The following is a 57,671-nucleotide window of genomic DNA, read 5'->3' on the forward strand; positions in this document are numbered from 1 at the left end:
GTGATCGGGCTGATGAATACGCTGGTGCAGGAAGGCGCCAAGTACAACATCCGGGTCAACGCACTGGCACCCACCGCGGGTACGCGCATGACAGAGGGGTTGCTGCCGGAGAAAGCCTTTGAACTGCTGACGCCGGAAACCGTCACCCCGGCGGTGCTTTACCTGGTCAGTGAAGACGCACCGAACCGCACCATCCTCGCGGCGGGTGCCGGCGCCTTTGCCGTGTCGCGTATCGTGGAAACCGAAGGTGCCTGGTTGCCGGTTGAAGAGCAGACGCCGGAGGGCATTGCCGCACACTGGGACGAAATCAGCAGCCGGGAAGGCGAGCGTGAGCTCACCGCGGGCTTTGAGCAAAGCATCAAGATGGTGGGCAAAGCCGCGGAAAACCTCGGCATCAAACTCGATTGATACGCCCCCTTCACACAACAGGGGTGCGCGTCTGTTATGCCCCGGGAGAACATTATGAAAGAAGCCGTAATTGTCGCCACTGCCCGTACGCCGATCGCCAAGGCGTTTCGGGGCGGTTTTAACAACCTTGGTGGCGCCAGCCTGGGCGCTGCCTCCGTGGCCGAGGCCGTGCGTCGCGCCGGCATTGATCCCGCCCGGGTGGACGACGTGATCATGGGCAGCGCCCTGCAGCAGGGCGCCACGGGCTCCAACGTGGCACGGCAGATTGCGCTGCGTGCCGGCCTGCCGGTCACCGTCTCCGGCATGACCCTTGACCGGCAGTGCTCCTCCGGCCTGATGGCCGTGGCGACGGCGGCCAAGCAGATCATGTACGACGGTATGAGCTGTGTTGTGGGTGGCGGGCTGGAATCCATCTCGCTGGTGCAGAACGAGCACATGAACCTGCACCGGATGGTCGACGAAGAACTCATGGCTATGCATCCCAATATCCACATGCCCATGCTGCAAACCGCGGAAGTGGTGGCCAAGCGCTATGATATTTCCCGTGAAGCCATGGATGAGTATGGACTGCAGTCACAGCAGCGCACTGCCGAGGCTTATGCCGACGGCCGCTACGAGGCGGAGCTGGTGCCGGTCACGTGCAAGCGCATCGTGTGGAACAAGGAAACCGGGGAGCAGTCCGAGGCGGAGGCCACGGTGAGTGCGGACGAGGGTGTGCGCGCGACAACCGCGGAAGGTCTCGCCGGCCTGAAAACGGTGATTGAAGGCGGCACCATCACTGCGGGTAACGCGTCGCAGCTCTCCGACGGCTCATCTGCACAGGTGCTGATGGACGCCAAACTGGCAGAGCAGGAGGGCCTGCAGCCACTGGGCCTGTACCGTGGTATCGCGGTGGCCGGCTGTGAACCGGACGAAATGGGCATCGGCCCGGTCTTCGCCGTGCCCAAGCTGCTCAAGCAGCACGGCCTGTCGGTGGATGATATCGGCCTGTGGGAGCTCAATGAAGCCTTTGCCGTGCAGGTGCTGTACTGCCGCGACCGGCTGGGAATCGATAACGAGAAGCTCAACGTCAGCGGTGGCGCGATTTCCATCGGTCACCCCTACGGTATGAGCGGTTCGCGGATGATTGGCCACGCCCTGCTGGAAGGCAAACGGCGCGGGGTGAAATATGTGGTGATCACTATGTGCGTCGGCGGCGGCATGGGTGCTGCCGGCCTGTTCGAGGTGCTGTGATATGAAAGCGATTGTCTGCAAGGAGCACGGACTGCCCGATAAACTGTCTCTGGAGACCGCGTGGCCCGACCCCGAAATGGGCGACGACGATGTGCTGATTGATGTCAAGGCGGCGGGGCTCAACTTCCCCGACGTGCTGATCATCCAGAACAAGTACCAGACCAAACCCGATCTGCCCTTCATCCCCGGGGGCGAGTGCTCGGGCGTGGTCGCGGCCGTGGGCAGCAAGGTCAAACGCCTGAAGCCCGGTGACAAGGTGATCTCCATGGGGGCACACGGTGCGTTCTGTTCGCGCATTGCAGCGAACCAGCACAGCGTGTTTCCCATGCCTGAGGGCCTGAGCTTTGAGCAGGCTGCCGGTATTGCGATCACCTATTTCACCTCCTACCACGCGCTCAAGCAGCGCGCCAACCTGCAGCCGGGCGAAACCCTCCTGGTGCTGGGTGCGGCGGGTGGAGTCGGCACGACGGCGGTCGAGCTGGGCAAGTTGATGGGTGCGCGGGTGATTGCGGCTGCGAGCACCGACGAGAAGCTGGCGCTGTGCAAGCAACTCGGTGCCGACGAACTGATCAACTACAGCGACGTATCGCTCAAGGACGCGCTGAAAGAGCTGACCGGCGGCAAGGGTGTGGATGTGGTGTACGATCCGGTCGGCGGTGACTACGCGGAACCCGCCCTGCGCAGTATGGCCTGGAAGGGTCGTTACCTGGTGATTGGTTTCGCCAGCGGCCCCATTCCAAGCATCCCGCTCAACCTGACGCTGCTCAAGGGCTGTTCGATTGTGGGTGTATTCTGGGGCCGCTTCATGGGCGAGGAGCCCGAGGTGAATCTGCAGAACATCCATGAGCTCTGGGCACTGTTTGCCGAGGGTAAACTGAAGCCGGTGGTGACCGATCTGTTTGCGCTGGAGGACTATGAGGCCGCCTACGCCTGCATGATGGAACGACGGGCGCGCGGCAAGGTGATTCTCACGCTGTAGGAGTACAGGATGCAGCCCTTCGTCTTCAACACCGTGCCGCAGCTGGTGTGCCAGCCGGGTAGCGCGCTGGCGCTGGCTGAGCGTTGCCGGAGCCTGGGCATCCGCCGGCCCTTGCTGGTGACTGATCCCGGCTTGCTGGCAATCGGTCTGGTGCAGCCCGTGCAGGCAGCGCTGGAAGCGGCCGGCGTGCAGGTTACGCTCTACGACCAGGTGCGTGAGGACCCGCCGGAGGCCACCGTTGAGGCGGCGGCTGCTCGGGGTCGCAGCGCTGACGTCGATGGTGTGATCGCGGTAGGCGGGGGCAGCTCCATGGACGTCGCCAAGGTGGTGGCGGTGCTGCTCGCAGGATCGCAGCCTTTGCGCGCCTTGTACGGTGTTGATCAGGTCAGTGGTGGGCGTCTGCCCCTGATCCTGGTGCCGACGACCGCAGGCACCGGCTCCGAGGTGACGCCTGTCGCGGTCATCACCACCGGTGAGACAACCAAGGCCGGTGTGTCCTCGCCCGTTCTCTTGCCGGATATTGCGCTGCTCGACGCCGACCTGACGCTGGGCCTGCCGCCGCGGGTGACGGCCATGACTGGCGTTGATGCCATGGTGCATGCCATCGAAGCCTACACGTCCAAACTCAAGAAGAACCCGTTGTCAGATATCCTGGCGCGCGAGGCGCTGCGGCTGCTGGCAGCCAACATCCGCACGGCCGTCAGCGACGGGGCCAACCGGGAGGCCCGTGCGGCCATGCTGCTGGGCGCCTGCCTTGCGGGGCAGGCATTTGCCAACGCCCCGGTCGCTGCAGTGCATGCGCTGGCCTATCCGCTGGGGGGGCACTACCACATTCCCCACGGTCTCAGTAACTCGCTGGTATTGCCCTCTGTGCTGGCCTACAACATGCCGACAGCCGAGACGCTGTATGCAGAACTTGCCGAGATCATCGTGCCGGCCGCCACGGGCAGCGCCGCCGCACTGGTGCAGGCCCTGCAGCAGCTGATTGCCGACGTGGGCCTGCCCGCCACGCTGGCGGATGCCGGAGTGCCGGCGGCAGACCTGCCGATGCTGGCGGCGGAGGCCATGCAGCAGCAGCGCTTGCTGGTGAACAATCCCCGTGAGGTGAGTGAAGAGGATGCGCTGGCGATCTATCGCGCGGCCTATGGAGAGGGCGCATGAGCAAACGTCCCGGGCGTGATGCCTACGCTGTGTTCTACCCCATCAGCACCCGCTGGTCCGACAACGACACCTACGGCCACATCAACAATGTGGTCTATTACTCCTACTTCGACTCGGTGGCCAACCGGTACCTGATCGAGGAGGGCGGGCTGGATATCAACGATGGCAGGGTGGTCGGCTACGTGGTGCAGTCCGGTTGTGACTACCATGCCCCGGCCAGCTACCCGGAGGCGATTGAAGGCGGGTTGCGGGTGGACCGGTTGGGCAACAGTTCAGTGCAATACGGTATTGCCATATTTCGCGAGGGTGAGCAGGAGGCGCTGGCCCACGGGCATTTCGTGCATGTCTTCGTGGACCGGGCCAGCAACCGGTCGGTGCCCATACCCGAAGACTTGCGGGTGGCGTTGGACAAGTTGCGTAGGGGTTGATCCTGGAGCGAGCGCGCCGGGCACGTCGGGTTAGGCTACTGCAACAGGTAACGCAGCAGAAGGCTGAGCAATTCCCTGCGGAACGCCGGGTCCTCCAGCGCCTGCGGGCGCTCTGCCAGTGCGGATTGCAGACAGGCATCGAGGCTGCGGCGGGCGATGAACGCCATCTGATCGATGTTCCCTGCCCGCAGTTGTGCGCGGTGCCGGCGCAGGAAGCCCGGGAACCATTGCTCCCACGACGGATTGGACAGTGACTGGGTCAACTCGTTGACCCGCGAACGGATGTCCAGGCTCTGCTGGTACTGCAGGTAGAAATCCGGGTACATGCGGTAGAGCTGCAGCAGCAGTGTGGCCTCGAGCTCGATGATCGCCGCAAGCGTTGCCTCCAGCCCCTGGTCGGTCAGTGCATGGATGCGCGCGAACTCGCCTTCGGTTTGCGCCAGCAGTTCCACCATTCGCTCTTCGTAGACCTCCGCCAGCACCGCTTCCTTGTTCGGAAAATACTGGTACAGGGAGGCAATGTTCACCCCCGCCACGTCGGCGATGCGCGCGGTGGTCAGCCGGTCGGGGCCCTCTTCCTCAAGAATTTTCAGGCAGGCTTCGCGGATGGCCTCGACCAGCGCGCGGGAGCGCTGCTGGCGCGGGCGTTTGCGCGGGGCGGGCAGCTCGTTACCGGGCACAGCACTGCGCCTGTGGTGAAAAATGTAAGGGTCTGTGCATGCGTATCCTGTATGGCTTTAAAAACGCTCTAAAAACAATAGGTTGTATTCTGTCTTCGGCGCTGGAAACCGCAGTTGCCAGCGGCCCCCAAGCGGCTAGAGTACTGTATTCCTGACGTTGGGCAAGGCACACCATGTATTTCGATTTTGATTACTACCGGCGCCTGCTGCGCCATGTCTGGGGGTTGAAACAGTGGCCCGGACGCCGTCGCCTGCTGCTGCGCCTGCTGCTGGTCACGCCGCTCGCCACTCTGTTCAATACCCTGTGTTTTCTACTCGATTACATCTTCTTCCCCCGGCTGTGGACTCAGCGCGTCGTCACGCCGGTGTTCATTGTGGGGCATGCGCGCAGTGGCACAACGCTCATGCATCGCCTGCTGTCGGCGGATGGCGAGCGCTTCAGCTATTTCCTCTACTGGGAAACACTGTTCCCGTCGCTGTTGCAGAAGCGGGTCATTCGCTGGTTGGGTGCTGTGGACAGTGGTCTGCTGGGCGGCGCCCTGTATCGACGGATCAAGGCCTGGGATGACAAGACCTTCGGTCCGTTTCGCCATATTCACAATATGAGTCTGTGGACTTCAGAGGAAGACCAGTTCGCCATGCGTGCGGCCTTCGTGACCCAGCAGTGGGCGACGGACCTGCCAGTGATGGATGTGCTGGACCTGTTCCATCTGGATCAGATGCCCGCCAAACGCCGGCGCTGGATGCACCATTACCGGGAGCTGATCAAGCGTCAGCTCCTGCTCAATGGCGGAGACCGTGTGCACCTGAGCAAGAATCCGGTGATGAGCGGCTGGGTGGCTTCGCTGATCGAATACTTCCCGGATGCACGTATCGTCGTCATGGTGCGGGACCCGGCCGAGTGCGTGCCCAGCCTGCTCAAGCTGGTGGAGATTTCCTGGAAGAGCAAGGGCTGGCGCGCGGAGGATTACGCGCGCTCCCTGGACCTGTTGCTGGAAACCTCCTTCGAGAGCTTCCACAATCCTGCCCGGCAGCTGGCCGCGCACCCTGACACGCTCCGCGCCGTAGTGGACTACCGCGAGCTGACAGCACATCCGCGGGAGACGGTGCACGCCGCCTACCAGGCCCTGGGCATGACGGTGAGCCCGGAATTCGACGCGTTCCTGCAGGCCAATGCGGAACGTGAAAAGAGCCATCACTCCAAATTCGAATACAGCCTTGGGGACTACGCCCTGTCGCGGGAGCTGCTCGAGGAGCGCCTCGCTGACTTCTACGCACGGTATGCATGGCCCACCAGTACACAGGAAAGTGTTTCCACTCGGTCATAAGAGGAACAGGACATGTCCCAGCAAGACAGCAACCACGCCACCCGCGCAGCACTGCGCCAGGCCTTCGATGACATGATCCAGGGCTTCCAGGAGGCGCGCGATGCCATCGATGATCCAGCGCTGTATCCGCCGCCCCCCAGCGACCGCAATCTGGCGGAGGGCTACCGCTATGTGCTGGGCTTCATGCTCGCCGGCATTGAGCGCGCCCTGGGCGATCCACTGTACCCGCGGTTTCGCCGCGCCATCCAGCCCATGAACCGTTCAACGATCGATAACGCTGACGCGGTTTACCTGGGCGTGGAGATCGACGGCAATCACAGCTATCGCATTCGCGGCCGCGCGGCTGACACCCGACACTGGCGCGGGGAGCCCGCCGCGCCGGGCAGGACGGCCCCGCAGTACGTGATTTTCGAGCTGGCCAGCGGCTACGCGGGCGACAGCGGTGAGCTGTCGGAAATGACCCCGGGCACCCGCATCAACACCGGCACCCTGGACAGCACGGCGCTGCAAGTGGCGGAGGACGGCAGCTTCGACATTCTGATCGCCCCGGAGAAACCCGACGGATACACGGGCAATTTTATCCTCAGCAAGCGCAGCAGCCGTGGTGTGGAACACGTTGGTCGCTTCCTCACCTGCCGCGAGCTGTTTCACGACTGGGAAAACCAGGATCTCCTGGACCTGGAAATCCTGCGCATCGGCTGTGAGCAGGAGCCGCGTCCACCGATAGACCCGGCTGCTGCTTTGCAGATGCTGCGTGAGGTGGGTCGGATCGCGCGCAACCAGGTGCATTTCTGGAACGCTTTCAACGCGATCACGCTGGAGACCTACGGCCAGGTACCGGGTGGCCTCAGTGAGCGCATGGGCCTGGACAAGCCGTTCATGCCGGTGAACGACATGAACCCGCCGAACGCGCTGGGGTTGGCCACGGGCGGCGGGCAGAGCAGCAATATCTACGCCGGTGGTACCTATCTGCTGGATGACGACCAGGCGCTGATTATCGAAACCCGCACCCCGGTGGAGCCACACTTTCTCGGCTTCCACCTCGCCAATCTGTGGGGAGAATCCCTCGATTTCGAGAGCTATCCCAGTAATATCAACGCCCACTTCGTCGAAACCGACCCCGATGGCGCCCGGCGTTGGGTGGTTTGCCACCGTGACCCGGGTGTGGCCAACTGGGTCAGTACCACCGGGGTCCCGCACGGCTATACCAGCATGCGCTGGACGTATCCGGAGCCCCCGCCGAAGGAGGAGTGGCCGCAGCTGAAGGTCACGCTGGTGGCGTTCGATGCCATCAGCGAGCACCTGCCGCATGCACGCAGGGTCGGCCCTGAGGAGCGCGCTGCACAGCGGCTGCTGCGTCATCGGCATGTGCAGCGGCGCTACCGTCAGTATTGATAATCGATAACAACACAAAGGAGCCTGTGATGGGACAACTTAAAGGCAAGACGGCGCTGATTACCGGTGCCAGTCGCGGTATCGGACGAGCCATAGCAACCCGCTTTGCGGCGGAGGGCGCGGCGGTGGTCCTGGTGGCATCACGCCTGGGCGCACACGGCAATCTGCCCGGCACCCTGGAGGAGGCCGTGGCGGAGATCAACGCCGCGGGCGGACGCGCGGCGGCGGAGGTCTGCAGCCTGCTTGACACAGAGGCCCGGGCAGATCTGGTGCAGCGTGCCGCCACACATTTCGGGCCGATCGATATTCTGGTGAACAATGCCGCCATGCAGCGCGCCGACATGCCCAGCCGGGTGAACACCGAGCAGCGCAACCAGATGTTCGACCTGAACGTCAATGTGCCCGTGGAGCTGGCAGCCCAGGCCCTGCCAGGCATGCGCGAGCGTGGGCGGGGTTGGATCCTGAGCATCAGCAGTGCCACGGTGCAGCAGCCCGTGGTGCCCTACCGCCATACCCGCGAAAGTGCGCTGGTGATAGCCGCCTACGGGGCCAGCAAGGCGGCGCTGAACCGCTACAGTGAGGGGCTGGCGCACGAGCTCGCGCCGGAGAATATCTACGTCAACACGCTGGCACCGGAGAGCATTGTGCTGACGCCGGGCGCCGAGTATGTACGCGATATCGCCCGCCAGTTCCCCGACTGGGCGGAGCCTGTGGAGATGATGGCGGAAGCGGCGCTTTCGCTGTGCTCGGGCACCCATGTGGGGCGCACGGCCTACAGTCGGCAGTGGGTGCTGGGGCAGGGCCTTGCGGTGCGCAGCCTGGATGGCAAGACTGTGCTGGGTGATGCGTTCCTGCCTGTCGATCTCGGCTAGTTTACTGCACTCCCGCGCCGTTCCCGCTGCACCAGCAGCATCAGCACCACGAAAAACACGCTGGCGCTGAACAGCGGCGCCAGGGTGGGGTGTATCTGGTACAGCGCGCCGGCGCACAGTGGCCCGGCAACAAAGCCGATCGCGGGGCAGGCAGCGACCAGCCCGGCCACCGAACCCTGTTCCTCGGCGGACACCGCGAGTGATGCGCCTGCGGAAACGGAGGGCATGGTCAGGCCCAGGCCGGTGCCGAGGAAGGCCATACCCAGCGCCAGCAGCGGAAAATGATCGGCACTGGCCAGGATGGCGGCGCCGCAGAGCATCGCCAGCAGGCCCAGGCGAATGAATTGCCCCGGTTCCAGTTTCACCCGTTGCATCACCGTAATCTGCACCAGGAAGGTGAACAGGGCCGACACCATTAGCGCTGCGCCGGTCATCTGTGCGGTCTGGATGCCGTTCAGCGCCAGTTTGTCCTGCAGCGTGAAGCCCAGTGTCTGCTGGATCCCGGAAAAGCCCACGAACAGCCCGACGGCGGTGGCCAGCAGGTGGCGCACCCGCCGGTCGGTAAAGCGCAGGCGTATGCGCAGGTGTCGCGGGACACGTTCGCGGCGCGGCGTTTTCGGCAATTGTCGCCACACCAGCAGTGCCGCTGAGGCCGCCAGCGCCGCGGCAAAATACAGCGGTGCCAGCAGGCCGAAGGTCGCCAGAGCGCCACTCACTGCGGGGCCCAGGATAGTGCCCATGCTGTTGGCGGTTCCCAGGCGCGCCATGGTTCGCGTGCGGTGCTCCGGCCCGCTGTTGTCTGCGGCATAGGCCGTTGTGGCGGGGTTGGTGGCAGACATCACGACTGACTGCCCGCAGCGCGCCAGCAGCGCCACGGCGTAGAGCAGGGTGCCGCCCAGAATACCGGCCAGTCCGAGAGAGAACACGCTGGTAAAGACCAGCGTGCCCACGGTGTAACCCAGCAGGCCGGTGATGATGATGGGTTTGCGGCCTACCCGGTCACTCAGGCGGCCCCAGTGTGGAGAGGCGAGGGCGAACACCAGTGCTGAGATGGCGATAATAGAGGTGATCTGCAGTTCCGCGAGCGCGACTTCGCGGCCCAATGGGGCCAGTATCGCAAACACCAGCGATTGGCCCATGCCGGTTGCCATCAGGGCCAGAATGAGCACGGTCAACTGCCCGCCAGAGAGCCTGCCCGTGGTCACGGCACCTTCCGCCCGGATGCGCTCAAGCGCTGTCCTGTCCGATCTTGCCCAGGCCCGGCATAAAACGGGGATAGCTGACGGGAAACAGGCGCGTCAGCAGATTGATGAACCTGGCGTCGTTGCCGATCAGCAGGCGCGGCTGCCGCTTTTCCACGGCACGGACGATCTGCGCCGCGGCCGACTCTGCGCTGGTGCGCACATGCTGTGCGAACATCGCGGCCTTGTCCTCCTCGGTGACGTCGGCACCGCCGCCGCGGCTGCGACGGGCAATGTTGGTGCCGACGCCGCCGGGGTGCACGCAGCACACGTGCACGTTGCTGCCCTGCATTTCCAGGCGCAGGGCCTCGGTGTAGCCGCGCACGGCGAACTTGGAGGCGTTGTAGGCGGACTGCGTCGGCACACCAATCATGCCGAATATGGAGGAAATGTTGACCAGGTGGCCCTGGGTCGCGCGCCTGAGCAGGGGCAGGAAGGCCATGGTGCCGTGGACAACCCCCCAGAAATTGATGCCCATCAGCCACTGCACGTTGGCATAGTCACAGGCGTCGACTCGGTCGCTGTAGCCCACGCCGGCATTGTTGATCACGATGTCCACCGCGGGCTGTTGCGCAGCGATGGCGGCGGCCCAGGCGTCCATTGCCTGCTTGTCGGCGACGTCCACGCACTGTTGCTGTACCGGCACATCTGACCGCTCCAGCCCCGCGAGGGTGTCTGCCAGGCCCGCGGCGTCGATATCGCTCAGAAACAGGGTGCAGCCCTCGCGGTTGAGTTGCTGCGCCAGGGCGCGCCCGATACCGGAGCCAGCGCCGGTGATCACGGCGGTTTTTCCGCTGCTGTAGGTCATGTCGGGAACGGTCCTGTTGTCCAGTGTGAGCGCCACATCATAGAAAACCCGGGGTGCAGCGCAACTGTTTTTTCCGGCGCGGCAGACCAGCGGGCCCGGTACTGCGCCGCCGGGGCCGTCATCTGCGCTACACTATGCGCCCCCCGCAGAGCGGACGCTATCAGGACTCCCCACCATCTTTATGAACCAGGCTTCAGGTATTTCGCTTCCGGTGATATTCGCCCTCGGCTTCACGATGATGCTGGGACCTTTCGCCATTGATACCTACCTGCCCGCGTTTCCCCTGATTGCGGCAGCACTGGGCGTCACCATTCACGATGTGTCGCTCAGCATTTCGGTGTACATGATGGGCTTCGCCGTGGGGCAGCTGACCGGTGGCGCCCTGTCGGACCGCTACGGCCGCCGGCGCGTGCTGGCGACCGGACTGGCCGTATTTGCGCTGGCCAGCTTTGCGCTGGCACAGGTGGCGTCGCTGGAAGCGCTGCTCTGGGGGCGTCTGTTGCAGTCTATCGGTGGTGGCTGGATTGGTGTATCGGTCCCGGCCCTGGTGCGCGATCGAGTGCAGGGTGTGCAGGCCGCCAAACTGTTTTCAATGATTGGCATGGTTGCCATTGTGGCACCGGCTATTGCGCCGGCAATCGGCGCCCTGCTGCTGCAGGTGGGAGATTGGGGACTGGTGTTCCTGTTCCTCGGCGCCTATGCCCTGTTCCTGTTGCCACTGCTGCAGGCCACGGTGTTTCGCGGGCCGCACAGGCCACCCGGGGGCGCTGATGGCCTCGGGTTTCTGGCGCGCTACCTCGGGGTGCTGCAAACCCGCAGTGCGCGGCCGTACATCTTCTGGCAGACGGCCTCCTTCGGCGGCCTGATCATATTCGTCACCTATGCCTCGTATATCTACCTCGGGCATTTTGCCCAGTCCCGGGCGGCCTTCACCGGCCTGTTCGCCTGCAACATTGTGGCAATTTTTGCCTGTAACCTGGGCAATCGGGTGCTCCTGAACCGCTTGCAGCCGCGTCAGATCATGGTGGCGGCTACCTGGGTGCAGGCCGCCAGCGGTCTTGCGCTGCTGCTGATTGTGTTGCTTGATGGGCCGGTGCAGGCGTTTCTGCCCGCCATGATGGTGTACGCCGGCATGCTGGGCGCGATCAGCCCGAACATCCAGGCCTGCTATCTGGAATCCTTCCCGCGCAGTGCCGCTTCAGCGGCTGCGGTGATGGGTGCCACCCAGTTCGGCCTGGGCGGCGCGGCGAGCGCCCTGAGCAACCTGCTGCCCGAGGCGCTGCTGAGCGTGGTTGCCTGTATCGCGGCCTGTGCATTCGCGAGCCTGGGCTGCATGTTGTGGTCGCGACGCAGTGCCGGCCAGTAAGGCACCGGCCGACGGCAGGCGGGCGGCGCATCGCCGCGGTGTTTGCTGGACAGGGGCGGGGGTATCCCCTACAATTCTGCCCCAGTTTTCATATGCCCGGGCCGCGCTCCTGGCATCGGTTTTATCTGCGAGTAACCAGAGCTGATTCTATGAGAAAAAGCGAGATGTGGTGTCCCCCATCTCGCTTTTTTTCAGCGCGCGCAGCAAAGGTTCGCCGCTGAATCTTGGAGGTGTTCTTGTCCAGCCCAGCCCTTTTGGCCCTTGAAGATGGCACCGTTTTCAGAGGTGTGGCGATTGGAGCGGATGGTGCCTCCGTTGGTGAGGTGGTGTTCAACACCGCGATGACCGGGTACCAGGAGATCCTCACGGATCCCTCCTACGCGCGCCAGATTGTCACCCTGACCTACCCCCACATCGGCAACACCGGGACTAACGCGGAAGACGAGGAATCCTCCGCGATCTGGGCCGCGGGGCTGGTGATTCGGGATCTGCCCCTGATGGCGAGCAATTACCGCAATCAGGAAGACCTGCAGAGTTACCTGCGGCGGCGCAATATTGTGGGCATTGCCGACATCGACACCCGGCGCCTGACCCGCATACTGCGCGACAAGGGCGCACAGAACGGCTGCATCATGGCCGGTGAACAGGTGGATGAAGCCGCGGCTCTGGCCCGGGCGCGCGGGTTTGCCGGGCTCAAGGGCATGGACCTGGCGAAGGAAGTCAGTGTGGACGCGCGCTACACCTGGCGCGAGGGCAGCTGGGTACTGGGCTCTGGTTACAGCGAACGGCCCGACACGGAACTGCCCTGGCACGTGGTGGCTTACGACTACGGCGTCAAGCGCAACATCCTGCGCATGCTGGTCGACCGCGGCTGCCGCCTCACGGTGGTGCCGGCGCAAACTCCGGCCAGCGAGGTGCTTGCCCTGCAACCGGACGGGGTGTTCCTGTCCAACGGTCCGGGCGACCCCGAGCCCTGCGACTACGCCATCACTGCCATCCGCGACATTCTCGAGACCGACATACCGGTGTTCGGTATTTGCCTGGGACACCAGCTGCTGGCACTGGCCAGCGGCGCCCGGACCCTGAAAATGGGTCACGGGCACCACGGCGCGAACCACCCGGTGCAGAACCTCGATGACGGCACGGTGCTGATCACCAGCCAGAACCACGGGTTTGCGGTGGATGAGGCCGGCCTTCCGGGCACGCTGCGGGTCACCCACAAATCGCTGTTCGACGGCACCTTGCAGGGTATCCACCGCACCGACAAGGCCGCTTTCGGCTTCCAGGGGCACCCGGAGGCCAGCCCGGGTCCGCACGATGCCGCCCCACTGTTTGACCATTTCATCGCCTTGATGACCGCCAGAACCGGGAGCCGCTGAACCGCCATGCCCAAGAGAACCGACATCCAGAGCATTTTGATCCTCGGCGCAGGCCCCATCGTCATCGGCCAGGCCTGTGAGTTTGACTATTCCGGAGCCCAGGCCTGCAAGGCGCTGCGCGAGGAGGGTTACCGGGTCATCCTGGTGAACTCCAACCCGGCCACCATCATGACCGACCCGTCGATGGCGGATGCCACCTACATCGAGCCCATTGTCTGGCAGACCGTGGCGCGGATTATCGAAGAAGAGCGCCCGGACGCGATATTGCCCACCATGGGTGGACAGACCGCGTTGAACTGCGCACTGGATCTGGCGCGCGAGGGCGTGCTGGAAAAATTCGGTGTGGAGATGATCGGTGCGACCAAGGAAGCCATCGACAAGGCCGAGGACCGCCAGCTGTTTGGCCTGGCCATGAAACGCATCGGCCTCGAAACTCCCCGCGCGGCGCTGGCCCACAGCATGGAAGAGGCTTTCCAGGTGCTGGACCAGATCGGCTTCCCCTGCATTATCCGCCCCTCCTTCACTATGGGTGGCTCGGGCGGTGGTATCGCCTACAACCGTGACGAGTTCGAGCAGATCTGTACCCGCGGCCTGGACCTGTCGCCGACCAAGGAGCTGCTGATTGACGAATCCCTGATCGGTTGGAAAGAGTATGAAATGGAGGTGGTGCGCGACAAGAACGACAACTGCATCATCGTCTGCTCCATCGAGAACTTCGACGCCATGGGCGTGCACACGGGTGACTCCATCACGGTGGCGCCGGCGCAGACCCTGACCGACAAGGAATACCAGATCATGCGCAACGCCTCGCTGGCGGTGTTGCGTGAAATCGGCGTGGAGACCGGCGGTTCCAACGTGCAGTTCGGTATCGACCCCAAAACCGGGCGCATGGTCATTATCGAGATGAACCCCCGGGTGTCGCGCTCCTCGGCGCTGGCCTCCAAGGCCACCGGTTTCCCCATCGCCAAGGTGGCGGCCAAGCTGGCCATTGGCTACACGCTGGATGAGCTGCAGAACGACATTACCGGCGGCGTCACACCGGCTTCTTTCGAGCCGGCGATCGACTACGTGGTTACCAAGATTCCGCGCTTCGCCTTCGAGAAGTTCGGCGCCGCAGATCCGCGTCTGACCACCCAGATGAAGTCGGTGGGCGAGGTGATGGCGATCGGGCGCACCTTCCAGGAGTCCCTGCAGAAGGCGCTGCGCGGGCTGGAAGTGGGTTCAGCGGGCTTTGAGCACAGGATCGACGTGGACAACCCGGACCTGCGCGAAGAGCTGGTGTCAGAGTTGACCAACCCCGGAGCGGATCGCATCTGGTACATCGGTGACGCCTTTCGCGCCGGCATGACCGTCGATGAGGTGTATCAGTACACCGGCGTGGACCCCTGGTTCCTGGTGCAGATCGAGGACATCATCGCCACCGAGGACGCACTGAAGCCCGTGGCCCTGCTGGATATTGACCGCGAGCGCATGTTCCGCCTCAAGCGCAAGGGCTTCTCCGACGCCCGCCTGGCGGTGCTGCTGGGCGTGAGCGAGCGCGAGCTGCGCAAGCACCGGCACGCGCTGGGTATCCGTCCGGTCTATAAGCGGGTGGATACCTGTGCTGCGGAATTCACCTCCGCCACGGCCTACATGTATTCCACCTACGAGGAGGAATGCGAAGCCGCGCCCTCCGATCGCGACAAGATCCTGGTGCTGGGTGGCGGACCGAACCGCATCGGCCAGGGCATCGAATTCGACTACTGCTGTGTGCACGCGGCACTCGCGATGCGCGAGGATGGCTATGAAGCCATCATGGTGAACTGTAACCCGGAGACGGTCTCCACCGACTACGACACCTCGGATCGCCTGTATTTCGAGCCGGTGACGCTGGAAGATGTGCTGGAGATTATCGATCTCGAGCGGCCCAAGGGCGTTATTGTGCAGTTCGGCGGGCAGACCCCGCTGAAGCTGGCGCGCGACCTGGAGGCCCACGGTGTGCCCATTATCGGCACGACGCCGGACGCCATTGATCGCGCGGAAGACCGCGAGCGCTTCCAGAAAATGATCCAGAAGCTCGGCCTGCGGCAGCCCGCCAACACCACCGTGCGCAGCGTGGAAGAGGCGCTGGAAGCGGCGTCGCGTATCGGCTACCCGCTGGTGGTGCGCCCGTCCTACGTGCTGGGTGGTCGCGCCATGGAGATCGTCTACCGCGAGGAAGACCTGTTGCGCTACATGCGCGATGCGGTGCAGGTTTCCAACGATGCACCGGTGCTGCTGGACTCTTTCCTCAGCGCCGCGATTGAAGTGGATATCGATGCGGTCAGCGATGGCGAGCAGGTGGTGATCGGCGCCATCATGCAGCACATCGAGCAGGCCGGCGTGCACTCCGGTGACTCCGCCTGTTCCCTCCCGCCCTACAATCTGGCCCCGGAGGTGCAGGATGCCATGCGCGAGCAGGTGCGGCAGATGGCGCTGGAGCTGGGTGTGAAGGGGCTGATGAACGTGCAGCTGGCCTGGCAGGACGACGAGATCTACGTGATCGAGGTGAACCCGCGCGCATCGCGTACTGTGCCTTTCGTATCCAAGTGCATCGGTGTGTCACTGGCGAAAGTGGCGGCGCGCTGCATGGCAGGCCAGAGCCTGGCATCGCAGAATTTTACCCGCGAGATCGTCCCTCCCTACTTCTCGGTGAAGGAGGCGGTGCTGCCCTTCAACAAATTCCCGGGTGTAGATCCCATACTTGGCCCGGAAATGCGCTCCACCGGCGAGGTGATGGGTACCGGTGACACCTTCGCCGGCGCCTTTGCCAAGGCCCAGCTGGGTGCCGGGGAGCCGCCACCGCGCAGCGGCATGGCGCTGATGAGCGTGCGCGATGTCGACAAACCCGGCGCAGTGCGGGTGGCCCGTGAACTGGTGGCGCTGGGCTTCACCCTGGCAGCGACCAGTGGCACGGCCAAGGCACTGGAAGACGCCGGCCTGCAGGTGCGGCGTGTGAATAAAGTGCTGGAGGGCCGGCCGCATATCGTCGACATGATCAAGAACGATGAGGCCGACCTGATCATCAACACTACTGAAGGGCGTCGTGCGACCACCGACTCGGCGCCGATTCGCGCCAGTGCCGAGCAGCACCGGGTGTTCTACACCACCACGCTGGCGGCAGCGGAAGCGATGACCATGTCCCTGAAACTGGAGACGGACAAAACGGTACGCAGGCTGCAGGACCTGCACAGGAGCATCGTGCAATGAGTAAAGTTCCCATGACCGTCAGCGGTGAACGTCTGCTGCGGGAAGAACTGGACCGCCTCAAGCGTGTTGAGCGGCCGCGCATTGTCGCGGCCATCGCCGAGGCCCGCGAGCACGGCGATCTGAAAGAAAACGCGGAGTATCACGCCGCCCGCGAACAGCAGAGTTTTGCGGAAGGGCGTATCCAGGAGATCGAAAGCAAACTGGCCAACGCCCAGGTGATCGATGTGACCGCGATTGCGCGCACGGGCAAGGTGATCTTCGGTGTCACGGTCGACCTGATCAATGTCGATACCGACGCCACGGTCACCTACCGCATCGTGGGGGAGGATGAGGCCGACGTGAAGAACAACCTGATATCCGTTGGCTCGCCCATCGCACGCGCGTTGATCGGCAAAGAGGAGGGTGATGTCGTCGTGGTCCGTGCACCGGCCGGCGATATCGAATACGAGATAGGCGAGGTGCGCCATATCTAGCGCGTATCCTCCGGCGGTCGCGCCAGATGGATGACGACCGCCGGGTGCGCTCTCTGCAGTTTCTGCCGCTGCTGTGCCTTGCAGCAGGCTTGTTTTACGCTTCTCTGGTCTCCGCCACCGCAATACCGGCGGAGTATCCTGACCGAACAGGTCACACAGTCACCCTGCACTTGTCGGCACAGGGCACCGGTGTCCTGAACCTCGCCTGCCCGGTGTCAGCGCAGCTGCTGCATGTGCGCGTCGATCGAGGTGACCTACTGAGCGCAGTGGCGCTGCAGCGGCTGTCGACGCGGCCCGCAGAGCATCGCAGGGAGGTGTTGAGCGGTCCCTTCAGCGGCGGCACGTTGCAGCTGCCCCTTCCCGCGCCCAGGACCGGGGAGCTGGCAGATTCGCGCTGCCGCATGCAGGTGCAGGGGCGGCCGGGGGCGCGGCTGACCTTCAGCGCGTTTGTGTGGCAACCCGTCTCCTTGGGGTCGCGCCTGCGCGGTATGTGGAGCGACTGGACCGGCTATCGTTCCTGGCAGCAGTATTCCATCAACGCTCATGCAGCAGTGGTGCAGACGGGGCACGGCCTGTCCCCCAACGTGCTGCTCGGCGCGGTTTTCCTGCTGGTTGGGCTGCTGGGCTTCAGGCGCTGGCGCACACGTTTTCTGTTGGGGTGGATGCTGGCCTGCTGGCTGGTACTGGATCTGCCCTGGCAATGGCGCCTCCTGCAACAGGCGGAGGCAACCCGAGCGGTGTTTGCCGGGGTGGCGGCCGAGCGCCGCCCCGGGCTGACCGAAGACGCCGCGCTCTGGGCCTTTGCCGAACAGGTCCGCACACGGGTACCCGCGCTGGAGTCCCGATTCTTCGTCGCCAGTGCCAGCGATTACGCCGGGATGCGTATGGCCTATTACCTGTATCCGCGGAATGTGTACTGGCGTCGCGATGGTCCTGAGCTGCCCCCGGGGGATGCCCTGCACGGCGGGGACTATGTGGTAGTGGTCCAGCCAAGCGAATTGCGCCGCGAGCCGCAGTCTGGTGACCTGGTGCTGGCGGGTTTGCAGGCGCGGGTGCTGCTTGACGTGGGCGGCATTGCCCTGTTCGAGGTGCGCTGAGTGGACTGGCTGCGCCTGACGCTCGCTTTGCTCCTGCCGCTGCTGGTGGGCGTTCAGTGGGTCGCGCGGCTGATACCGGCGTCGCCCGGCCGGCCCTGGCTGGTGGCCGGCTACGGGCTGTTCGCTGGCCTCATGTTCTGGCCCCTGCTGTTGCGGTTGTGGTCGGCCTGCGGGCTGCCGCTGGGATTCTGGTCGCCACTGTGGGTCGCCGCGCTGTTGCTTGTGGCTCTGCGCTGGTGGCCGCAAACGGCACTTCCGACCGTCAGGCCGGTGGCACACTCACGCCCGTTGCCGGTGATCCGTCTGCTCTGCGGCGTGTTGCTGGCGTTACTCTGCCTGCGCCTGCTGTCGCTCGGCGCTGAGGTCATCTGGCGCCCGCTGTTTCCCTGGGATGCGACGATGCACTGGGCGACCAAGGCGCGCACCTGGTTTGAATGGCAGCGCCTGGTTCCCTTCGTGTCTAACGAGGCGTGGCTGCAGCTGGGCGGACAGGGCGTGTTTACCGACCACCACCCCGATTACCCGGTGACCGTGCCGCTCTGGCAGTACTGGCTGGCCACGGCGCTGGCGCGCTGGGATCCGGCGCTGATCAACCTGCCCTGGCTGGTCTGCTACTGCAGCCTGGGCATGGCATTCTTCGGTCAGGCCAGGGCGGCGGCAGCATCCGCCCCGGAAGCGCTGGTGTTCACCTTTTTCCTGCTGACGCTCCCCTTGCTCAACACCCATGTCGCACTCGCCGGCTATGCAGACCTGTTCCTCGCGACAGCCTTCGGCCTTGCGCTCATGGCCTTGCACAACAGCAGTGTGGGCGGTCAGCGGTGGCAGTGGCCCCTGCTGGCGTTTTCTGCATTGAGCTGTTTGCTCATCAAGAATGAAGGTTTTTTCTGGATGCTGGCCCTGCTCCCCGGCCTCTGGGTCGCGCGGCGTCGCGACGCCCGGCGCGTCTTGCTGGCGATAGCCGGCATCGCGGTTGCTGTGCCTCTGGTGCTGTGGCTGTTCCCGCCGGACATTACCGTCGCGGGGCATTCGCTGCACAGCCTTGACCTGGGATACCGCCCGGGCGCTTTGTCCGGTATTCTCAGGAGCTTTCTGGTGCTGGGCAATTGGCATATGTCGCTGTGGTATCTGATACTCCTGGTGGCTCTCGCCGTGTGGCAACGCCCCGGCCTTCTGGTGGCAGCCGGTCCACTGGTCACAGCGCTGTGCGTCGCCTTCCTGCTGTTCCTGTGGCTGTTCACGGTGACTGAATTTGCCATCGGTGCGATTCGCCAGACGGCAGTAGGGCGGATCGGTCTGCACCTGATGCCGGGCGTGCTGTTCCTGTTGTTGGTGATGCACGGCCAGCTGCGCAGGTCGGCGCCGCGACCGGCCTCCACTGAGTTGGCCGGTTAGCCGTGGTCGCGGCAGAACGGGGATGGCACCTCGCCTGGCTGCTGCTGGGCGGCCTATGCCTGATTCCGGCGACGCTGCCCCTGTCGTCGTTGCCCTTGTTGAATGATGTGTTGCCTGCGCTCGCGCACCATGTCCTGCCGGAGAAGGCGCGTTATTCGCCCCTGGGTTACTGGCTGCTGTTGACGCTGGTCTGGCAGGCGCAGCGCCGGTGGCCAGTGGTTTCTGGACCGTTCCTCTCGCTGGCATTGCGCCAGGACATGCTCTGGTATGTCACGACGATGGGGCTGCGCCTGCTGTTCCTCGGTGCCTGGGCGCATGCGGTGGTGGCGTTGTACACGCATTACCTGGGCTTCCTGACGCTACCCGGTGTGGCCCACTGGCACCCCGCGGCCCAGTTCGTCCTCGGGGTGCTGTTGGCGGACTTCACCCGCTGGCTCAGCCACCTGATTCGCCACAAGGTCCCGCTGTTCTGGGCGTTTCATTCGGTGCACCATTCCCAGCGCGATCTCAACCTGTTCACTGACGCCCGGGTGCACCCTGTGGACCGCATGGTGTCCTCGCTGATCACCAGCTTTGCGCTGCTGATTACCGGCAATGGTGTACCGGCGGTGATTCTCTGGATGCTGATTGAGACCCTGTACCCGAAGTTCTACCACGCCAACGTCCGGTTGGATCTGGGGCCGCTGCGTTACCTGCTGGTCACTCCGCAGTCTCACCGCGTACACCATGGCGTGGAGCACCGCTACCACGACTGCAATTTCGGTTTCCTGTTTTCAGTGTGGGACCGGCTTTTCGGCACCCAGCACCCCGAACATCGCATCTGGCCGGCTACCGGCATTCCCGACGCGGATTTTCCCGTGGAGCGCGAGGACGGCGTGATCGGCCTGCTGAAGACCCTCGGCCGCCAGCTCGTGTATCCATTTCTGTCGCTGCACCGTCGGGCATGAAGATCGGCTTCCTGATCCAGCACTTTCCACCCCATCTCGGAGGGGCGGAATGCCAGGCACGCGATCTCGCCGAGGCGCTGGTGCGCGCCGGACACGGGGTCGAGGTTGCGACCACGCGCGGTGACCGGACACAGCTCGCACGGGAGATGCGTGGCGGCGTTGCGATACGCCGCTGTATCAGCCCCGCGCCCCGCTGGCTGAAGCTGCCCTGGAACCTGGTGGCCGGTTTCCTGTTGGGCTGGCGCCTCGCCGGGAACTGTGAGCTTCTGCACGGACACTGCCTGTCGCCCTTCGTGCTCGGTGGCCTGCTCGCCGCACACTGTCGTGGACGCCCCGTGGTGCTTAAGATCTGCTCCGTTGGGCCGATGGGAGACGTTGCGCGTCTGCGACACCCCGGGCTGTTTGGTGTGCCTTGGCGTATCGCGTCTTCAGCGGACGGGTTTCTGGTGCCCACCCGCGCGGTGGGGGATGAGTTGCAGGCAGCCGGGATCTCCCCCGCCATTATCCACCGGGTGCCGTCCCTGTTCCCGCAGGCGGTTTCGCCGCCCACCGAAATCCGGGCTGAAGACCGTCAGGGTGTTCGCGAGGTGCTTTTCGTCGGCCGCCTGCATCCGCAGAAGGGTCTGCACACCCTGATGAGGGCCTGGTCGGCGTTGGGTGGGGCCGCGGGCTGGCGCTGGGTTATTGTCGGGGATGGGCCGATGCGCCAGGAAATAGGGGACTGGATCGTGCGCGAGGGCCTGCAGTCCTCGGTCGTGCTGGCCGGCTACCAGCCAGATCCCGCCCCCTGGTTCCAGCGGGCCGATGTCTTCGTTTTCCCCTCCTATTCGGAGTCTTTTGGCAATGTGCTGGTAGAGGCGCTTGCACACGGCTGTCACGTGCTGACAACAGAGGTTGGTGTCGTGCAGGATTGGCCGGATCACGCTCCCGTGGTGCGGCTGCCTGTGGAACAGCCAGCGGCCTGGGAGCGCGCGCTGCGAGACTGGGCCGAGATGTCGAGCGGGGAGCGGGAGCGCCGTTGTCGGCTGGCCAGGTCTTTCGCGGCGGAGCAGCACCACCCCGATGCCGTGCTGTCCTGCCTGCAGAACCTGTACGCCAGCATGCTGTCGTTTGGGGACGGGCGGCATGGGGCAGGGGGCAGCTGTTGAACGCCGGTCTGCGCCTGCAACGCCTCTGGTGGCAACTGCGCTACCTGCGCCCACGGCAGGTGGCGCAGAGGCTGCACTTGCGGCTGCGCCGTCCCGGTCGTCTGGCGCAGGTGGCCACCCCGGCGTGGCAAGCGCCCCGGCAGCCCTGGGTGACGCCGGCGCCGCTCACCGCCAGCTGGGATGAAGAGGGGTTCTTCCGGCTGCTGGGTGGCGAATTGCGCTGGTCCCCTGCATCCCTCTGGGGCGACCGGTCGCCGGGCAAAAAGCGCCTCATGGAACTGAACACCTGCAACTGGTTATGGAGCGCGGGTCCGTCCTCGGGGAGGCGGCTGCTGGCGGACTGGGTGGCGACCCAGTCCCGGCCGGACGGGCCAGGGTGGCACCCGTACATCACGTCCCAGCGCATCGTGAACTGGGTCAAATGGGGGCTGGCGGGACATGAACTCGACAGCGCGCTGCGCGCGAGCCTGGCGCAGCAGTTGCGTTACCTGGAGCCGCGGCTGGCCTTTGACGAATGTGATCACAAGCTCATCAACAATGCCAAGGCACTGCTGTTCGCGGGGCACAGCCTGGCTGACCCGCAGGCCTCGCAGTGGCGGGCCCGTGGTCTGCGTTTGCTCGCGCAGTATCTGCCCGAGCTGCTGCTCGACGATGGTGGCTACTCGGGGCGCAGCCCGATGTACCACAACGCTTTGCTGCTTGACCTGTTGGACATGATTAACCTCTTGCGCGCCTATGGTCAGCCTCTGCCTGACGGGTTGGAAACGCGTTGCAACGCCGCGCTGCGCTGGTCGCGTGCCCTCTGCCATGCGGACCATGAGCCAGCTCTGTTCAACGATGCGGCACTCGACGTGGTTCCCGGCGCGGATGCCCTCACGGCCTATGGCCGGCGACTCGGCCTGCAGGGTGCTGTGGATGACCAGGAGACCGCCAGCTGTTGGCTGCCGGCGTCCGGTGTGGGCCGTCTGCGGGCGGGCCCCGCGCTTCTGCTTGCCGACCTCGGTCCTCTCGGGCCGGACCATGCGGCCAGTCACGGGCACGCGGGCACACTGGGTTTCGAGTTGTCGCTGGCGGATCAGCGGGTATTGGTCGATACGGGACTGTCGACCTACGAGGACCTTCGCTATCGCGCCTACGAGCGCAGTACCGCCGCCCACAATACGGTGGTGGTGGACGGGAAAAACTCTTCCGATGTCTGGGGGCTGTTCAAGCTGGGACGGCGCGCACGGATCGTCGCTGCGGGCTATGCGCCGGGTGACATGGGTGGTGTCCTGCATGCCTCGCACGATGGTTACTCGCGTGCCCGGTCGAGGCTGATTCATCACCGTGAGTGGTCACTCTGTGCCGATCGCCTGACGATCGATGATGTGCTGGAGGGCGCGGGTGAGCACCGTGTGGATGTCTACTTTCACCTGCACCCCGACCTTACGGTTGAGCTGCGCGGATCCCATCTGGCCAGTATCGGTCTGCCGGATGGCCGGTGTCTTGAGCTGGCGGTGGATCCGCAGCTCACACTGGGCGTGGAGGATGGCTACCGCGCTACCCGCTTCGGCGAGCGCCAGCCGAGCAAGGTGCTGCGCGCACAGGCAGAGCTCACATTCCCTGTGCGTCTGCGGCATGTGCTCACGGGATGGCGCTGCAACTAACGACGCAGGGACCGACCCTCACCCACTGCAGCAGGTCCGCCGCAGAGCTCGCTCAGGGTGGCCGCGATATCCAGGACGCTGCTGTCGGCGGGCAGCTGACCTGGCATCGTGCGCGGAGGAGCCAGGGGCTCGCGCAGGACAAGCATGGCGTGTTGATTGTGGGCGCCACTCCACTGCGGCGGGTGCGAGACCTCCAGCCGGGTCAGCCCCGACCCGGTTACGAAGCGCACGGGTGCGCGCTCGTTCCACTCCACCAACAGGTCCGGCATGGCACCCCTTTCGCCGCCCGGGTAGTGTTCGCAGGTTTTCAGAACACGGGTGACCAGAGGCTCGTCTGTCTCGGCGTTGCGCAGTCCGGCGAGCTGTCTGGCCAGGTGGTCCAGGTACGCCGGGTACGCCTGTGCGCTGACCTGGCCGTTCGCTTCCCGGCCTTCAAGGTTGATGCGCAGCCCCCCGATATTGTCGTTGGAACGCACCGGAAAGCAGCGCCGGTTGCTGAAATCTGCGCCCTGCAGTTTCTGGTCAGCCCAGTGTCCGGCGCTGAGCAGCTGCTTTCTCCAACCGGCGGGCAGTGTTCTCCACAGTTGGGTCAGGGTTCGACGCAGTGTGCCGGCTCCCCGCGAAGGCGCGGGCTCCAGGGCGTCCAGCAGTTCACCCATCAGCGCCGGGTGCACGTGGCTGGGCCCCATCCCGGGCCCGGCGAAGACCAGCAGCGCGCTATCGCCAGGCAGCTGCGCGATGATATCCCCCGCGGCACGGTCCAGTGCAGCATAGACCGAGAGCAGCGGGTCGCCCCGGGTACCGGCGGCATGGCCCGGATAGTCGGGATCATGGCAATGCCAGAGCTGATGCCCCGCGCAGTGTCCGGCGCCAAGGCCCGCGACCAGCAGATCCCAGTCGCAGCACCGCATCCGGTTCAGTACCAGGTCGCGGCTCCCGGCGATGCTGTCCAGCAGCTTGCTGGCCACCACCCCACCGTCATGCGCGGTGCTGTGGGTAAAGCGTTGCGTGATACAGGGGCAGGCGTCGGGCTGTAACCCTGCTGCGGCGAGCTCATCCTGCAGGCTCTCGGGATACAGCGCCTTTTCCTCCCGGTAGTTGAAATGGCTGCGCCATCCAGAGACATAGCAGGCTTCCGATCCGCAGGGGGGCGGCGCCTTGGGCGCATCGAGCACGACCACCCTGCGCCCCTGTGCGGCCAGCGCTGCCCAGAAAGGCGGGGCGTTGCTGTCGGTCTGGTGGCTTTTCAGGGTGCTGTAATCATCATCGCCAAGCTGCTGGTGGTAGAAGCGCCCGTGTGCCTGTGGGGGCAGGCCGGTATACAGCGATGGCAGCAGGGCGTTTGCACCGATACCGGGTAGCAGGTTGATATCGCCCTGCACACCGCTTTCGCACAGGGCTGCCAGATGTGGCAGCTGTCCGCTTTGCATCCCGCTGCGCAACAGGTCCGGCTCTACGGCTTCCAGGATCAGCAGGCAGGCCCTGGCGGCGCTCATGGTGTACTCCGCTCGTTGGCGAGGATTGTCCGGGCAAGCTGGTGCCAGTCCTCTGTTCCGGCAGCGTCGCGCGCTGCCTGTTCCATGGGCTGGCGAGGGGTGCCGTCAAAGAACTTCGCGATGGCAGCCGCCAGCGCCGCCGGGTCTTCTGCGGGTACGACATAGCCCGTGACCCCGTCGACGACGGCGTCGGGCAGAGCGCCGCTGAGGGTGACGACCACCGGGCGGCCGTGGCTGTGGGCCATCCTGACCACACCCGAGCCGGTGGCAGAGCGATACGGCAGGACCACAAGGTCAGCGCTGGCAAAGTAGATGGCGATGTCCTCTTCGGCAATGTAGCGGTTTTCCAGACGGACCTGTTCGCACAGGTCCAACTCGGTAATCAGTGTATCCCAGACCCCTGCATCGCCCCAGATCTCTCCGGCGACCACCAGCTGGCAGGGCAATTTGGGCCGGAGCAAGGCGAGTGCGTGGAGCAGGGTGTCCAGCCCCTTGTAGTGTCGAACAAAGCCGAAAAACAGCAGTGTGGGGGCGTCGGCGAGGCCGAGTTGCGCCCTGGCGTCGGCGCGGTCTGGCGGCTCGCGGTCTCCCAGCGGGTAGGCAGGGTGGGGCTGGTAGTGTACCGCCCTGACGCCCAGCAGTGCCTGCAGCGTGTGCATCTCGCTGCGTGCGTGGACGATCCAGGCATCGCCGCGGCGCAACACAGTCCGGGCCAGCAGCCGGGCGAAGCGCTGCTCTTCGTGCCCCACCGTGTTGTGCACGAGAAAGACGATACGCGCAGCGGGGCAGCGCCTGCGCAGGAGCACCAGTAACGACCAGACCATGGGTGTCCAGAAGACATGCCACCAGGGAATGACGATGCAGCGGGGCCTGGCTCTGGCGATAACCTTGGCGCCTGTCCACCAGGACAGCGGGGACAGCGGTGCCAGAAGGCGCTGCGCATCCTGCTCGTACAGTGTCAGGTTATCGGGCGCGCGATCGTCACCGCCCGGATACAGCCAGCGCGGGTACTGGTGCCGCAGGCTGATAAACAGCGTCGGGCCGAGATCCCGCAGGGCGCGGTACAGGTAGGTGGTGTGGCTCGCAATGCCTCCTTTGAATGGCCATCCGGGGCCAATCAGGACAACGCTGTCAGTGCTGCTCATGGGCGATCTGCGCTTGCCGGTCGCCGAGCTCGAGGCGGCGCACTTTCTCCAGGGTAAGCTCCTGGATCTGGCGGTTCTGGGAAATCAGGTCAGATAGCAGCCCCGCGACAAACAGCACGAAACCCATGGTCAGCAAGACGCCGCCCAGCAGCAGTGACTGGATATGGCCAGCCCCGTCGCCGCCTGCATAGCGAATCAGGAAGCGCAGCACGGGCAGCGAGCCTAGCGTCGAAAGCGTGATCCCGGCTGAAAAAAACAGGCGCATGGGCCGGTACATGGCATACATGCGCAGCATGGTGATGAGCTGGCGGCTGACGAAATGTGGTGTGCTGCGAAACAGTCTCGAGGGCCGGCGGGCCGGATTCACCGCAATGGGCACGCTGACGACACGCAGTTGCTTGTGTGCGGCCTGAATGATCATTTCCACGGTATAGCTGAACGTGGAGAGTATGTTCATGCGCAGGGCGGCCTCTCGCGACAGGGCCCGGAAACCCGATACGGCATCGGGTATCTCGATCCCCGACAGGGCGACCACCGCGCGGCTTCCGAGCCGTTGCAGACCGCGCTTCAGGCGGCTGAACTCAGGGTTCTGGCCGGGTCTGCGGTCGCCGATAACAATATCGGCCTCACCGGATAGCAGTGGCGCAACCAGGCGGGCGATATCGGCGCCGCGGTACTGGCCGTCGGCATCGAGGTTGACGATGATGTCAGCACCAAGTTGCAGCGCATAATCCAACCCTGTGCGAAAGGCCCGGCCCAGGCCCTGGTTGTGGGTGTGGCGCGCAATGTGCCTGACCCCGTGCCGGCGCGCGACGGCGGACGTGTCATCGGTGCTGCCGTCATCAATGACCAGAACGTCGATCGAGGTGACGCCGTCAATGCGGTTTGGCAGGTCTCCCAGGGTCTGGGGCAGGGTCATGCCCTCGTTGAAACAGGGAATCTGTATGACAAGCCGGGTCATGCGCGGTCTCCTGTGCAGCGATAGGGGTCTACCTGGACTGCACGCCATCGTTTGGGTATCAGGCCGGTGTCCGGCGCCAGTGCAGCAGTGCCGCCAGCACCAGCAGCCCCAGTCCGACCAGGGTCAGGCTGGCAGCGGACGCGGTGGAGGCGCCAACGTGATGGACTGCGATAATCACGGCCAGCAGCGCGGGCGCCCCAACGAGGGTGCTCCAGGGCAGTCGTATGCCCACTGTCCCCAGTTGTTTCAGCATGGCCAGCACGCAGGCCCCATAGGCCAGCCCGAGACCGCTGAACAGCGCGGGCAGCGACACGGCGCCCCGGGCGACCAGTATCATCACCGTGAGTGCGAGCGTTGCGCTGCCCAGCATCAGTGCGATGAGGTATTGCCGGTACAGCCCGCGACCGATCAGCAGCAGGCGCAGGGTCTGAATCAACCCCAGCAGTATAAGTATCCAGCTGAACTGCGCCAGCAAGTCGCCGGCTGGCTGAAATGATGCGCCGAGCAGGCCGCTTACCAGCCCGGGCAGCACCTGTGTGCCCAGCAGGTAACAGGCACCGCCGAGGTAGAAGGCGAGCTGCCACACGTTAACCGCGAAGCGCTGTTGGCGCCGGGTGATATCCTCACCGGGTCGGGTGAGGAAGGGCAGTGTGGCGTTGGTCACCATGCGCAGTGCCTGGCCCAGCATCAGCATCACCTGGATCACCAGCGCGGCTTCACCGAGCGAGCGCCCGTCGCCGAGAAAGTGCCGCACCGCAATGAGCAGCCCAGGACCCATCCACGCGAGCAGGGCGGAGGCGACTGCGAGCAGCGCGCCGCCGGCCAGGAACTCACGCACAAAGGCGGGCTGCCAGGCGAGGCGCAGGGCGCCGAGCTGTCTGCGGTAGGCCCAGGCGCTGGCGGCCAGGCCCAGCCACCAGCACAGGGTCTGTGCCACCGCAATGGTCAGCAGGCTGTGGCCGCCCCAGGCCAGCCCCAGGGCCAGCAGCACCTCCAGAAGGGATATGGGCATGCTGCTGTAGAGCGTCAGTTCGCTGCGTTCGTGACTGGTGAACAGCGCGTGGAGCCAGGCGATCAGGCTGCGCAGCAGCACGCCCTGGGCGTAGATGATGATCAGCCAGCGCAGGTCCGGATCGGATTCCAGCAAGGCTGCGCAGAGCATCACCAGCAGCGTGCCTGCGGTGCCCAGCAGGAGGCGCAGGGTCAGTCCTGTGCCGGCCAGCGCCTCGCGCCGCTGCTCGCCAACGGCCTGCCAGCGGGAGAGCAACCACTCGTGCATGCCCCAGCCCGCCACGGCGAGCGCCATCAGGTACCAGATTTGTGCGTAGTGGTAGTGACCGTAGACCTCAACCCCGACGAGGCGTGCAAACACGATGATGTAGAGCGCGCGCAACAGCAGGTACCAGGCCTGGGTCAGGCCCTGGAATGAGGTGTTTTGCAGGGCCTGGCGTGCGTGCCGGGAAAGTGGCGGTAGGCGGGGCACGGCCTGGCGGCTTTCGTCGTGCTCAGTCGAGCACGCGCATCAGGTTGGAGAGCCGCGGATCAGGCTGCTTCGCCCGTTTCAGCAGCAGGACCACATTGCCGATGCTCTGGACCAGCGTGGCGCCCGTCTGTGTGCACAGTGCCTCCGTGACGGCACGGCGCGTGTCGCGGTCGCCAACGGCGATTTTCACCTTGATCAGTTCGTGGTCACCCAGCGCCCGCAGTACTTCCTGCAGGACAGTGTCGCTGAGGCCGTTCCCGGCCACCGTCACTACCGGTTTCAGCTTGTGGCCGATGGCGCGCAACTGTTTGTGATCCAGGCTTGCTTTCTTGCTCATGGGGTTTCCGCGCTACAATGCCGGTTGCAGAGGGCGCTCAGTCTACACAAGCACTGGCCTTGCGCCTAGGTTGATCAAAAGAGCCAAGTGGAAAGAGTTCAGTGGAACAGGTCCGCGCTGGCGCGGCAGGAAGCAGCATGGCCAAGAAAAAATCTTCAAGCAAAGCGTGGCTCAAGGAGCATCGCGACGACCCCTACGTGCAGCAGGCGCAGCGCGAAGGCTATCGCTCCCGCGCCTGCTACAAGCTGCTGGAGATCCAGGAACGGGACCGCCTGATCAAGCCCGGCATGACGGTGCTCGACCTCGGCAGCGCGCCCGGGGGCTGGTCACAGGTGGCGGCGCAGCTGGTGGGGCACAAGGGGCGGGTTCTGGCCTCAGACATCCTGCCGATGGACAGCCTGGCTGGCGTTGACTTCATTGAAGGCGACTTCACGCTGGACAGTGTGTTTGAACAGATTCTGGGCGCCCTTGGCGACGCACCGGCGGATGTGGTGATCTCCGATATGGCGCCGAACATGAGCGGAGTGAACGCGGTCGACCAGCCGCGGTCTATGTATCTGGTGGAGCTCGCGCTGGATATGGCGCAGCAGGTGCTCGCTCCGGGTGGATCCTTTGTGGCCAAGGTGTTCCAGGGCGAGGGTTTCGATGAGCTCTACCGCGATATTCGCGGGGCTTTCGGCAAGGTGGTGACCCGCAAGCCGAAGGCGTCGCGCCCCCGGTCCCGGGAGGTGTATCTTGTGGCTACCCAGTTTCGCGGCGGCGAGGGTTGAAACATGGAGCCCCGGCCCCATGTCATGTACATTGGGGCTATTGTCTGCGTTGGTATTGAGCCCTTTTCAGGGCGCTGGCGTATAACCGGCTATAATCAGGGAGAAACTGGCTGTCTCGTCCACCCACAGCGGGTGGTTCACTCATGAGGAAACAGCGTTGAACGATATGGCGAAAAACTTACTTTTATGGCTGGTGATTGCCGCAGTACTGCTGTCGGTGTTCAACAACTTCAATATGCAGAGCCCGACGCAGCAGGTGGGTTACTCCGAGTTTATCCAGGAGATCCAGAGCGAGCGCATCAAGAAAGTGGTTGTCGATGGGCTCACGATCAATGGCGAGCGCTTCGACGGCAGCCGCTTTGAAACCATCCGCCCGATGGTGGAAGATCCCAAGCTGATCGATGATCTGCTCCAGCATAACGTCGAGGTGATCGGCCGCAAACCCGAGCAGCAGAGCGTATGGACGCAGCTGCTGGTGGCCAGCTTCCCCATTCTCATCATTATCGCCGTGTTCATGTTTTTCATGCGCCAGATGCAGGGCGGTGCCGGCGGGCGCGGCGGGCCGATGAGCTTTGGCAAGAGCAAAGCCCGGCTGTTGGGCGAAGACCAGATCACCACAACCTTCGCCGATGTGGCCGGTGTGGACGAAGCCAAGGAAGACGTCAAGGAGCTGGTTGAGTTCCTGCGTGACCCCAGCCGCTTCCAGAAACTGGGCGGCCGCATTCCCCGGGGCGTGCTCATGGTGGGGCAGCCCGGTACCGGCAAGACGTTGCTGGCCAAGGCGATTGCGGGGGAGGCCAAGGTTCCGTTCTTCTCCATCTCCGGCTCGGATTTCGTGGAGATGTTCGTGGGTGTGGGCGCGTCCCGTGTGCGGGACATGTTCGACCAGGCGAAGAAACAGGCGCCGTGCATTATTTTCATCGACGAGATTGATGCGGTCGGTCGCCATCGCGGCGCCGGACTGGGTGGCGGGCACGATGAGCGCGAGCAGACCCTGAACCAGCTGCTGGTCGAGATGGACGGGTTTGAGGTCAATGACGGCGTCATTGTGATCGCCGCCACCAACCGCCCGGACGTACTGGATCCGGCGTTGCTGCGCCCTGGCCGCTTTGACCGCCAGGTCGTGGTCGGGCTGCCCGACATCCGCGGTCGCGAGCAGATTCTGAAAGTACACATGCGCAAGGTGCCGCTGTCTGAGGACGTAGTTGCCTCGCGCATTGCCCGCGGCACACCCGGGTTCTCCGGCGCCGACCTGGCCAACCTGGTGAACGAAGCGGCCCTGTTCGCGGCGCGCGCCGGCGTACGCACGGTAGGCATGACCCAGTTTGAGCTGGCCAAGGACAAGATCATGATGGGCGCCGAGCGCAAGTCGATGGTCATGTCGGAGAAGGAGAAGCGCAACACGGCCTACCACGAGGCGGGTCACGCGATTGTGGGACGCCTGGTGCCAGAGCACGATCCGGTCTACAAAGTGAGCATTATTCCCCGCGGCAGGGCATTGGGGGTCACCATGTTCCTGCCCGAGGAAGACCGCTACAGCCACAGCCGGCGGCACATTATCGGCCAGATCTGCAGCTTGTTTGGCGGGCGTATCGCGGAAGAAATGACGCTGGGGAAGGACGGCGTGACCACCGGTGCATCCAACGACATCCAGCGCGCGACAACAATTGCGCGCAACATGGTGACCAAGTGGGGTCTGTCCGAGAAGCTGGGGCCATTGATGTACGATGAAGCAGAGGAGGAAGTATTCCTCGGGCGCTCAGCGGGCCACCAGTCAAAGTCACTGTCCGCCGAGACGGCGAAGCTCATCGACCAGGAGGTGCGCAGTATCATCGACGAGTGCTACGGCACGGCACAGCGTATCCTCGACGAGAATGTCGACAAGCTGCATGCCATGGCCGACGCCCTGATGCTGTACGAAACTATCGACGCGGACCAGATCGACGACATCATGTCGGGCCGGCCGCCGCGGGAACCCGCAGACTGGGGTGGCTCAGACGGCGGTGCTCACGCCGGGTCGCGTACGTCGAAGGCCGCTGAAGATACTGACGAGGCCGCCAGTCCCATTGGTGGCCCGGCCGGTGAACACTGACCTGCCTGTAGCGCGGTGAAGAACACACCAGCCCCGGTGCTCGATTGCGCCGGGCGCGCGCTTGATCTCTCGCAACCGCTTGTGATGGGCGTGGTCAACACCACGCCCGATTCTTTTTCCGATGGCGGCGCCCTCTACCGGAGCGGCACGCTGGACCTGGAGCGTGCCTTCGCGCACGCCCGTCGCCTCTGTGCGGAGGGGGCGGCCATTCTCGATATTGGTGGCGAATCCACCCGTCCCGGCGCGCTGCCGGTAACGTCTGCTGAAGAAGAGGATAGGGTGCTGCCGCTGGTGGCGCGGATTGCGCGTGAGCTCGACGTCGTGATCTCCGTCGACACCAGTAACCCGGTGATCATGCGCGAGGCCGCGGCGCTCGGTGCGGGCATGCTCAACGACGTGCGCGCCCTCGGACGCGAAGGTGCCCTGGAAGCCGCAGCGGCCACCGGCCTGCCGGTCTGCCTGATGCATATGCAGGGCCAGCCCGACAGCATGCAGCGGGCCCCCACCTATATTGATGTGGTGGCCGAGGTGCGCGGCTTCCTTGCACAGCGGTTGCAGGCCTGTGTGGCGGCCGGGATTCCTCGCAGGCAGATTGTCCTGGACCCGGGTTTTGGCTTTGGCAAGACGGTGGCGCACAACCTGGAACTGCTTGACCGGCTTGCCGAGGTGGCGCTGGACGGTTTGCCGCTGCTGGTGGGTCTGTCGCGCAAGTCCCTGATCGGCAAGGTATTGGGGCGCGATACCCCAGCGGGTGACCGCGGCGTCGCGCAGGACCGGCTCGCCGGCAGCCTGGCACTGGCCGTGCTTGCAGTCGAGCGTGGTGCCGCTATAGTGCGAGCGCATGATGTAGCGGCGACGGTGGACGCGCTGGCCTTGTGTGTGGCAACGAAGCGATGGGGGCGATCTTGAGCAGACAATACTTTGGCACTGATGGCATACGGGGCACGGTGGGCGAGGCGCCCATCACGCCGGACTTCATGCTCAAGCTGGGCTGGGCCTGCGGCCGTGTATTCGCCCGCGGTGCCAGCCCCGGCACCCACAACCGGGTGATTATCGGCAAGGACACCCGGGTCTCCGGCTATATGTTTGAGTCCGCGCTGGAAGCGGGGCTGGTGGCTGCCGGCGTGGACGTCAAGCTGTTGGGCCCCATGCCCACCCCCGCCGTTGCCCTCATGACCCGCACCCAGAACGCCGTAGCGGGTATCGTCATCAGTGCCTCCCACAACCCCTACTACGATAATGGCATCAAGTTTTTTTCTGCCCACGGTGCCAAGCTGCCCGATGAGGTGGAACTGGCCATTGAGGCGGAGCTGGCCTGCGACCTGGTGGTCGTGCCTTCACGGGATATCGGCAAGGTGGTACGGGTGGCTGATGCCGCCGGCCGTTACATTGAGTACTGCAAGGCCACGGTGCCGGAGAGCTTCAGCCTGCGCGGCCTGAAGATTGCGGTCGACTGCGCCCACGGCGCCACCTATCACATCGCGCCCAATGTACTCGCCGAGCTCGGGGCCGATGTGGTGAGCATGGGGGACCGCCCCGATGGCTACAATATCAATGAGGGCGTTGGCTCCACGGACACGGCACAGCTCTCCGCCCTGGTGCGTGAAAGCGGCGCGGACCTGGGAATCGCCTATGACGGTGACGGCGATCGCGTGATGTTCATCGATGCCGATGGCTCCCTGGTGGATGGCGACGAATTGCTCTACGTCATTGCCGTGCACCGTACCACCCAGGGCAGGGGCGAGGCTGGCGTCGTCGGCACACTGATGTCCAACCTGGGGCTGGAGCTGGCGCTGCGCGATATCGGCCTGGAGCTGGCGCGAGCCAAGGTGGGTGACCGCTACGTCAAGGAAATGATGGAAGCCCGCGGCTGGCGCCTGGGAGGGGAGTCGTCCGGGCACATCATCTGTGCCGACCACACCACCACGGGCGATGGCATTGTCGCCAGCCTGCAGGTGCTGGTGGCGATGGCCGATTCCGGCCGCAGCCTCGCGGAGCTCCGTGCCGGACTGCGCAAGTGCCCGCAAACCATGATCAACGTGCCGGTGAGTGGCCGCTTTGTGCTCAGCGAGTTGCCGACTGTGATGTCGGCGGTGGCGTCGGTCGAGCAGGCGCTGGGCACCCGCGGGCGTGTGCTGCTGCGCCCCTCCGGTACCGAGCCGCTGGTCCGCGTTATGGTGGAGGGGGAGGATGCAGCCGAGGTCGAAACGCTGTGTCAGTCGCTGGCCAGCGATGTAGCGGACGCCCTGCGGGCAGGCTGATGCTGCCAGCCGGCGCGCCTTGTATGTCGAGGCCTTCTTGGGTACCATTGCCGACCGTTTTTTGTAGCCGGGTGTAGCCAGTGCGCAAACCGCTTGTGATGGGTAACTGGAAGATGCACGGCACCCGGGCCAGCGTGAAACAGCTGCTGGGCGGTATGGTTCAAGAGGGTGACTATCCCTCTGTGGACGTCGTGGTCTGCCCCGCCTTTGTGCATATCCCGCTCGCGGTCTCCCTGTGTGAAGGGTCCGGTCTGGGTGTTGGCGCACAGGACTGCAGCCACATGGCGGCGGGCGCCTACACCGGTGAAGTAGCCGCGGAAATGCTGGTCGACAGCGGGTGTCGCTGGGTGATTCTCGGTCACTCGGAGCGGCGCCAGTATCACGGCGAATCCGACGATATGGTGGCCGCCAAGGTGGCGGCAGCCCTGGCTGCTGGGCTTGCCCCCGTGGTCTGCGTCGGCGAAACCCGGGACGAGCGCGAAGCGGGCGAAGCGCAGTACACCGTAGCGCGGCAATTGCAGGGCGCGCTGCGTGGGCAGTCCAATACGCGCCACCTGGTGGTGGCTTACGAGCCGGTGTGGGCCATAGGGACGGGTCTTACCGCGACGCCGCAGGAAGCGCAGGCGATGCACGCGTTCATTCGTGAGCAGCTTGCCGACCTCAAGGGTGTCGATGCAGCGGCGACGCGTATCCTGTACGGGGGAAGCGTCAAGCCGGACAATGCGGCGGAGCTGTTTGCCGAAACGGATATCGACGGTGCGCTGGTGGGCGGTGCGTCCCTGGACGCGCAGGATTTTCAGGCGATTGTGGCCGCAGCACGGGGCTGACAAGCGCAATACAGACGTGTAGAGCCCGAGCGGGCAAGGGTGTTATGGAACAGATTATTCTCGTTGTGCATTTGCTGATTGCGCTGGCGATCATCGGCCTGATCATGCTGCAGCAGGGCAAGGGTGCCGACGTCGGTGCCTCATTCGGTGCCGGTGCCTCACAAACGCTGTTTGGCAGCGCCGGCAGCAGCAACGTGCTGACCAAATCGACGGCCTGGCTGGTGGTGCTGTTCTTCGCCACCAGCTTCGGCCTTGCCATGCTGGCCAGCAACAAAACGAAGGTTGTTGATGACCTCGACCTGGTGATACCCGCTGCGGAAGAAAGGGTGGTTCCGGTACTGGATTCCGACCTGCCGACTGTGGATAATGCCGAGCCGGCAGCCGAGGCTGCCGCAGGCGACGTTCCGGCGCTGTAAGCCGGGCGCGTAGCAATTTGCCGAAGTGGTGGAATTGGTAGACACGCCATCTTGAGGGGGTGGTGGGCATAGCTCGTGCGGGTTCAAGTCCCGCCTTCGGCACCATCTATATGCGCGAGGCTTCGCTGACGCGAAGTGCTCGTGCGGCCCTGGCCGGGCGCGTCAAGTCCCGCCTTCGGCACCCTGTGAGTTATCCCGGGGTGAATGTGTCGCTCCGGCCCTGTACAGAGCCCCGTTTTTACGGGGCTTTTTTGTATCTGCTACCAGCGTCGTCGGTTTGCTCCCACACGGCTTTCCCGGAAGCGCAACCTGCTGGCGGGACTTCAGCACCAGCCTGGCAGTGTACAACCCGCATCCCTGGCGCTATGGTCAGAGGCAGGGTTGTCGTGGTTGGGAGAAGCAATGCTCAGGCGTGGACGTGAAGTCAAGGACAGTGTGTCAGCGCACTTTGGCAGCCGCCTTTCCAGCGGTGAGGGCGTGCTGCAACTGGCGCTGCTGGGCCTGCTGTCCGGTTTGGGTACGGGCGCCGTTATCCTGTTGTTTCGCAGCGCGATCGAGTGGCCGCTGGAATACTTCCTACCGGGCGCTGACAGCGAGGCGTTCGAGCAGTTGAGTCGCGCTGCGCGCGTGTGGCTGCCGCTGGCCGGCGCGCTTGGGCTCGGTGCCTTTCTGCACTTCCTGTCGGTAACTGACCGGCGGGTCGGCGTGGCGCATGTCATGCATCGCCTGAATTACCATCAGGGCTATATGCGTTTGCGGGGTGCGCTGATCCAGTTCCTGCTGGGGGTCGGGACTGTGGTCACCGGTCAGTCTGCGGGGCGTGAAGGGCCCGCTGTGCACCTCGGCGCGGCCTTTTCCAGCCTGCTGGGGCAGTGGCTGCGGCTACCCAACAACAGTATTCGTACGCTGGTGGCCTGCGGCGTGGCCGCCGCCATTGCCGCGTCTTTCGATACGCCCATCGCCGGGGTGATCTTCGCCATGGAAGTGGTGATGATGGAGTACACCATCGGGGTGTTTACACCGGTTATCCTCGCCGCGGTGACGGCGGCGGTGCTGACGCGGGCGGTGTACGGTGCAGAGCCGGCCTTCGAGGTGCCGTTGGTCACCCTGCAGTCACTCTGGGAGATTCCCTGGATCCTGCTGGTCGCGGCCCTGATTGGCGTTGCCGCGGCCCTGTTCATTCAACTGATTGAATCGGCGGGGCGCTTCGACAGTCGACCTATCATGCTGCGCCTGCTGATGGCTGGCCTGTTCATGGTGCCGTTTGCCTTGCTGGTGCCGGAGGTGATGGGCATCGGTTACGACACGGTGGAGCAGACGATCAATGGCCAGTTGGCACTTTGGGTGCTGCTGGGCGTGGGTGTGGCGAAGCTGGTCGCGACCAGCGTGACCGTGGGGCTGGGCATGCCCAGCAGTATCATCGGCCCCACCCTCGTCACGGGCGCCACGCTGGGCGGTGCACTGGGCCTGGTCGGCGCAGCGTTCATGCCGGAGCAGGCCTCCAGCGTGGGCTTCTATGCCATGCTGGGCATGGGCGCCATGATGGGGGCTGTATTGCAGGCGCCGCTGGCGGCACTGATGGCCTTGCTCGAGTTCACCCATAACCCGCACATCATCATGCCGGGCATGCTGGCCATCACGGTTGCCAGCCTGGTCACCAGCGAGGTGTTCGGCAAGAAAGCGGTGTTCCAGAGCATGCTCAAGGCCCAGGGGCTGGGCTATGACACATCACCCCTCACCCAGGCGCTGCGGCGTGTCGGTGTTGGCGCCATCATGGAGCGCAGCGTGAAAGTCACGCCGCGCCTGCTGGATGCGGAGGGCGTGGCTGCGGCGCTGTCGGCGGGCACCCGCTGGCTGCTGGTGGAGGGCAGCAGTGGCCCGGTGTCTTTGTTGCTCACGGCGGACCTGGCGCGCCACATCGAACAGACTGAAGTCCAGGGGGAGGGTGCTGATTCGGGCGCCGCCCCGCCGGTGGATCTGTTGGCGATCCCGGCCAAGCGCCTGGATGTGGCCGCGGTGTCGTATCAGGCCACGCTGGAAGAGGCGCTGCAGACGTTGCAGCGCTCAGGCGCGGAGGTGCTGTATGTGCGCCAGTATCTGTCCTACGGCATTGTGCGCATTGCCGGTGTTGTCCACCGGGCGGACATCGACAGCTACTACCAGGTGGGCTCGGCGACTATATAACGCATTTGGGGGATGCCGGTGTCGTATGGGGGGCGTAGGGTGTCGACGATGCGTTGATGTATCAACCGATAACTAGAAAAGGGGATTCAAGAGTATGAACAAGGTTGCATCCAAACCTGTCCTGCAACACTTTCCGAAATTACTCATTGCCGCGGCAGTGCTCGCAACTACCCAGGCGCAGGCACAGGGGCTCGAAGAGGTCGTCGTCACCGCCCAGAAACGCGAGCAGTCACTGCAGGACGCGCCTATCGCAATCACCGCGTTCGGCCAATACGAGCTTGAACAGCGCGGCATCCGTGACCTGGTTGACCTCGCAACGATCGCGCCCAACGTCAAGGTCGCGCCGCTGCCGTCGAACACGGCCAAGGCAACGGTGGCCATTCGCGGCTCCGTGACGTCCAACCCCGGCATTTACTGGGAGCCTACCGTGGGCATTTATCTGGACGGGGCCTACGTGGGCAAGTTTTCCGGCAACGTCTTCCGACTCGCAGAAGTGGAGCGTATTGAGATACTGCGCGGCCCCCAGGGCACGCTGTTTGGCCGCAACACCTCAGGCGGGGCGGTCAACGTGGTCACGCAGAAACCTACCGGAGAACTCGGAGGCCGGTTGCGTGCGGGCGTGGGCAATTTCGGTTACACCGAATTGGATGGCAGCCTGAACCTGCCTCAGCTTGATCTCGGTGGCGCGGGGAACCTGAAAAGTCGTGTGAGTCTTGCCTGGGATGACCGCGATGGCTTCTACGACAATGTGCCAGCCGCACCAGGGACCACGATCACACACCCCTTTACCGGCCAGCCGATACCGGCCAACCCCCCGGGTGCTGAAGATGAGCAGAATGCTGCCTCCAGTACGGTTGCCCGCCTGGACCTTCTCTGGGACGTCAGCGACCGCTTTTCGGTTAGATATTCGCTGGATGAGGTCGATGTCGAAAATACGCCAGGCAAACCCCAGTTCACGAGTTTCGATCCGACCAGCCTGACCTTTGGCTTTCCTCTGCCGGGAGACCTTGCCCAGTTTCTAACCAGCGAGACGGATAATCTCGAGGCGAACAGTATCGACGCCGATGTGTATGAGGAGTTCGATTCCACCAGCAACACCCTGACCCTGGATTATGACCTGGGCAATGCCGGGGTTCTGGGTGATGCGTCGATCAAGTATGTCTACAACCACCGGGATCTGAGTTTTGCCCAGAGTCTGGATAACGACGGCACGCCATTCTCTCTGTTCCACTCGGCAATCGAAGAAGAGTACACCCAGCAATCGCATGAAGTGCAGCTCACCGGCTCACATGAGCGGCTGAACTATGTGATGGGGCTGTACTACTTTGAAGAAGACGCGGATGTGTACAACCCGCTGCAGCCTTTGAACTCCTTCTTTGGCCCACTGTTGTCACGCAACGCCTATGGTCTCGAGTCAGATCAGTTTGCCGTCTACGGTCAGGCCGACTGGCGCCCGCCGTTGCTGGATGACCGTCTGACGATTACGGCTGGCATTCGCTGGACAGAGGAGGAAAAGACGGTCTACATCGATCACCCGAACGACAATCCGCCCTTTGCCGGTGAAAACACTGATGATTACAGCAATGTGGCGCCCACGTTGATCTTCAGCTACGAGTTCACTGACCAGTTCAACGCTTACGCCAAGTATGCCAAGGGCTGGAAGGCAGGTGGTTTCAACGGTGAAGCAGGCAGCATTGAAAACTTCAATGTGGGCTTTGATCCAGAGGAGATTGATTCCTACGAGATCGGCTTCAAGAGCCGTTGGCTGGACAACACGCTGCAGTTGAACGGCGCAATGTTCTACAACGACGAATCGGATATTCAGCTTTCGGTATTCATACCCCGCGATGGCGGTGTGGCATCGGTCATCGAGAACGCCGGTAAATCGGTTAAACAGGGCGTGGAGCTGGAGGTTGTCTACATGCCGACGGCCGATCTGATGCTGAGCGCGAACTACGGTTATCTGGACTCCGAGTTCACTGAGTTCCTGGAGTTCGATCCAGTGCTGGGTGAAACTGTCGATGTGTCAGATGAACGCTTTACACAATATACACCCGAGCACACGGTCAACCTGAGTGTCGAGTACACCATGCTGCGCAGCGACTACGGCGACCTTATGGGGCGCCTCGATTACAGCTATAACAGCGAATATACGCCCTATGTGAAGCCCGAGCAGAAAGCGGTTTCGGATATTGACGGCTACGGCACTCTCAACGGACGCCTTACGCTGATCAATATCCCGGTCGGCGATAACCAGCTGCAGGTTGCGCTTTGGGGCAAGAACCTGCTGGATGAGGAATACCGTCTGAACACCGTACCCTTCGGCCCGTTCACGGTGAGCTTCTTCGGCAACCCGCGCACCTACGGTTTGGAGGCACAGTACACCTTCTGACCTGTTCCGGTTCGGCCCGGCGATGGCGCTCGTCGGGCTAAACTGCTGTTTCGCTGCTACTCTCCCCACATCTGCTGCGCGGCACGCAGGACATGGCTGACCAGCTGTGGCTGCCTGTTCGTACCGGTCTTGGAAAAGATGGCCGCCAGCTGTGCGCGTGTTGTATGGCGCGAACGTCCCAGGCTGTCTGATATCTCGGCAAGGCTTTCGCCCTCGACGAGGCGCTTTGTCAGCACCGCCTCCGCTCGAGTCAGTCCGAACAGTTCCATCAACAGTTCTTCGTTCACCTCTCGCGTACCCGCAGCATCGCGGAACAACACCAAGACTGTGCGCGAGACGCGTTCATCCATACCCGGGCGCGCCGCTGTGCATCGCATCAGCAGATTCCAGCGTCGACCACCGGGCCGCGTTAGCTGCAGGGCCTCGCTGTCCAGAGGGTCGCGGTGGTCAAAAAGACGCGACAGGGCGTGCTGCAGCGCTGCCTTGCCGGCACCCGTGGCCACCAACCTGTCCTGATGCAGCAACAACCCGTCACGGGTTTCCAGTGCCCGCTCTGCTAACGGATTGGTCATTAGCACCTGGCCACGCTCGTCGACAACGAGCGAGCCAATAGTCAGCTGACCAATGGTTGCCTCGGAAATACTCAACTGGTAGTCCTTGCGCGCGAGGCGTGCATACAGGCCAATCGCGGTGCGCAGCCAGGGCATCAGGGCCTCAACCTTGTCTCGGTCGCTGCCCGAGAAATTGGCTTGACCCTTCAGGCGGGCACAACGCAGGCGGAACACCATCCCGGTTTCCGGTTCTTCCAGGTTGATGCCGATGATGTCTTCGGTGGCGCCATATTCCTGGATGTAGGTAAAAAAACGGCTGTATTGTGAGGCCAACTCGTGCTCGCTGAGCATTTCTCGAAGGATATGCACCTGATTTGGGGGTATGTCGAGAATCGGTGACTCGCTGAACATCCCGTCCTGCAACACGGTGAGTGCGATGGTATTGCTCTGGGTTGAGATCAGTGTGCCCGGATCCCCTGGTCGGGGTTTGCGCACCACCATGGTGGCATGGTGCCCGTCCAGCCAGTCTTCCAGCGCCTTGAGGAAGTCCAGCCAGGGAGGTGAAGCGAGCAGGCTGTCGAATAGTGCCTGGATCAGGGTTGGCGGAACCGGTTTGGCCATTGATCGAAGTCCCTTGAGTGACGCCAGCTGCGTTGCAGGTTGCCCCTTGCCCGAGAGAGTATTTTTAGAGCCCCTCCGTGCGTCGCCATACTATACATGGCCTGGCAACGCGGCCCAATGCAGCACAGCATGCCGTCGCTGAGGGGGCGAACCTGCCCCGACAGTTATCCGCACCCCGAAGGGACTTCTTCTCGCCGGAGCCAGGGGCGTTTTTCGCCGGATGCGGTTAGACTTCCCGATTAACTCTCAGCCGGAGCGGTCACATGGCGTTCTCGAACCCACAAGCTGTCAAGATGCTGGCCCTGGGTTTTCTTGCCCAGAATCTGGCGCTTGGCCTGACCTATGGCACCTACAGCGCCTTCGTGAGCCGATTTGTAGAGGAGTTCAATGCCCCGTTGTCACTGGCGGGTTCTGGCCTCGCCGTCACGGCGCTTGTGATGGGCCTTACGTCACCCCTTAGCGGTCGGCTGGTAGCCAGGCTGCCGATTGCCAAAGTCATGGTCACGGGTGCGCTTTGCGTGGCACTGGGCTTTGCGCTGTTGTCTGTCGCGACCTCCATGACCTGGGTTCTGGCCACTTTTGCCATCACCGGTTTTGGTATGGTCATTCTGGGGCCGATACCGGCTATGGCCCTGATTGCCAACTGGTTTCAGGCGGATCGGGGCAAGGCGCTGGGTCTGGGCATGCTACCGCTGGGTATCTTTGTCATGCCACCCGTCGCCACTCTGGTGATTGCGGAGTGGGGCTGGCGCGTTACTGCGCTGGCGATCAGCGGAGTGTTGCTGGTCTGCATACCGCTGCTGTTGCGTGTTCAGGACCGGCCCGGTGAAACCGCGGCGTCACAGACGGCCTCTCTGGCTCCGGCAGAGCCAGTTGCCACGTTTTTGCGTGACCCGCGCTATGCCGTTCTGGTGTTTGCGTATGCAATCGTTGCGGGGGGAGGCAGCGCTATTACAGCGCATATGATTCCTTTGGGTACCTACATGGGGTTCGATGCGAATCGCGCGGCGGTGTTGTTGTCGATGTATGGCTTTGCGGCGGGCGCAGGTGCCTTTACCTTCGGTTGGATTGCCGACCGCAGTAACGGCATGACTGCGCTGCTGCTCAATGCGCTGCTGCATGTTGGCAGCTGGCTGTTGATGCTCGCGAGCGAGGGTTACACGACCGCCATGTTAGCGGCAGCCCTTATGGGCCTGGGCGGGGGTGGCTTGACAGTCGCCATCAGCAGCAGGCTGGCGGAAATGTATGAGCCGCAGCGCTTCAGTCAGGCCCTGGGCCTGGCCCTGGCGCTCAATATGCCTTTCACCTTTGGTGCTGCGCCTCTACTGGGGTGGCTGTACGATACCTCCGGAACGTTTGATGTGGGGCTGATGACTCTCGTATCGGCCTACATTATCTCGACAGTGCTGTTTATCTATCTTTTGCAGGCTGCGAAAAAGCCGGCCTTCTGATGGCGCATTTCGGAAGCGTGATATGCACAGCGAGTAATGCATATGCCTGATGCGGGTTCTCCGAACATGCGGCACATTGTCGATGAAGGTAAACCAACGGAGATGTGGATATGACATTTGATAACAAACCACTGCCGGGCGGTGTGGGTGTCGAGGTGATCGGGCTTGAGGTCAATGGCCCGGTTGCTTCGGATACTGCGGCGGCACTGAAGAAACTCTGGCTGGACAAGGGGGTCATTCTTTTTCGTGGCCTGGGTACGTCCCCAGAGGTGCTGCTGGAGCTGTCACGCTGCTTTGGCGAGCTGGAGCCCCACCCGATCGAGCATTTTCGTCTGCCGGGGTACCCCGAGCTGATCCTGCTCAGCAATGAAAAGGATTTGACCGGACCGGTCTATGAGTTTGACGGTGTGCCTACCTACGGGCGGATTCCCTGGCACACCGATCTCGCTTTTGCCACCACACCGAATGCAGGGGCTTTGCTGCGCATGGTGAAGAAGAGCGAGCACGGTGGTCAAACCGGCTGGCTGGACACGGCAATGGCCTGGGAAGCGCTGGATGCCGCAACAAAACAGCGTATCGAGGGGCTGGAGGCGAAGTACGTTTTTTGCCCCGATCTGAGCGCCATGCGCTTCAACCGGCAGAAAGGCAAGCTGCTGCAGCCTACCAGCAAGAACCTGCCCCGCTTCCCGCCGGTGGCCCATCCCCTGGTCTGGGTGCATCCGGAGACGGGGCAGCGCATTCTCAACGTCAGCACCCTGAATATCCAGTCAGTGCTCGGCATGTCCCAGTCCGAAAGCGATGCATTGCTTGAAAAACTGATTGCGCACACCCTGCAACCACAGTTTCAGTACATCCATGACTGGGAAGAAAACGATATCGTGCTCTGGGATAACCGGCGCACCATGCACTCGGCCTTCGGGCACCCGGTGGACGAGGTGCGTATCGTGCAGCGCAGTACCATCCGCGGTACGGTGCAAATGGGGAGGGTGATTGAAGAGGAGCAGCAGGAGCAGACAGCATGATTAATTATGATCTGGTGATTCGAGGCGGCACTGTCATGGACGGCAGCGGCAGTGAAGGCCGCGTGTGCGATGTGGCGGTGAAGGGTGGTCTGGTTGCCGCGGTGGGAGATAACCTCGCTGCCGGCCGCGAGGAGATTGACGCCAGTGGCCTGTTGGTGACCCCCGGCTTCGTCGATGTACATACTCACTATGATGGCCACGTCACCTGGGAGAGCCGACTCAAACCCTCCTCCTGCCACGGTGTAACCACCGCTATCATCGGCAATTGTGGCGTGGGTTTCGCGCCGTGCCGTGAAGCTGACCACGATGCGCTAATCCGCCTGATGGACGGGGTCGAGGACATACCCTACCCGGTGCTGGCGGAGGGCCTGCCCTGGACCTGGGAGAGCTTTCCAGAGTACCTCGACCTGATCGCGTCGCGGGAATACGACATGGATGTCGGGGGCTACCTGCCCCACGCGGCACTGCGGGTCTATGTGATGGGTGAGCGCGGTGCCGACCGCGAGCCGGCCACGGAAGAGGATATCCAGCGCATGTGCGCGCTGCTGGAGGAAGCGCTGGATGCTGGCGCCATGGGGATTGCGACCTCGCGCACCCTGTTCCACCGTTCCAGTGACGGCAAGCCGATCCCCACCCTCGAGGCCACCAACGAGGAGCTGCTGACGCTGGCGAAAACCCTCAAGCGCAAGGGCAAGGGTGTATTCCAGATCGTTGAAGATATCCACCTCCCAGGCAAGGACGTCAGTGTGCTGCGTCAGCTGGCCGAGGCGGCGGGCCGTCCGCTGACTTTCTCGATCGGTACTGGCAACACGGGCCCGCATATCTGGCCGCAATTGCTGAAGGACCTGGAGTCCGCCAATGCTGCCGGCATCACCATCAAGGGCCAGGTGATGCCGCGCGCGATTGGCATGATGCTCGGCGTGGAGTTGACCCTGAATCCCTTCTACACCACGGTTGGCTACCGGGAAGTGGCAGACCTGCCACTGGCCGAGCGCCTGCAGGCCCTGCGCGATCCCGAGCGTCGCGCCCGGATTATTGCCGAGCCCATGGATCCGGATCCGGCGCTTGTTCTGGGGCGTATGGTGCGCGACTTTGATCATATATTCCTGCTGGGTGATCCGCCCAATTACGAGCAGCCCTGGGAGCTGAGTATCGCCGGTCGGGCGAAGGCCCAGGGCGTGTCTCCGGAGGAATTGGCCTATGATCTCATGGTCCAGGGTGAGCGCGGTATGGTGCTGTATCTGGCGATGGCCAACTACGCCGACGGCAGCCTTGATGCCGTGGGTGAAATACTGCGCCACCCCGACGTCCTCCCCGGTTTGGGCGACGGCGGGGCCCACGCGGCGACCATCTGCGACGGCAGCTATTCCACTTTCGCCCTGTCCTACTGGGGGCGCGATCGCGATCACGGGCGTATGGCTCTGCCGGATCTGGTGCACCGTCTCAGCCGGGCAACGGCCCTGACCATGGGCCTGGAAGATCGTGGCCTGCTGGCCCCGGGCTACAAGGCCGATATCAACGTGATTGATTTTGACCGGCTGGCCCTGCATGTGCCGGAAATCACTTACGATTTGCCCGGCGGCGGGCGGCGCCTGGTGCAGCGCGCTGAAGGTTATGTGGCGACCCTCGTCAGTGGCGTGCCGGTCTACCGCAATGGCGAGGCGACAGGTGCCTTGCCCGGCAAGCTGGTGCGCGGTCAGCGGCCGGCGCCGGTACAGCGTTAGCGCTTCCGGCGCCGGGCGTCAGTGCGCCGCCGGTGGCCGGTACCAGATCGGCGAGGTCCACGCGCGCTCCTGCAGGGTGGCGGGGATCTCCTCTGGCAGCGGCAGGCCGGTGCGCAGGCTGTCCCAGGTGCTCCAGCGGCAGGTGGGGTTCTCCAGCACGCGGGCGTAGTAGAAGGCCGGTTGCTCCGGATCGAAGCCAGGGTCGCGCCAGCGGACGGCGATCTGACCATCGCCCTTGTGGCGATCATACTCACAGGTCTCCAGGGACACGGTAGCGCCGTTGTCCGGGCAGCGGTGGGTGCTCGGGTCCGGGCTGAGCCCGTCCGCACAGCCGACATCAAACACGGTCTCCCGGGTTGCGCCGTCCTCCACCCAGCCCTTGACGATCTGTACCCGCTGTAGCCAGGCGCTACCGGGATCTTTCGCGGCCCACAGCAGGAACTCGGGGCCGGCGCCGGTGGACTGCCCGAGTTCACCGCCCATGGCAACGCCTGTCGCGTAGGCCTGCTCCACCCAATCCGGACGGGTAAGCAGATCTGCGGGCCAGTCCGCGCCGGCAAAAAAGCGCACGCTGATGCGCGGTCCGCTGGTGCCGAAGGTCTCCCGCCGCGCCAGCGCATCGTACAGAGCCTCGCGGGTATTCTCGGTGGCCCAGACGCCGGCCAGTCCCGCCGAGCTGTATTTGATGTGGTGGGTGTTGATAAAGCTGCCACCCCGGCGTGTCTCCGGCGTGCCATCGGCGCTGCCGATCTTGCCGTGGTAGTTGTCTTCTTCCACCTGCGAGCCGGCATTGTGGCTGTCGCTGGCGGCGATCACGCCGAAACGGTAGGGGTTGTAGCCCTGCTGCGCCTGCATCAGCAGGCCGGACAGCCAGGCGTCGCGGACGTAGCTTCCCTGCACCTTGCCCAGGGTGCCGCGGCCACCGAGCAGGTCTTCCAGCAGTTCGAAGCCGGCCCATTCATCGTTGGGTGACAGCAGCGGATGCGTTTCCGAGCTGCCCTTGATCTGGGAAATCTCCACCAGGGGCTCGTTGCGTTGGCGCAGGGCCGCATAGTCCGCATCGATGGCCTCGCCGCCAAACGCGACGTTGGTGGGAAACATCAGGCCGTTGCTCAGGTTGCTGTTGTGCGCAATGGCCATGCCTTCGATGCCGAGTGCGCGCTGTTCATCCAGCCAGGCCCAGAGCGCGCGTGGCTCAACACTGTCGAAGCTGGAGAAAGGCTGGGCGGGCACCTGGTTGCTGCGGAAGATGACGTTGCGGTGCAGGTTGACTTCATCCAGGGCGCCGGAGGACGTCCATTCGTAGCCGATCAGGGTGCTGAATTCTCCGGGCCGGTAGTGGCGCTCGGCGCTGCGCACATACTCCTGCCAGATGGACTGGCGCAGTGCCTGGTCCACCAGCGCCGGCATGGGGTTGTTGTCGCCCAGGGTCATCAGCACTTCCAGCACAGCGGCCTGCCGTCGCTCCGGGTCCTCGTCAGACAGGCGGGCGGCAATCGGCAGGCCCGCCAGCGCGCCCTGGGGCTCGAACAGGCGCGGCAATATGCCCATGTACTCGGAGTGGTCGGTGATGGCGACGAAATCGAGTGGCGCACGCAGCCGGATGGTTACGCCGCTGATGTGGGGGATGGCCTCGCCCCGCGCAAAGCGGTAGGCATCATCGGGTGTCGTCCTCACGTTCAGCATGAACGCGTCGGGGGAGTTCATGGTGTGCACATGGAGCTCCCCGAAGAACGCCTGGGTACGCTGCGCGGCCGCTGAGGGGGTTGCCGCAACGTGCGCGGCGGCCTGTGTCAGGCCGAGGCACAGTGCCGCGCCCAGTTGCAGAATCGATCGCGTGGTGGTGTTCAATGGCATGGTGATCTCGCTGTGGAAGCCAGTCTGCAGAGTAGTGGCAGGGTCGATGGCGGGCGAGTCCCGCACCGCGGTTGCCCCCGCGTGGTTTGGATACGCGGACCGGTCCGTTGGTGGCATAGCAGACCCGCAGTGATAAAGTTTCATTTGAAACTATGTTGACCTGTGCCTATACTCGGTAGCGGTTGGCGATTTCGCGGCTGCAGCACCGGGAGGCACACCATGTCAGATCTGTTCGAGAACCCCATGGGCCTGGATGGGTTCGAGTTCGTCGAATTCACGGCACCCGCGCCGGGCGTGCTGGAGCCGGTGTTTGAATCCATGGGCTTCACCTGCGTGGCCCGGCATCGCAGCAAGGATGTGGCGCTGTGGCGGCAGGGTGATGTCAACTTCCTGACCAACTACCAGCCAGGAAGTCACGCCTGGTACTACGCTCGCGAACATGGACCGTCGGCCTGCGGCATGGCGTTTCGCGTGCAGGACGCAACGCTGGCCTACAACCGGGCACTGGAGAAAGGCGCGCAGCCGGTTACGGTGGAAACCGGCCCGATGGAACTGCGCCTGCCCGCCATCCGCGGCATCGGTGGCGCGATTCTCTACCTGATTGACCGCTACGCGGAAGGGCAGAGCATTTATGACATCGATTTTCACTGGGTGCCCGGCGCAGACAGGAAGCCCGCGGGCCTCGGCTTTCACACCCTGGACCACCTCACCCACAACGTGTATCGCGGTCGCATGGCCTATTGGGCCCGGTATTATGAGGAGCTGTTCGGATTCCGGGAAATACGCTACTTCGATATCGAGGGTGAGCACACAGGCCTCTTGTCGAAAGCCATGACGGCACCGGATGGCAAGATCCGCATCCCGCTGAACGAGGAGTCCCGCGGTGGTGGCCAGATCGAGGAGTTCCTGATGGCCTACAACGGCGAGGGGATACAGCATATTGCCCTGGCCTGCGACGACATCCTCGCCTGCTATGACCGACTGCAGGCGGCAGGCATGACCTTTATGACCGCCCCCCCGGCCACCTACTACGAGATGCTGGAAGGGCGCCTGCCGGGTCACGGAGAGCCGGTGGCGGAGTTGCAGTCGCGGGGTATTCTTCTCGACGGCAGCACCGAAGGCGGCAGCCCGCGGCTCCTCCTGCAGATTTTCTCTGCCAACCTGCTGGGACCCATGTTTTTCGAGTTCATCCAGCGCAAGGATGACGACGGGTTTGGTGAGGGGAACTTCAAGGCGCTGTTCGAGTCCATCGAGCGCGACCAGCTCGCCCGCGGTGTACTCAACGTCACCCAGGCCGGGTGAGGAGGCGCCATGCAGATCCGCCGTATTCATCATGTTGCGTATCGCTGCAACGATACCCGGGAAACCGTGGAATTCTACCGCCGTGTGCTGAACATGCAGCTGCTCCTGGCCATTGCCGAGGACGAGGTGCCCTCCACCCGCGAGCCGGACCCGTACATGCACGTATTCCTCGATGCCGGCATGGGTAATGTGCTGGCGTTTTTCGAGTTGCCGAACTCGCCGCCGATGGGGCGCGACGGCAATACACCGGAGTGGGTGCAGCACATTGCCTTCGAAGTGGAGAGTGAGGAGGCCTTGCTGGCCGCCAAACGCGAGGTCGAGCGGCAGGGTATCGCGGTGGTCGGGCCCACGCACCACGGCATCTTCCGCTCCATTTATTTCTTTGATCCCAACGGCCACCGGCTGGAGCTGGCCGCCAATATTGCGCAACCGGGTGACCTCGATCGCTTGCGCGCGGTGGCGCCCGATATGATCGAAGAGTGGTCCCGCACCCGGCGCGCGCCGCGTCATGCGGCGTGGTTGCATGAACGTGAGCTCGGAGAGAATCGATGAAACTGGCATCCCTGCGTGAAGGTCGCGATGGCGCACTTGTGGTGGTATCCCGTGACCTGCAGCGCTGCCTGGCGGCAGGCATGACCCTGCAGCAGGCGCTCGACAACTGGGCACAGCACCAGCCCGCGCTGTCGGCCTTGTCGGCGCGGGTCAACGAAGGTGAGGGCGCTGCGTTTGACCAGGCTGCCTGCGCTTCTCCCCTGCCTCGGGCTTTCCAATGGGCGGACGGCTCGGCCTACGTGAACCATGTGGAACTGGTGCGCAAGGCGCGGGGCGCTGAGATGCCCGAGAGTTTCTGGAGCGACCCGCTGATGTACCAGGGTGGTTCGGACAGCTTTCTGGGGCCGCGGGACCCGATCGTGATGGACGACCCCGCCTGGGGCATCGATTTCGAAGGCGAGGTGGCGGTGGTGACGGGCGATGTGCCCATGGGCGCCAGTCCGGCTCAGGCCGGCGCAGCTATCCGCCTGATCATGCTGGTCAACGATGTCTCCCTGCGCAACCTCATTCCGGCGGAGCTGGGCAAGGGCTTTGGATTCTTCCAGTCCAAGCCCTCCAGCGCCTTCAGCCCGGTGTGTGTCACGCCGGACGAACTGGGCGCGGCCTGGGATGGTGGCCGGCTGCACCTGCCGCTGAGCGTGCGCTATAACGGCGAGCGTTTCGGCGAGGCGAACGCCGGGGTGGATATGACGTTTGATTTTCCCACCCTCATCGCCCATGCCGCGAAGACCCGCCCGTTGTGTGCGGGCACCATCATCGGTTCGGGAACGGTCTCCAATAAGGGTGCCGATGGGTCACCGGGCAAGCCGGTGGCGGAAGGTGGCCTGGGCTATAGCTGTATCGCCGAGTTGCGGATGATTGAAACCCTGCGTGACGGCCAGCCCGCGACTGCGTTCATGCAGTTCGGTGACCGGGTATGCATTGAGATGAATGATGCAGCCGGCCACAGCATTTTCGGCCGCATAGACCAGACGGTGATGGCCCCTGTCGCTGCCTAGGGTGGCGCGCCGCCGCCCCCGCGGCTGCCCCGCTGCGATGCTGGTTTAACTATGCATCAAACACGGAATATGCCGTAACGGTTTCCGCGTGTGGCGCGGTCGCTGGGTTAGCATGGTGCTCTTGCGCAGCAAAGGAGCAGGGGCATGAAATTCTGGCAGGCGCTGGTCTGGACTGAACCGGAGCAGCTGGTACCACTGGCACAGTTTGCCGAGGAACTGGGGTTCCACGGCGTGTTCAATGCCGACCACGCGGTATTCCCCGAAGAGGTGAAAACACCGTACCCCTACTCGGAGAACGGCGTGGCGCCGATGACGGCGGATGCGCCTTACCCCGACTGCTGGGTGAGCACGGCCTTCATGGCTGCCGCGACCCGGCGGCTGCACTTCACGACCTCGATTTTCGTGCTGCCCCTGCGCAACCCCTTCGAGGTGGCGAAGGCCACCGGCTCACTGGATATCTTCAGCGGCGGCCGCTTCGCGCTCGGTATCGGCGCGGGCTGGATGAAGGATGAGTTCGACATCTACGGCGTGCCGTTTCAGGGCCGCGGTCAGCGTATGGATGAGATGATCGATGTCATGCACAAGCTCTGGCAGGGCGGCATGGTTGAACACGACGGGCCCCTGTTCCCGTTTCCGCGGCTGTGTATTGAGCCTGCACCGGGACACAACGTGCCTGTCTTTGTAGGCGGCGCCAATGAGGCTGCCCTGCGCCGCGCGGCGGTGCGCGGCGATGGCTGGATCGGCGCCGGCAACCACCCGGATGAAGTCCCGGCGCTGATGGCACGCTTGCGCGCACTGCGCGCGGAAGCCGGGCGCAGTGCGGAGCCCTTTGAAACCATTGTCGGTCTGACCACGCCGCTGGAGGTTGCCACGCTACAGCGTCTTGAGCAGGCGGGCATGACGTCGGCGGTCAACCTGCCTTTCAGTTACGTCCTCGGCAAGCGCTCGACGCTGGATGCCAAGAAGCGTTTTATGGAAGACTTCGAGAAACGCATCATGCGCCCACTGCGCGGTTGAACCCCACCCCAAACGCTGGAGACCCTGTATGGTCGAGTTGCCCCTGGTACGTATACATGCCCCCGGCCAGCTGTCGCTGGATGCCGTAGCCGCACCGGAACCCGGCCCGGACGATGTGCTCGTTGCGGTGCAGCAGTGTGGCATCTGCGGGTCTGACCTTGGGTATACGGCGATGGGCGGCCTACCGGGCTATCCCCTGCCCATGCCGCTGGGACATGAGCTGGCCGCTGTGGTCGAGCGGGTGGGCAGCCGTGTGCAGGGATTTGCCCCGGGCGATCGGGTGGTGGTGAACCCGACAGCGGGCGGGAATGCCATCGGCAACGGGGGTGCGGAGGGCGGGTTTGCGCCCCTGCTGCTGGTGCGCGGTGTCAGCCGGGATAACGGTATTCTCTTCAGGTTGCCCGACAGCCTCAGCGACGAAGAGGGTGCGCTGGTTGAGCCGCTGTCTGTTGCCATGCACGCCACCAACCGGAGTGAGCTGTCGGCGGGCGACAAGCTGGTGATTTTCGGTGCGGGACCGATCGGTCTCGGTGTCCTGCTGGTCGCGCGCTACCTCGGGCTGGACCACTGTGTGGTGGTGGACCGCAGCGAGCGACGGCTGGCGCTGGCCCGGGCGCTGGGCGCCACGGCCGTGCCTGCCGGGGATGATGGGCTGGCGGCGCGCCTGTGCGCGGAATTTGGCAGCGTGCAGTACCTGGGCCAGACGCTGCCGGATATCGATGTGCTGATTGAGGCCACCGGCGTCGGTGCGGTGTTCGAGCAGTGTGTGCAACTGGCGCGCTTTCGCAGTCGGCTTACGGTGGTGGGTGTGCACAAGGCGCCCGCGCAGATCGACCTGCTCTCGGTGTTGGCGCGAGAGCTGCGCATCAGCGGTTCAATGGCCTACCCGGATGAGTTTCCGGCGGTGATCGATATGCTGGCCTCGGGCCGCGTTAACGCCAGCGCCCTGATCAGCCACCGCTTTCCACTGAGTGCGTTTGAGCAGGCCTTTGCGGTGGCCAGCAACCCCAACGAGGCCGTCAAGGTGATGGTGGACTGCCAGCGTTAGCCGCGCTCTGCGCGCGCAGGAAACTGTTGGAAATAGAAGCTGAAGCGCTCACGCAGGGCCTCCGGGTCTACGCCGAAATCCTCTTTCAGGTTGTAGAGCACCCGGCCCTCCTTGCCCCGCGGGTGCGCGGCGATGAACGCCTGCATCTCGGCGCGCGCCTGAGTTGTCAACTCGACGTCCGCGCAGGCGTAGATTTTCTCCACCATGCCCAGGTCGTCCGCCATGAACTCGTGGAACGGGACATCGATGGTTTGCGCTGGCGGCAGGGCTGCGTGGTCGCGCACGCAGGCCCGCAGCAGGTGCTCCACGCGGTCAGCCCAGTAGTCGACGATTGCCCCTGTGTCGATGCGGGTACGGCTCATCCGATAGCCGTAGGCAAGCATGGTGACTGCCGACTGGATAACAGCCACCGGGTCGCGGTGTGTTATCACGTAAGTGGCGTCGGGAAACACCGCTTGTAGTACGGGCAACTGCTCCAGATGCTGCGGGCATTTGAGTACCCAGCGATCCGGTCCCCGGTACCACTGCAACAGTTTCAGTACATCGCGCATGTAGCGGTAGTGTGGCGTCTGGTCATGCGCGTAGTAGTGGTCGCGCCAGCGCGGGCTGGGGGCGAGCCACTCGAAATTGTAGGAGGCGAAGTCCGGGCCCATCAGTTCCAGCTCTTCGTGGATATGCTCCGGGTTCATCGGGTGCATGGCCGCCAGCAGGGGTGTGACGGCCTGCATGCCCTCCCAGGCCTCGGCGCAGCGCCGCATTCGCGGGTCAGTGCCGTCTGCCAGAGTGGCCTCCCCGGGCAGGGGGACCGGCTCGTAGGACTCCCAGAGCGGTAACGAGCGAAACCGGGAGTCCGCCGCGAGCAGGTTGAGCAGGTGGGTGGTGCCGGAGCGTGGGAGCCCGGCGACGATAATGGGGCGCTCGATGGGCTGCGCCAGCGCTTCCGGGTGCTGCTGCCAGGCCTGCTGCAGCAGCAACCGGTTGCTGGCGTAGCGCACCAGATAGCCGAACAGGTTGAGACGCTGGCTGGCGGTCATCTCGGCATCCTGGCCCCATTCGTCCAGCAGCAACTGCAGGCGCTCCCGGAAATCCTCGGGCCCGAAGTCGCTGAGCCCGGTGCGACGGCGTGCCGCGTCGAGTACTGCGCTTTCCGTGAATTCCAGCGGCTGTTGCGCGGCCCAGTCGAGGGCGGCGCGCTGCACCTCGGTCAGTTGCGGGGCGCGAAGGTCGTCGATACGCAGGGTGTGGGTCATGGCGCTTGTCGCGCTCCTGTGTCGGTAATTTTGGTGCCGGTTCACCGCTCGGTGGACGCGTCCGGTGAAAGCGGGTGTGTCCGGCCATGCTAAATAGGCCTTGATTGCGATGGCAAGCAAAAATACCATCGAGTATCCATGTTGCTGCACTGTCCGGAGAAGAAAACGATGTCGCACGACCAGCGTCTGCAGGCTCTCGGTCTGCCGCCGATCGACCAGATCGGATTTGTGGTAAAGGATATGGATGCCTGGGTCGACCGCTTCGACCCGGTGTTTGGTCCGTTCTCCTTTATGGATGGCTCGGTGGCCGGTGCGGAATTTCGCGGCCGCACCGAAGACGTGCAACTGCGGCTGGGGTTCGGCCGCAGTGGTGATGTGGAAATCGAGTTGATCGAGTGGCAGTCGGGTGTCAGCCCGCACAGCGAATTTATCGAGTCGGGACGGGAGGGTATGCACCATCTGCGCTTCCGTGTCGAGGACACGGACCACTGGATAAACGAACTCGCCCGGCTGGGATACACCCCGTTCTGGTACAAGCGCTGGAACAGCGACACGGTGTTTGCTTATCTGGAGTGCCCCGGCTTCCCCCTGTATCTGGAGTTGTTGCAAATGCCGCAGGCCGGCGCGGGCGCGCCGTCGTCGTGATACGCCCCCCGGTGGCCAGCGGGGGCGTCGAAACAGGGCTTTTTTCTTTGCGGGGCTGTTGACCGGGAGGGCCCTGATACCTATAATGCACAGCCTCGAATTTGGGTCGGTAACGTTGGTTTGGCCCACTGTGAAGTGCCAAGGGGCCTTCAAGTCGAGGAAGTTTTGATGCGGGGTGGAGCAGCCTGGTAGCTCGTCGGGCTCATAACCCGAAGGTCGTCGGTTCAAATCCGGCCCCCGCTACCAACATACGTGTCGTCCGCTCCGAATTGGCGGCACGTTTCGTCAAAGCCCCTTCATGGGGCTTTTTCGTATCTGCGAAAAATGTTTGTGGTGTATTCGCAAGGTTAACCGCCGCTGGCGGAAGTGGAGTCGGATTGACGGCCAGGCAACAGGAATTACAGGCGCTGCTGGAACCCACAGTGGTCGCCCTCGGCTTTGACCTCTGGGGCATCGAGTATGCCGCCCAGGGCAAGCACAGTGTATTGCGCGTGTACATCGACGCGCAGTCGGGGGTGACCGTGGACGACTGTGCCGCAGTCAGCGCGCAGGTGAGCGCCGTGCTGGATGTTGAAGACCCGATTACCGGTGAGTACACGCTTGAGGTGTCTTCGCCAGGTGTTGATCGCCTGCTGTTTCGCCTTGAGCAGTTCCCGCCGTTTTTTGGCGAGTGGGTCGAATTGCGTTTGCGCCGGCCTTTCGAGGGGCGCCGCAATTTCAAGGGTATTTTGCAAGGTATCGAGGGCGAGGACGTTGTGGTGCTTGTAGATGACCATGAATACCTGTTGCCTTACAGCGCCGTGGACAAGGCGCGTGTTCATCCCCGCATCGAGGGTGCGGCCAGCGTAACTGACGAGGCTACGAATGACTAAAGAAATCCTGATGGTGGCTGAGGCCGTCTCGAACGAAAAGGGCGTGTCCGAGGACATCATTTTCGAGGCGATCGAGCTGGCGCTGGCGACAGCGACCAAGAAGCGCTACGACGAGGATGCCGACATCGAGGTGACCATCGACCGCAAGACGGGCGATTACGTCACCGTGCGCCGCTGGCTGGTGGTTCCCGACGACGAAATGGCACTGCTGGGCACCCAGTTCACCACGGAAGAAGCCATCGAGAAAGACCCGGCGCTGAAGCCCGGCGACATCTATGAAGAAGCGGTCGAAAACGTGGGCTTCGGGCGCATTGCGGCGCAGACCGCCAAACAGGTCATCGTGCAGCGCGTGCGCGATGCCGAGCGCGCGCAGGTCGTCGAGCTGTATCGTGAGCGCGTGGGCGAGCTCGTTGCGGGTACAGTCAAGAAAGTGACACGCGACAACGTGATCGTGGATCTCGGCAACAATGCCGAGGGCCTGCTGCCCCGGGATCAGCTGGTCGGCCGCGAAACGTTCCGCGTGAACGATCGGGTGCGTGCCATCCTGCGCGAGATCAGTGCGGAAACCCGCGGCCCGCAGCTGATGCTGAGCCGTTCCTGTCCTGAAATGCTCATTGAGCTGTTCAAGATTGAAGTGCCGGAAATTGCTGAAGAGGTTATCCAGATCAAGGCCGCCGCGCGCGACCCCGGCTCGCGGGCCAAGATTGCGGTCAAAACCAATGACCAGCGTATCGACCCGGTCGGCGCCTGCGTCGGTATGCGGGGGTCGCGAGTGCAGGCGGTATCCAACGAGCTGGACAACGAACGCGTGGATATCATCCTCTGGGACGATAACCCCGCGCAGCTGGTAATCAACGCCATGTCGCCGGCGGAGGTCGAATCCATTGTTGTCGATGAAGACAGCGGGACCATGGACGTCGCGGTAGCGGAAGACAACCTGGCACAGGCGATTGGCCGCTCCGGGCAAAACGTGCGGCTGGCCAGTGAGCTGACTGGCTGGACCATCAATGTCATGAGCAATGAAGAAGCCGCCGAGAAGCACGAGGCCGAGGCGGGGCAGGTCATCCAGATGTTCGTCGAGCAGCTGGATATCGACGAGGAGGTTGCTGAAATCCTCGTTGAAGAGGGCTTTACCACGCTGGAAGAGGTGGCCTACGTGCCGCTGGAAGAGATGACCGCCGTCGACGGCTTCGATGATGAGATCGCTGAGGAACTGCGTGCGCGCGCCAAGGATGCGCTGCTGACCCAGGCGATTGCGTCGGAGGAGCAGCTCGGCGCCAACGAGCCCGCGCAGGACCTGCTGGAGATGGACGGTATGGATCGTCACCTGGCCTTTGTGTTGGCCAGCCGCGGTGTGATCACCATGGAAGATCTCGCGGAACAGGGTGTCGATGACCTGATGGATATTCCGGAAATGACCGAGGAGCGCGCCGGAGAGCTGATCATGACAGCGCGCGCACCCTGGTTTGCCGAGGAGAGTGAATAGGCCAGTACAGGCGGTTCCACTCTAGGCATCAGGGTTTCACGGGATTAAGGAGAATTTTGCATGGCGCAAGTGACAGTACAGCAGCTCGCGGAAACAGTGGGAGCGCCCGTTGATCGTTTGCTGACGCAAATGAAGGAAGCGGGCCTGCCTCACTCGGCGGCGAGTGAAGCTGTGTCGGAAGAGGACAAGCAGACGCTGCTGACCTATCTGAAGCGCAGCCATGGCGAATCCACGGCAGCGCCCAAGCGCATCACCCTCAAGCGCAAGACGATCAGCACGCTGAGAACGTCCGGTTCGCAGGGCAAGAAGACGGTGAACGTTGAAGTGCGCAAGAAGCGCACCTACGTCAAGCGCGACGCCTCGGATGCCGACTCCGAAATGCAGGATGCGGCCAAGCTGGAAGCAGCTGCGGCGGCAGAGGCCGAGCGCAAAGCCGCCGAGGCCAAGGCGGCAGCGGATGCGGAGGCAGCGGAAAAGGCGGCCCGCGAAGCGGCGGCGGCCGAGGAAGAAGCGGCTGTCGCAGCGGCAGCGGCGTCTGTGCCGGAACCCGAGCCGGAAGACGAAAAAGACCTGGATCCGGAGATCCTGCGGCAGCGTGCGGCGGAGCGGCGTATGGCACGCGAAGCGGCCGAGGCCGAGGCCCGCAAGGCGGCCATGGAAGCCCGCAAGGCCGAGGAAGAACGCGTCAAGGCGGAAGCCGCGGCAAAAGTCGAGCGGGAGAAAGAGGCCGCGGCGAAGCGTCCCAAGCGCCTGCACGATGCGCCGGCACCGCAGACCGAAGAACAGCGCAAGAAGGCAGCGCGCGGCAGACTTGACCGCAGCTCACCGGGTGGTCGTGGCAAGCAGCGCGGCCACAACCTGTCACTGTCTGACCTCGAAGCGGCTGAGTCCGGCATGATGCGGCGCCGCGGCGGGCGCAAGAAGATGCGTGGTGGTTCCCATGCGGAACACGGTAAACACGGATTCGAGATGCCCACAGAGAAGAAGATGCACGAAGTTGAGCTGGCTGACATGACCTCGGTCGGCGGTCTGGCGCAGCAGATGTCAGTCAAAGCCGGTGAAGTGATCAAGGAGTTGATGAGGCTCGGCGTGATGGCGACCATCAACCAGATGATCGACCAGGACACCGCGATCCTGGTGGTCGAGGAGATGGGGCACAAGCCGAAACTGATCAGTGCCGACGCCCTGGAAGAGAAGCTGGAAGAGACGCTGGCACAGCACGAGGGTACCCTGGAGCCGCGCGCCCCGGTGGTCACGGTGATGGGCCACGTCGACCACGGCAAGACATCGCTGCTCGACTATATCCGCAAGGCCAAGGTGGCCTCCGGTGAGGCGGGCGGTATTACCCAGCACATCGGCGCCTACCACGTGGAAACCGGCCACGGCATGATTTCCTTCCTCGACACCCCCGGTCACGCGGCGTTTACCGCCATGCGCGCCCGCGGTGCGAAGAGCACGGACATCGTGATCCTCGTGGTGGCGGCTGACGATGGCGTGATGCCGCAGACGGAGGAAGCCGTACAGCATGCCAAGGCGGCGAAAGTGCCCCTGATCGTGGCCATCAACAAGATGGACAAGGAAGGTGCGGACCCGGACCGTGTGAAGAGCGAGCTGGCGGCCAAGGACGTGATCCCCGAGGACTGGGGTGGTGACACGCAGTTCATCGAGGTGTCTGCCCACACGGGTGACGGCGTGGACAACC

Annotated in this window: 48 protein-coding genes and 2 tRNA genes (2 of these 50 only partly in view); 39 read left to right on the forward strand and 11 right to left on the reverse strand. The window is 63.8% G+C overall.

Annotation, left to right across the window (positions count from 1 at the left end; genetic code table 11):
• The 5 genes in view from R3E49_RS13350 to R3E49_RS13370 are tightly spaced (at most 54 nt apart) and all read left to right on the forward strand, a layout consistent with a single transcriptional unit that may run on beyond the window.
• A protein-coding gene (locus tag R3E49_RS13350; RefSeq protein ID WP_371295495.1) for an SDR family NAD(P)-dependent oxidoreductase crosses the window boundary here: on the forward strand, positions 1–408 show its 3' portion. 513 nt of this gene lie to the left of the window's left edge; 408 of the gene's 921 nt are visible here — the last part of the coding sequence; its start codon lies off the left edge, out of view; it ends in the stop codon at positions 406–408.
• Between the two features lie 54 nt (positions 409–462).
• Positions 463–1,641, forward strand: coding sequence for an acetyl-CoA C-acyltransferase (locus R3E49_RS13355; RefSeq protein ID WP_371295496.1), 1,179 nt, complete (start codon positions 463–465; stop codon positions 1,639–1,641).
• A gap of 1 nt (position 1,642) precedes the next feature.
• Positions 1,643–2,620: an NADPH:quinone oxidoreductase family protein gene (locus R3E49_RS13360; protein ID WP_371295497.1), complete on the forward strand. Its 978-nt coding sequence runs from the start codon at positions 1,643–1,645 to the stop codon at positions 2,618–2,620.
• A gap of 9 nt (positions 2,621–2,629) precedes the next feature.
• A complete protein-coding gene (locus R3E49_RS13365; RefSeq protein WP_371295498.1) occupies positions 2,630–3,781 on the forward strand; it encodes an iron-containing alcohol dehydrogenase in 1,152 nt (383 codons plus the stop codon).
• The gene (locus R3E49_RS13370) at positions 3,778–4,209 is read left to right on the forward strand and encodes an acyl-CoA thioesterase (RefSeq protein ID WP_371295499.1); all 432 of its coding nucleotides are present in this window, start codon (positions 3,778–3,780) and stop codon (positions 4,207–4,209) included. Before R3E49_RS13365 ends, R3E49_RS13370 begins: the two co-directional genes overlap by 4 nt.
• Positions 4,210–4,244: 35 nt before the next feature.
• On the opposite strand, the gene R3E49_RS13375 is transcribed toward R3E49_RS13370, so the two are convergent.
• Positions 4,245–4,889 (reverse strand): TetR/AcrR family transcriptional regulator, encoded by a 645-nt coding sequence (locus tag R3E49_RS13375; RefSeq protein ID WP_371295500.1) that lies wholly within the window; start codon positions 4,887–4,889, stop codon positions 4,245–4,247.
• A 173-nt stretch (positions 4,890–5,062) separates the two neighbouring features.
• Here R3E49_RS13375 and R3E49_RS13380 point away from each other — a divergent pair, with 173 nt between their 5' ends.
• The 3 genes from R3E49_RS13380 to R3E49_RS13390 are packed head-to-tail and all read left to right on the forward strand — an operon-like array spanning position 5,063 to position 8,484.
• The gene (locus tag R3E49_RS13380; protein WP_371295501.1) at positions 5,063–6,217 is read left to right on the forward strand and encodes a sulfotransferase; all 1,155 of its coding nucleotides are present in this window, start codon (positions 5,063–5,065) and stop codon (positions 6,215–6,217) included.
• Between the two features lie 12 nt (positions 6,218–6,229).
• Entirely contained in the window at positions 6,230–7,612 is a 1,383-nt protein-coding gene (locus tag R3E49_RS13385; protein ID WP_371295502.1) for a hypothetical protein, read from the forward strand.
• 29 nt (positions 7,613–7,641) lie between these two features.
• Positions 7,642–8,484 (forward strand): SDR family NAD(P)-dependent oxidoreductase, encoded by an 843-nt coding sequence (locus R3E49_RS13390; RefSeq protein ID WP_371295503.1) that lies wholly within the window; start codon positions 7,642–7,644, stop codon positions 8,482–8,484.
• Here R3E49_RS13390 and R3E49_RS13395 read toward each other — a convergent pair.
• Both R3E49_RS13395 and R3E49_RS13400 read right to left on the reverse strand, forming a co-directional pair.
• Positions 8,481–9,689, reverse strand: a complete 1,209-nt coding sequence (locus R3E49_RS13395) for an MFS transporter (protein WP_371295504.1) — start codon at positions 9,687–9,689, stop codon at positions 8,481–8,483. The two genes, R3E49_RS13390 and R3E49_RS13395, sit on opposite strands and share 4 nt — an antisense overlap.
• Positions 9,690–9,711: 22 nt before the next feature.
• A complete protein-coding gene (locus R3E49_RS13400) occupies positions 9,712–10,533 on the reverse strand; it encodes an SDR family NAD(P)-dependent oxidoreductase (protein ID WP_371295505.1) in 822 nt (273 codons plus the stop codon).
• A 181-nt stretch (positions 10,534–10,714) separates the two neighbouring features.
• Between R3E49_RS13400 and R3E49_RS13405 the strand changes: the two genes are divergently transcribed.
• The 9 genes from R3E49_RS13405 to R3E49_RS13445 all read left to right on the forward strand — a co-directional run bounded on the left by R3E49_RS13405 (position 10,715) and on the right by R3E49_RS13445 (position 23,209).
• Positions 10,715–11,899, forward strand: coding sequence for a Bcr/CflA family efflux MFS transporter (locus R3E49_RS13405; RefSeq protein WP_290737871.1), 1,185 nt, complete (start codon positions 10,715–10,717; stop codon positions 11,897–11,899).
• 236 nt (positions 11,900–12,135) lie between these two features.
• On the forward strand, positions 12,136–13,278 hold the full coding sequence (gene carA, locus R3E49_RS13410; protein WP_371295506.1) for a glutamine-hydrolyzing carbamoyl-phosphate synthase small subunit: 1,143 nt from the start codon (positions 12,136–12,138) through the stop codon (positions 13,276–13,278).
• A gap of 6 nt (positions 13,279–13,284) precedes the next feature.
• Positions 13,285–16,506: a carbamoyl-phosphate synthase large subunit gene (gene carB / locus R3E49_RS13415; protein ID WP_371295508.1), complete on the forward strand. Its 3,222-nt coding sequence runs from the start codon at positions 13,285–13,287 to the stop codon at positions 16,504–16,506.
• Complete coding sequence (greA, locus tag R3E49_RS13420; RefSeq protein ID WP_371295509.1) at positions 16,503–16,979, forward strand: transcription elongation factor GreA; 477 nt, start codon at positions 16,503–16,505, stop codon at positions 16,977–16,979. The genes carB and greA overlap by 4 nt, the downstream gene beginning before the upstream one ends.
• 26 nt (positions 16,980–17,005) lie before the next feature.
• Complete coding sequence (locus R3E49_RS13425) at positions 17,006–18,076, forward strand: hypothetical protein (RefSeq protein ID WP_371295510.1); 1,071 nt, start codon at positions 17,006–17,008, stop codon at positions 18,074–18,076.
• On the forward strand, positions 18,077–19,468 hold the full coding sequence (locus R3E49_RS13430) for a hypothetical protein (protein WP_371295511.1): 1,392 nt from the start codon (positions 18,077–18,079) through the stop codon (positions 19,466–19,468).
• Between the two features lie 2 nt (positions 19,469–19,470).
• Complete coding sequence (locus R3E49_RS13435; protein ID WP_371295512.1) at positions 19,471–20,415, forward strand: sterol desaturase family protein; 945 nt, start codon at positions 19,471–19,473, stop codon at positions 20,413–20,415.
• The gene (locus R3E49_RS13440; protein WP_371295513.1) at positions 20,412–21,563 is read left to right on the forward strand and encodes a glycosyltransferase family 4 protein; all 1,152 of its coding nucleotides are present in this window, start codon (positions 20,412–20,414) and stop codon (positions 21,561–21,563) included. The genes R3E49_RS13435 and R3E49_RS13440 overlap by 4 nt, the downstream gene beginning before the upstream one ends.
• Positions 21,560–23,209: a heparinase II/III family protein gene (locus R3E49_RS13445; protein WP_371295514.1), complete on the forward strand. Its 1,650-nt coding sequence runs from the start codon at positions 21,560–21,562 to the stop codon at positions 23,207–23,209. Before R3E49_RS13440 ends, R3E49_RS13445 begins: the two co-directional genes overlap by 4 nt.
• Here R3E49_RS13445 and R3E49_RS13450 read toward each other — a convergent pair.
• The 5 genes from R3E49_RS13450 to R3E49_RS13470 are packed head-to-tail and all read right to left on the reverse strand — an operon-like array spanning position 23,206 to position 28,631.
• The gene (locus R3E49_RS13450) at positions 23,206–24,705 is read right to left on the reverse strand and encodes an alkaline phosphatase family protein (RefSeq protein WP_371295515.1); all 1,500 of its coding nucleotides are present in this window, start codon (positions 24,703–24,705) and stop codon (positions 23,206–23,208) included. The two genes, R3E49_RS13445 and R3E49_RS13450, sit on opposite strands and share 4 nt — an antisense overlap.
• Positions 24,702–25,850, reverse strand: coding sequence for a glycosyltransferase (locus R3E49_RS13455; protein WP_371295516.1), 1,149 nt, complete (start codon positions 25,848–25,850; stop codon positions 24,702–24,704). Before R3E49_RS13455 ends, R3E49_RS13450 begins: the two co-directional genes overlap by 4 nt.
• Entirely contained in the window at positions 25,837–26,811 is a 975-nt protein-coding gene (locus R3E49_RS13460) for a glycosyltransferase family 2 protein (protein WP_371295517.1), read from the reverse strand. Before R3E49_RS13460 ends, R3E49_RS13455 begins: the two co-directional genes overlap by 14 nt.
• Positions 26,812–26,869: 58 nt before the next feature.
• Positions 26,870–28,294 carry a lipopolysaccharide biosynthesis protein gene (locus R3E49_RS13465; RefSeq protein ID WP_371295518.1) on the reverse strand — a complete coding sequence of 475 codons (1,425 nt, stop codon included), beginning with the start codon at positions 28,292–28,294 and terminating at the stop codon, positions 26,870–26,872.
• Between the two features lie 22 nt (positions 28,295–28,316).
• Positions 28,317–28,631: a YhbY family RNA-binding protein gene (locus tag R3E49_RS13470; RefSeq protein ID WP_371295519.1), complete on the reverse strand. Its 315-nt coding sequence runs from the start codon at positions 28,629–28,631 to the stop codon at positions 28,317–28,319.
• Positions 28,632–28,768: 137 nt separating this feature from the next.
• Between R3E49_RS13470 and rlmE the strand changes: the two genes are divergently transcribed.
• The 9 genes from rlmE (at position 28,769) to R3E49_RS13515 (ending at position 39,573) form a co-directional block, all read left to right on the forward strand.
• Entirely contained in the window at positions 28,769–29,401 is a 633-nt protein-coding gene (gene rlmE / locus R3E49_RS13475; protein ID WP_371295520.1) for a 23S rRNA (uridine(2552)-2'-O)-methyltransferase RlmE, read from the forward strand.
• Positions 29,402–29,567: 166 nt separating this feature from the next.
• A complete protein-coding gene (ftsH, locus tag R3E49_RS13480; RefSeq protein WP_371295625.1) occupies positions 29,568–31,493 on the forward strand; it encodes an ATP-dependent zinc metalloprotease FtsH in 1,926 nt (641 codons plus the stop codon).
• Between the two features lie 84 nt (positions 31,494–31,577).
• A complete protein-coding gene (gene folP, locus R3E49_RS13485; protein ID WP_371295626.1) occupies positions 31,578–32,402 on the forward strand; it encodes a dihydropteroate synthase in 825 nt (274 codons plus the stop codon).
• A complete protein-coding gene (gene glmM, locus R3E49_RS13490; protein WP_371295521.1) occupies positions 32,399–33,754 on the forward strand; it encodes a phosphoglucosamine mutase in 1,356 nt (451 codons plus the stop codon). Before folP ends, glmM begins: the two co-directional genes overlap by 4 nt.
• An 80-nt stretch (positions 33,755–33,834) precedes the next feature.
• Complete coding sequence (gene tpiA, locus R3E49_RS13495; protein ID WP_371295522.1) at positions 33,835–34,581, forward strand: triose-phosphate isomerase; 747 nt, start codon at positions 33,835–33,837, stop codon at positions 34,579–34,581.
• 44 nt (positions 34,582–34,625) lie between these two features.
• Positions 34,626–34,997, forward strand: coding sequence for a preprotein translocase subunit SecG (secG, locus tag R3E49_RS13500; RefSeq protein ID WP_290737818.1), 372 nt, complete (start codon positions 34,626–34,628; stop codon positions 34,995–34,997).
• 19 nt (positions 34,998–35,016) lie between these two features.
• Positions 35,017–35,102: transfer RNA gene (locus R3E49_RS13505), tRNA-Leu, on the forward strand.
• Positions 35,103–35,399: 297 nt separating this feature from the next.
• Positions 35,400–37,181 carry a chloride channel protein gene (locus tag R3E49_RS13510; protein WP_371295523.1) on the forward strand — a complete coding sequence of 594 codons (1,782 nt, stop codon included), beginning with the start codon at positions 35,400–35,402 and terminating at the stop codon, positions 37,179–37,181.
• 94 nt (positions 37,182–37,275) lie between these two features.
• On the forward strand, positions 37,276–39,573 hold the full coding sequence (locus R3E49_RS13515; protein ID WP_371295524.1) for a TonB-dependent receptor: 2,298 nt from the start codon (positions 37,276–37,278) through the stop codon (positions 39,571–39,573).
• 56 nt (positions 39,574–39,629) lie between these two features.
• Here the strand turns inward: R3E49_RS13515 and R3E49_RS13520 are convergent, their stop codons facing one another.
• Positions 39,630–40,745: a helix-turn-helix transcriptional regulator gene (locus tag R3E49_RS13520; RefSeq protein ID WP_371295525.1), complete on the reverse strand. Its 1,116-nt coding sequence runs from the start codon at positions 40,743–40,745 to the stop codon at positions 39,630–39,632.
• A 263-nt stretch (positions 40,746–41,008) separates the two neighbouring features.
• On the opposite strand from R3E49_RS13520, the gene R3E49_RS13525 reads away from it, so the two are divergent.
• The 3 genes from R3E49_RS13525 (at position 41,009) to R3E49_RS13535 (ending at position 44,942) form a co-directional block, all read left to right on the forward strand.
• Positions 41,009–42,196, forward strand: coding sequence for a nitrate/nitrite transporter (locus tag R3E49_RS13525; RefSeq protein WP_371295526.1), 1,188 nt, complete (start codon positions 41,009–41,011; stop codon positions 42,194–42,196).
• A 110-nt stretch (positions 42,197–42,306) separates the two neighbouring features.
• On the forward strand, positions 42,307–43,218 hold the full coding sequence (locus R3E49_RS13530; protein WP_371295527.1) for a TauD/TfdA dioxygenase family protein: 912 nt from the start codon (positions 42,307–42,309) through the stop codon (positions 43,216–43,218).
• Positions 43,215–44,942 (forward strand): amidohydrolase family protein, encoded by a 1,728-nt coding sequence (locus R3E49_RS13535; RefSeq protein ID WP_371295528.1) that lies wholly within the window; start codon positions 43,215–43,217, stop codon positions 44,940–44,942. Before R3E49_RS13530 ends, R3E49_RS13535 begins: the two co-directional genes overlap by 4 nt.
• Before the next feature lie 18 nt (positions 44,943–44,960).
• Here the strand turns inward: R3E49_RS13535 and R3E49_RS13540 are convergent, their stop codons facing one another.
• On the reverse strand, positions 44,961–46,865 hold the full coding sequence (locus tag R3E49_RS13540; RefSeq protein WP_371295529.1) for a DUF3604 domain-containing protein: 1,905 nt from the start codon (positions 46,863–46,865) through the stop codon (positions 44,961–44,963).
• A 153-nt stretch (positions 46,866–47,018) separates the two neighbouring features.
• On the opposite strand from R3E49_RS13540, the gene hppD reads away from it, so the two are divergent.
• The 5 genes from hppD (at position 47,019) to R3E49_RS13565 (ending at position 51,716) form a co-directional block, all read left to right on the forward strand.
• Complete coding sequence (gene hppD / locus R3E49_RS13545) at positions 47,019–48,101, forward strand: 4-hydroxyphenylpyruvate dioxygenase (protein WP_371295530.1); 1,083 nt, start codon at positions 47,019–47,021, stop codon at positions 48,099–48,101.
• Between the two features lie 9 nt (positions 48,102–48,110).
• On the forward strand, positions 48,111–48,653 hold the full coding sequence (locus tag R3E49_RS13550; RefSeq protein WP_371295531.1) for a VOC family protein: 543 nt from the start codon (positions 48,111–48,113) through the stop codon (positions 48,651–48,653).
• Positions 48,650–49,651 (forward strand): fumarylacetoacetate hydrolase family protein, encoded by a 1,002-nt coding sequence (locus tag R3E49_RS13555; protein WP_371295532.1) that lies wholly within the window; start codon positions 48,650–48,652, stop codon positions 49,649–49,651. Before R3E49_RS13550 ends, R3E49_RS13555 begins: the two co-directional genes overlap by 4 nt.
• Positions 49,652–49,795: 144 nt before the next feature.
• Positions 49,796–50,668 carry a TIGR03619 family F420-dependent LLM class oxidoreductase gene (locus R3E49_RS13560; protein WP_371295533.1) on the forward strand — a complete coding sequence of 291 codons (873 nt, stop codon included), beginning with the start codon at positions 49,796–49,798 and terminating at the stop codon, positions 50,666–50,668.
• Between the two features lie 28 nt (positions 50,669–50,696).
• On the forward strand, positions 50,697–51,716 hold the full coding sequence (locus R3E49_RS13565; protein ID WP_371295534.1) for a zinc-binding dehydrogenase: 1,020 nt from the start codon (positions 50,697–50,699) through the stop codon (positions 51,714–51,716).
• On the opposite strand, the gene R3E49_RS13570 is transcribed toward R3E49_RS13565, so the two are convergent.
• Positions 51,713–52,966 carry a sulfotransferase gene (locus R3E49_RS13570; protein WP_371295535.1) on the reverse strand — a complete coding sequence of 418 codons (1,254 nt, stop codon included), beginning with the start codon at positions 52,964–52,966 and terminating at the stop codon, positions 51,713–51,715. The genes R3E49_RS13565 and R3E49_RS13570 overlap by 4 nt on opposite strands.
• Positions 52,967–53,134: 168 nt before the next feature.
• On the opposite strand from R3E49_RS13570, the gene R3E49_RS13575 reads away from it, so the two are divergent.
• The 5 genes from R3E49_RS13575 to infB form a co-directional block, all read left to right on the forward strand.
• Positions 53,135–53,611, forward strand: a complete 477-nt coding sequence (locus R3E49_RS13575; RefSeq protein WP_371295536.1) for a VOC family protein — start codon at positions 53,135–53,137, stop codon at positions 53,609–53,611.
• Between the two features lie 169 nt (positions 53,612–53,780).
• Positions 53,781–53,857: transfer RNA gene (locus R3E49_RS13580), tRNA-Met, on the forward strand.
• Between the two features lie 131 nt (positions 53,858–53,988).
• A complete protein-coding gene (gene rimP, locus R3E49_RS13585; protein WP_290737784.1) occupies positions 53,989–54,483 on the forward strand; it encodes a ribosome maturation factor RimP in 495 nt (164 codons plus the stop codon).
• Positions 54,476–55,969, forward strand: coding sequence for a transcription termination factor NusA (nusA, locus tag R3E49_RS13590; protein WP_290737782.1), 1,494 nt, complete (start codon positions 54,476–54,478; stop codon positions 55,967–55,969). Before rimP ends, nusA begins: the two co-directional genes overlap by 8 nt.
• A gap of 60 nt (positions 55,970–56,029) precedes the next feature.
• A protein-coding gene (gene infB / locus R3E49_RS13595) for a translation initiation factor IF-2 (protein WP_371295537.1) crosses the window boundary here: on the forward strand, positions 56,030–57,671 show its 5' portion. The gene runs 1,040 nt beyond the window's last position; 1,642 of the gene's 2,682 nt are visible here — the first part of the coding sequence; the start codon lies at positions 56,030–56,032; the stop codon falls past the right edge of the window.

The organism is Haliea sp. (assembly GCF_041395985.1).
Lineage (GTDB): Bacteria > Pseudomonadota > Gammaproteobacteria > Pseudomonadales > Halieaceae > Haliea.

Coding starts and splice junctions, on each gene's coding strand:
- secG (WP_290737818.1), top strand. CDS start 34,626: ATGGAACAGATTATTCTCGTTGTGCATTTGCTGATTGCGCTGGCGATC.
- R3E49_RS13510 (WP_371295523.1), top strand. CDS start 35,400: ATGCTCAGGCGTGGACGTGAAGTCAAGGACAGTGTGTCAGCGCACTTT.
- R3E49_RS13360 (WP_371295497.1), top strand. CDS start 1,643: ATGAAAGCGATTGTCTGCAAGGAGCACGGACTGCCCGATAAACTGTCT.
- R3E49_RS13565 (WP_371295534.1), top strand. CDS start 50,697: ATGGTCGAGTTGCCCCTGGTACGTATACATGCCCCCGGCCAGCTGTCG.
- R3E49_RS13385 (WP_371295502.1), top strand. CDS start 6,230: ATGTCCCAGCAAGACAGCAACCACGCCACCCGCGCAGCACTGCGCCAG.
- R3E49_RS13390 (WP_371295503.1), top strand. CDS start 7,642: ATGGGACAACTTAAAGGCAAGACGGCGCTGATTACCGGTGCCAGTCGC.
- R3E49_RS13520 (WP_371295525.1), bottom strand. CDS start 40,745: ATGGCCAAACCGGTTCCGCCAACCCTGATCCAGGCACTATTCGACAGC.
- R3E49_RS13550 (WP_371295531.1), top strand. CDS start 48,111: ATGCAGATCCGCCGTATTCATCATGTTGCGTATCGCTGCAACGATACC.
- rlmE (WP_371295520.1), top strand. CDS start 28,769: ATGGCCAAGAAAAAATCTTCAAGCAAAGCGTGGCTCAAGGAGCATCGC.
- R3E49_RS13365 (WP_371295498.1), top strand. CDS start 2,630: ATGCAGCCCTTCGTCTTCAACACCGTGCCGCAGCTGGTGTGCCAGCCG.
- hppD (WP_371295530.1), top strand. CDS start 47,019: ATGTCAGATCTGTTCGAGAACCCCATGGGCCTGGATGGGTTCGAGTTC.
- carB (WP_371295508.1), top strand. CDS start 13,285: ATGCCCAAGAGAACCGACATCCAGAGCATTTTGATCCTCGGCGCAGGC.
- R3E49_RS13380 (WP_371295501.1), top strand. CDS start 5,063: ATGTATTTCGATTTTGATTACTACCGGCGCCTGCTGCGCCATGTCTGG.
- R3E49_RS13450 (WP_371295515.1), bottom strand. CDS start 24,705: ATGAGCGCCGCCAGGGCCTGCCTGCTGATCCTGGAAGCCGTAGAGCCG.
- greA (WP_371295509.1), top strand. CDS start 16,503: ATGAGTAAAGTTCCCATGACCGTCAGCGGTGAACGTCTGCTGCGGGAA.
- R3E49_RS13535 (WP_371295528.1), top strand. CDS start 43,215: ATGATTAATTATGATCTGGTGATTCGAGGCGGCACTGTCATGGACGGC.
- R3E49_RS13440 (WP_371295513.1), top strand. CDS start 20,412: ATGAAGATCGGCTTCCTGATCCAGCACTTTCCACCCCATCTCGGAGGG.
- R3E49_RS13560 (WP_371295533.1), top strand. CDS start 49,796: ATGAAATTCTGGCAGGCGCTGGTCTGGACTGAACCGGAGCAGCTGGTA.
- R3E49_RS13370 (WP_371295499.1), top strand. CDS start 3,778: ATGAGCAAACGTCCCGGGCGTGATGCCTACGCTGTGTTCTACCCCATC.
- R3E49_RS13405 (WP_290737871.1), top strand. CDS start 10,715: ATGAACCAGGCTTCAGGTATTTCGCTTCCGGTGATATTCGCCCTCGGC.
- folP (WP_371295626.1), top strand. CDS start 31,578: ATGGGCGTGGTCAACACCACGCCCGATTCTTTTTCCGATGGCGGCGCC.
- nusA (WP_290737782.1), top strand. CDS start 54,476: ATGACTAAAGAAATCCTGATGGTGGCTGAGGCCGTCTCGAACGAAAAG.
- R3E49_RS13355 (WP_371295496.1), top strand. CDS start 463: ATGAAAGAAGCCGTAATTGTCGCCACTGCCCGTACGCCGATCGCCAAG.
- R3E49_RS13455 (WP_371295516.1), bottom strand. CDS start 25,850: ATGAGCAGCACTGACAGCGTTGTCCTGATTGGCCCCGGATGGCCATTC.
- R3E49_RS13570 (WP_371295535.1), bottom strand. CDS start 52,966: ATGACCCACACCCTGCGTATCGACGACCTTCGCGCCCCGCAACTGACC.
- R3E49_RS13530 (WP_371295527.1), top strand. CDS start 42,307: ATGACATTTGATAACAAACCACTGCCGGGCGGTGTGGGTGTCGAGGTG.
- R3E49_RS13400 (WP_371295505.1), bottom strand. CDS start 10,533: ATGACCTACAGCAGCGGAAAAACCGCCGTGATCACCGGCGCTGGCTCC.
- R3E49_RS13515 (WP_371295524.1), top strand. CDS start 37,276: ATGAACAAGGTTGCATCCAAACCTGTCCTGCAACACTTTCCGAAATTA.
- R3E49_RS13425 (WP_371295510.1), top strand. CDS start 17,006: ATGGATGACGACCGCCGGGTGCGCTCTCTGCAGTTTCTGCCGCTGCTG.
- ftsH (WP_371295625.1), top strand. CDS start 29,568: ATGGCGAAAAACTTACTTTTATGGCTGGTGATTGCCGCAGTACTGCTG.
- R3E49_RS13575 (WP_371295536.1), top strand. CDS start 53,135: ATGTCGCACGACCAGCGTCTGCAGGCTCTCGGTCTGCCGCCGATCGAC.
- R3E49_RS13460 (WP_371295517.1), bottom strand. CDS start 26,811: ATGACCCGGCTTGTCATACAGATTCCCTGTTTCAACGAGGGCATGACC.
- R3E49_RS13525 (WP_371295526.1), top strand. CDS start 41,009: ATGGCGTTCTCGAACCCACAAGCTGTCAAGATGCTGGCCCTGGGTTTT.
- R3E49_RS13555 (WP_371295532.1), top strand. CDS start 48,650: ATGAAACTGGCATCCCTGCGTGAAGGTCGCGATGGCGCACTTGTGGTG.
- R3E49_RS13470 (WP_371295519.1), bottom strand. CDS start 28,631: ATGAGCAAGAAAGCAAGCCTGGATCACAAACAGTTGCGCGCCATCGGC.